At 74.8% G+C, this 41,867-nt stretch carries 38 protein-coding genes; 14 read left to right on the top strand and 24 right to left on the bottom strand.

What is annotated here, in order from left to right; genetic code table 11:
* Positions 1 to 122: 122 nt before the first annotated feature.
* Genes ACWGKI_RS13300 through ACWGKI_RS13310 form a run of 3 tightly spaced genes read right to left on the bottom strand, consistent with a single transcriptional unit; the run spans position 123 to position 2,268 of the window.
* The gene (locus ACWGKI_RS13300; protein ID WP_380244568.1) at positions 123 to 560 is read right to left on the bottom strand and encodes a DUF3040 domain-containing protein; all 438 of its coding nucleotides are present in this window, start codon (positions 558 to 560) and stop codon (positions 123 to 125) included.
* Positions 561 to 598: 38 nt separating this feature from the next.
* Positions 599 to 1,876 (bottom strand): DNA polymerase IV, encoded by a 1,278-nt coding sequence (locus ACWGKI_RS13305; protein ID WP_452187585.1) that lies wholly within the window; start codon positions 1,874 to 1,876, stop codon positions 599 to 601.
* On the bottom strand, positions 1,873 to 2,268 hold the full coding sequence (locus ACWGKI_RS13310) for an SAV_6107 family HEPN domain-containing protein (RefSeq protein WP_380244570.1): 396 nt from the start codon (positions 2,266 to 2,268) through the stop codon (positions 1,873 to 1,875). The genes ACWGKI_RS13305 and ACWGKI_RS13310 overlap by 4 nt, the downstream gene beginning before the upstream one ends.
* 201 nt (positions 2,269 to 2,469) lie before the next feature.
* On the opposite strand from ACWGKI_RS13310, the gene ACWGKI_RS13315 reads away from it, so the two are divergent.
* Positions 2,470 to 3,465, top strand: coding sequence for a spermidine synthase (locus ACWGKI_RS13315; protein ID WP_452187587.1), 996 nt, complete (start codon positions 2,470 to 2,472; stop codon positions 3,463 to 3,465).
* A gap of 71 nt (positions 3,466 to 3,536) precedes the next feature.
* Here ACWGKI_RS13315 and ACWGKI_RS13320 read toward each other — a convergent pair whose 3' ends face one another.
* From ACWGKI_RS13320 to ACWGKI_RS13340, 5 genes are all read right to left on the bottom strand, one after another.
* Complete coding sequence (locus tag ACWGKI_RS13320; RefSeq protein ID WP_380244572.1) at positions 3,537 to 3,740, bottom strand: cold-shock protein; 204 nt, start codon at positions 3,738 to 3,740, stop codon at positions 3,537 to 3,539.
* A gap of 180 nt (positions 3,741 to 3,920) precedes the next feature.
* Positions 3,921 to 4,859: a proteasome assembly chaperone family protein gene (locus tag ACWGKI_RS13325; RefSeq protein WP_452187589.1), complete on the bottom strand. Its 939-nt coding sequence runs from the start codon at positions 4,857 to 4,859 to the stop codon at positions 3,921 to 3,923.
* Positions 4,860 to 4,960: 101 nt separating this feature from the next.
* Positions 4,961 to 5,401, bottom strand: a complete 441-nt coding sequence (locus ACWGKI_RS13330; RefSeq protein ID WP_380244574.1) for a response regulator — start codon at positions 5,399 to 5,401, stop codon at positions 4,961 to 4,963.
* Positions 5,402 to 5,484: 83 nt separating this feature from the next.
* Entirely contained in the window at positions 5,485 to 6,675 is a 1,191-nt protein-coding gene (locus tag ACWGKI_RS13335; protein WP_452187591.1) for a sensor histidine kinase, read from the bottom strand.
* Positions 6,672 to 8,093, bottom strand: coding sequence for a PP2C family protein-serine/threonine phosphatase (locus tag ACWGKI_RS13340; RefSeq protein WP_380244576.1), 1,422 nt, complete (start codon positions 8,091 to 8,093; stop codon positions 6,672 to 6,674). Before ACWGKI_RS13340 ends, ACWGKI_RS13335 begins: the two co-directional genes overlap by 4 nt.
* Positions 8,094 to 8,270: 177 nt before the next feature.
* Here ACWGKI_RS13340 and ACWGKI_RS13345 point away from each other — a divergent pair, with 177 nt between their 5' ends.
* The gene (locus tag ACWGKI_RS13345) at positions 8,271 to 10,583 is read left to right on the top strand and encodes a HelD family protein (protein ID WP_380244577.1); all 2,313 of its coding nucleotides are present in this window, start codon (positions 8,271 to 8,273) and stop codon (positions 10,581 to 10,583) included.
* 43 nt (positions 10,584 to 10,626) lie between these two features.
* The gene (serA, locus tag ACWGKI_RS13350; RefSeq protein WP_380244578.1) at positions 10,627 to 11,865 is read left to right on the top strand and encodes a phosphoglycerate dehydrogenase; all 1,239 of its coding nucleotides are present in this window, start codon (positions 10,627 to 10,629) and stop codon (positions 11,863 to 11,865) included.
* Between the two features lie 80 nt (positions 11,866 to 11,945).
* Here the strand turns inward: serA and ACWGKI_RS13355 are convergent, their stop codons facing one another.
* The 3 genes from ACWGKI_RS13355 to ACWGKI_RS13365 form a co-directional block, all read right to left on the bottom strand.
* Positions 11,946 to 12,131 carry a DUF5302 domain-containing protein gene (locus tag ACWGKI_RS13355; protein ID WP_380242602.1) on the bottom strand — a complete coding sequence of 62 codons (186 nt, stop codon included), beginning with the start codon at positions 12,129 to 12,131 and terminating at the stop codon, positions 11,946 to 11,948.
* Between the two features lie 134 nt (positions 12,132 to 12,265).
* A complete protein-coding gene (nrdR, locus tag ACWGKI_RS13360) occupies positions 12,266 to 12,814 on the bottom strand; it encodes a transcriptional regulator NrdR (protein ID WP_452187594.1) in 549 nt (182 codons plus the stop codon).
* 146 nt (positions 12,815 to 12,960) lie between these two features.
* The gene (locus ACWGKI_RS13365) at positions 12,961 to 13,299 is read right to left on the bottom strand and encodes a LysM peptidoglycan-binding domain-containing protein (protein ID WP_380242606.1); all 339 of its coding nucleotides are present in this window, start codon (positions 13,297 to 13,299) and stop codon (positions 12,961 to 12,963) included.
* A 278-nt stretch (positions 13,300 to 13,577) separates the two neighbouring features.
* Between ACWGKI_RS13365 and lexA the strand changes: the two genes are divergently transcribed.
* Positions 13,578 to 14,366 (top strand): transcriptional repressor LexA, encoded by a 789-nt coding sequence (lexA, locus tag ACWGKI_RS13370; protein ID WP_452187630.1) that lies wholly within the window; start codon positions 13,578 to 13,580, stop codon positions 14,364 to 14,366.
* 54 nt (positions 14,367 to 14,420) lie between these two features.
* Here lexA and ACWGKI_RS13375 read toward each other — a convergent pair whose 3' ends face one another.
* From ACWGKI_RS13375 to hflX, 3 genes are all read right to left on the bottom strand, one after another.
* A complete protein-coding gene (locus ACWGKI_RS13375; protein WP_452187596.1) occupies positions 14,421 to 15,380 on the bottom strand; it encodes an L-lactate dehydrogenase in 960 nt (319 codons plus the stop codon).
* Between the two features lie 9 nt (positions 15,381 to 15,389).
* A complete protein-coding gene (locus ACWGKI_RS13380; RefSeq protein WP_452187598.1) occupies positions 15,390 to 17,456 on the bottom strand; it encodes an ATP-dependent DNA helicase in 2,067 nt (688 codons plus the stop codon).
* 88 nt (positions 17,457 to 17,544) lie between these two features.
* The gene (hflX, locus tag ACWGKI_RS13385; protein WP_452187600.1) at positions 17,545 to 19,110 is read right to left on the bottom strand and encodes a GTPase HflX; all 1,566 of its coding nucleotides are present in this window, start codon (positions 19,108 to 19,110) and stop codon (positions 17,545 to 17,547) included.
* 148 nt (positions 19,111 to 19,258) lie between these two features.
* On the opposite strand from hflX, the gene ACWGKI_RS13390 reads away from it, so the two are divergent.
* Complete coding sequence (locus ACWGKI_RS13390; protein WP_452187602.1) at positions 19,259 to 19,861, top strand: class I SAM-dependent methyltransferase; 603 nt, start codon at positions 19,259 to 19,261, stop codon at positions 19,859 to 19,861.
* A gap of 25 nt (positions 19,862 to 19,886) precedes the next feature.
* Here ACWGKI_RS13390 and ACWGKI_RS13395 read toward each other — a convergent pair whose 3' ends face one another.
* A complete protein-coding gene (locus ACWGKI_RS13395) occupies positions 19,887 to 20,294 on the bottom strand; it encodes a VOC family protein (protein WP_452187632.1) in 408 nt (135 codons plus the stop codon).
* Between the two features lie 66 nt (positions 20,295 to 20,360).
* Between ACWGKI_RS13395 and ACWGKI_RS13400 the strand changes: the two genes are divergently transcribed.
* Positions 20,361 to 20,846 carry a MarR family winged helix-turn-helix transcriptional regulator gene (locus ACWGKI_RS13400; RefSeq protein ID WP_452187604.1) on the top strand — a complete coding sequence of 162 codons (486 nt, stop codon included), beginning with the start codon at positions 20,361 to 20,363 and terminating at the stop codon, positions 20,844 to 20,846.
* Between the two features lie 22 nt (positions 20,847 to 20,868).
* Here ACWGKI_RS13400 and dapF read toward each other — a convergent pair whose 3' ends face one another.
* Genes dapF through ACWGKI_RS13415 form a run of 3 tightly spaced genes read right to left on the bottom strand, consistent with a single transcriptional unit; the run spans position 20,869 to position 23,601 of the window.
* Entirely contained in the window at positions 20,869 to 21,795 is a 927-nt protein-coding gene (gene dapF, locus ACWGKI_RS13405; RefSeq protein ID WP_380242620.1) for a diaminopimelate epimerase, read from the bottom strand.
* The gene (miaA, locus tag ACWGKI_RS13410) at positions 21,792 to 22,835 is read right to left on the bottom strand and encodes a tRNA (adenosine(37)-N6)-dimethylallyltransferase MiaA (RefSeq protein WP_452187606.1); all 1,044 of its coding nucleotides are present in this window, start codon (positions 22,833 to 22,835) and stop codon (positions 21,792 to 21,794) included. The genes dapF and miaA overlap by 4 nt, the downstream gene beginning before the upstream one ends.
* 40 nt (positions 22,836 to 22,875) lie before the next feature.
* Positions 22,876 to 23,601 carry a hypothetical protein gene (locus ACWGKI_RS13415; protein WP_452187608.1) on the bottom strand — a complete coding sequence of 242 codons (726 nt, stop codon included), beginning with the start codon at positions 23,599 to 23,601 and terminating at the stop codon, positions 22,876 to 22,878.
* Positions 23,602 to 23,698: 97 nt separating this feature from the next.
* Between ACWGKI_RS13415 and ACWGKI_RS13420 the strand changes: the two genes are divergently transcribed.
* Both ACWGKI_RS13420 and ACWGKI_RS13425 read left to right on the top strand, forming a co-directional pair.
* The gene (locus ACWGKI_RS13420) at positions 23,699 to 24,277 is read left to right on the top strand and encodes a YbjN domain-containing protein (protein WP_452187610.1); all 579 of its coding nucleotides are present in this window, start codon (positions 23,699 to 23,701) and stop codon (positions 24,275 to 24,277) included.
* Complete coding sequence (locus ACWGKI_RS13425; protein ID WP_452187612.1) at positions 24,274 to 24,861, top strand: YbjN domain-containing protein; 588 nt, start codon at positions 24,274 to 24,276, stop codon at positions 24,859 to 24,861. Before ACWGKI_RS13420 ends, ACWGKI_RS13425 begins: the two co-directional genes overlap by 4 nt.
* Before the next feature lie 89 nt (positions 24,862 to 24,950).
* Here the strand turns inward: ACWGKI_RS13425 and miaB are convergent, their stop codons facing one another.
* The gene (miaB, locus tag ACWGKI_RS13430; protein WP_452187614.1) at positions 24,951 to 26,594 is read right to left on the bottom strand and encodes a tRNA (N6-isopentenyl adenosine(37)-C2)-methylthiotransferase MiaB; all 1,644 of its coding nucleotides are present in this window, start codon (positions 26,592 to 26,594) and stop codon (positions 24,951 to 24,953) included.
* Between the two features lie 199 nt (positions 26,595 to 26,793).
* On the opposite strand from miaB, the gene ACWGKI_RS13435 reads away from it, so the two are divergent.
* From ACWGKI_RS13435 to ACWGKI_RS13450, 4 genes are all read left to right on the top strand, one after another.
* Positions 26,794 to 27,588 carry an amino acid ABC transporter ATP-binding protein gene (locus tag ACWGKI_RS13435; protein ID WP_452187615.1) on the top strand — a complete coding sequence of 265 codons (795 nt, stop codon included), beginning with the start codon at positions 26,794 to 26,796 and terminating at the stop codon, positions 27,586 to 27,588.
* A gap of 56 nt (positions 27,589 to 27,644) precedes the next feature.
* A complete protein-coding gene (locus tag ACWGKI_RS13440) occupies positions 27,645 to 28,499 on the top strand; it encodes a glutamate ABC transporter substrate-binding protein (RefSeq protein ID WP_380242637.1) in 855 nt (284 codons plus the stop codon).
* A gap of 102 nt (positions 28,500 to 28,601) precedes the next feature.
* A complete protein-coding gene (locus tag ACWGKI_RS13445) occupies positions 28,602 to 29,291 on the top strand; it encodes an amino acid ABC transporter permease (protein WP_452187618.1) in 690 nt (229 codons plus the stop codon).
* On the top strand, positions 29,288 to 30,205 hold the full coding sequence (locus tag ACWGKI_RS13450; protein ID WP_380242641.1) for an amino acid ABC transporter permease: 918 nt from the start codon (positions 29,288 to 29,290) through the stop codon (positions 30,203 to 30,205). Before ACWGKI_RS13445 ends, ACWGKI_RS13450 begins: the two co-directional genes overlap by 4 nt.
* Before the next feature lie 65 nt (positions 30,206 to 30,270).
* Here the strand turns inward: ACWGKI_RS13450 and ACWGKI_RS13455 are convergent, their stop codons facing one another.
* From ACWGKI_RS13455 to ACWGKI_RS13475, 5 genes are all read right to left on the bottom strand, one after another.
* Positions 30,271 to 31,032, bottom strand: a complete 762-nt coding sequence (locus tag ACWGKI_RS13455; protein ID WP_452187634.1) for a regulatory protein RecX — start codon at positions 31,030 to 31,032, stop codon at positions 30,271 to 30,273.
* Between the two features lie 85 nt (positions 31,033 to 31,117).
* The gene (gene recA / locus ACWGKI_RS13460) at positions 31,118 to 32,242 is read right to left on the bottom strand and encodes a recombinase RecA (protein WP_452187620.1); all 1,125 of its coding nucleotides are present in this window, start codon (positions 32,240 to 32,242) and stop codon (positions 31,118 to 31,120) included.
* Positions 32,243 to 32,399: 157 nt separating this feature from the next.
* Positions 32,400 to 33,341: an MBL fold metallo-hydrolase gene (locus ACWGKI_RS13465; RefSeq protein ID WP_452187622.1), complete on the bottom strand. Its 942-nt coding sequence runs from the start codon at positions 33,339 to 33,341 to the stop codon at positions 32,400 to 32,402.
* Positions 33,338 to 35,488, bottom strand: coding sequence for an alkaline phosphatase family protein (locus tag ACWGKI_RS13470; RefSeq protein WP_452187624.1), 2,151 nt, complete (start codon positions 35,486 to 35,488; stop codon positions 33,338 to 33,340). Before ACWGKI_RS13470 ends, ACWGKI_RS13465 begins: the two co-directional genes overlap by 4 nt.
* A gap of 48 nt (positions 35,489 to 35,536) precedes the next feature.
* Complete coding sequence (locus ACWGKI_RS13475; RefSeq protein WP_380242650.1) at positions 35,537 to 35,770, bottom strand: DUF3046 domain-containing protein; 234 nt, start codon at positions 35,768 to 35,770, stop codon at positions 35,537 to 35,539.
* A gap of 86 nt (positions 35,771 to 35,856) precedes the next feature.
* Between ACWGKI_RS13475 and ACWGKI_RS13480 the strand changes: the two genes are divergently transcribed.
* On the top strand, positions 35,857 to 40,932 hold the full coding sequence (locus tag ACWGKI_RS13480; protein WP_452187626.1) for an Lhr family helicase: 5,076 nt from the start codon (positions 35,857 to 35,859) through the stop codon (positions 40,930 to 40,932).
* A gap of 9 nt (positions 40,933 to 40,941) precedes the next feature.
* Complete coding sequence (locus ACWGKI_RS13485; RefSeq protein WP_452187628.1) at positions 40,942 to 41,745, top strand: DNA-formamidopyrimidine glycosylase family protein; 804 nt, start codon at positions 40,942 to 40,944, stop codon at positions 41,743 to 41,745.
* Positions 41,746 to 41,867 lie beyond the last annotated feature (122 nt).

A 41,867-nucleotide genomic window follows, 5' to 3' on the forward strand; every position in this document is an offset into this window, starting at 1 on the left:
GGCGGACCGGTCGGGCTCTCGCGTCGCGCCGCTGGCGTCCGGACGGCGCCGGTGGCTCAGCGGCCTGGGTACCTCTGTGTCCTGGGTCGCTCAGCGCCTAGTTAGCGGAGCGTCCTGGTAGTTCAGCGCCCCTGGTCGCGTCGACGCTCCCAGCGCTCCTCGAGGCGGGACAGGAAGCCCTCCTTCTTCGCCGCGGGCGCGGGGCGGGGCGCAGGCTGAGCGGTGCGGTTCCGGTGATCCGGGTTGGTCGACGGATCGACGGTCCCGTCGGGCCGGACGACACCCACGGGGCCCGCCTTCGACCGGCGAGGCGAGGCGAACGCGTACGCCACACCGGCGAACATGAGGACGAAGCCGGCGACGCCGACCCAGGCCTCCGACCTCGCCGCACCGAGCACGAGCAACAACAGCCCCGCGACGACTCCGACGCCGGCCAGGACATAACGCAGGGGCGACCGGCGGCGCGCCTGCTGCAGGGTGTTGGCCAGACGGGGGTCGTCGCTGCTCAGCGCGCGCTCCATCTGCTCCAGCACTCGCTGCTCGTACTCGGACAGTGGCATCGAGTCCCCCCGGGTCTCGCGGTGGAACGGTAACGACCTCAGGATATGCCCGCGCTGCCCGGCGCGGTAGTCGGCGGGGGTGAACCTCGGCGCCGTCCCGGCGCGGCACCGAGCATGATGGCCGAGCTGCCGAACCGTTCCCGCACGGCGTCGAGCGCCAGCTCGGCCTCGCGCCTGGCCTCCTGGCGCGGGTCCACGGACTCGTCGAGCGTCACCTGCTCCGCCAGACCGGACCTGACCTGCAGGTTCTCCCCCCGGACTCCGACGAGACGCACGGGCAGCCCCCGCAGGTCCACCGCGCCCAGGAGCTCGCGGGCGACGAGGTAGATCTCCCGGGCGACGTCGGTCGGGCCGGCGAGCGTCCGCGACCGGGTCAGCGTGCGGAAGTCGCTCGTGCGCACCTTGAGCGCCACGGTGCGGGCGACCACGCCCTGATGGCGCAGCCGCGCGGCGACGCGGTCGGCGAGCAGCAGCATCCGCTGCTCCACCTCGTCCAGGTCCCACAGGTCGCGCTCGAAGGTCGTCTCGGCGCCCACGCTGCGCTCCTCGTGCCCGGGGACGACCGGCCGCGGGTCCCGCCCCCACGCGAGGTCGTGCAGGTGCGCCCCGGACACGGAACCGACGGCCGCCTGCAGGGTCGGCACGTCGGTGTCGGCGAGCTCCGCCACCGTGGTGATGCCCCAGCGCGCGAGGGCGGCCTCCGTCTTCTCCCCCACGCCCCACAACGCCCCGACGGGCAGGGTCCGCAGGAACCGCACCGTCGCGTCCGCCGGCACCAGGAGCATCCCGTCGGGCTTGGCGTGGGTCGAGGCGAGCTTCGCGACGAACTTGTTCTGCGCGACGCCGACCGAGCAGGTGATCCCGTGCTCGGCGCGGACCTGCTCGCGCAGCCGGGCGGCGATCACCGTCGGCGCCCCGAGCCGGCGGCGCGCCCCGCTGACGTCGAGGAAGGCCTCGTCGACGGAGATCCGCTCGACCAGAGGCGTGACCGTGGACAACAGCTCCATCACGGACTCGGACACGTCGTGATAGAGCCGGTGGTCCGGCGGGACGACGACCGCCTGCGGGCACAGGCGCAGCGCCGCCGCCATCGACATCGCCGAGCGGACCCCGAACGCTCGCGCCTCGTAGGTGGCGGCGAGCACGACGCCCCGCTCCCGGCCGCCCACGATCACCGGCCGCCCGCGGAGCTCCGGACGCCGCACGAGCTCGCACGACGCGAAGAAGGCGTCCATGTCGACGTGCAGCACGGACGTCCCGGACTCGTCCGAGCCCCAGTCGCGGAACGCCCCGGCCGCCCGCGGGCCTCGGCTCACGACGCCGCCGGCGCCACGGCGAGCGGTCGCGCAAAACCTGCACGCGGGTCCACGAGCAGGCCCACCTCGTCACGGAAGTCCTCCGCGCACGCCACCAGCTCGGCGGCGCGGCGGGCGTCGACCTCGGGCTCCAGCCCTGCCTCGACGGCGGCCCGCACGCGGGCACCCGAGGCGAAGTAGCCCGACCAGGCGGCGAGCTCGGGCTCCACGAGCGCCAGCATGTCCCACACGGACCGAGCCCGGCTCCGCGTCGACGGGCGCCCGCGGAGCGCCACGACCGCGGCTGCTGCACGGAGCGCGGCCAGATGGGCGTGCACGAACCTGTCCGCGGCGTCGGTCGCCGTCGCCGCCGCCGCGAGCTCGGCGTCGGAACGGTCCAGCAGCCTGGTCACCTCCGGGCTCGGGGGCAGCGCGCCCGTGCCGGGCGCGCCACGACCGTGCACCGCTCTTGCAGATCCCGTCCGAGCCGACATCCTGCACCTCCCGTGCTCCGCGGACTCTCCCGCGTCCCGCCAGTGTCGAACACCTGTTCGATTCCTGTCAACCGCCGGACCCGGACCCGCGGCCTGCCCCGAACGGGGAGACTGGTGCGCATGTCCCGCACCTCCCGAGGCGGCTCCCGCCCCGACCGCCGGTCCGGCCGACGCCACCCAGCATCCTCCGACGCACCGACACTCCCCGTCGGCGAGGTCCCGATCGACACCGGCACCGCCAGGGTCGAGCAGGACCCCGACCACGCCGACCGGGTGACGCTGCACGTCAACGGCGTGCCCAGCTCGGCGCTCGACCTCGCCGACCCCGGCTTCCTCGCCTTCGAGTACATGCAGCAGATGGCCGCCGTGCTGGCCGGTCTCCCCGCGGGCCCGCTGCGCGTGCTGCACCTCGGCGCGGCCGGGTGCGCGCTGGCACGGCACGTCGAGCACGAGCGCCCCGACTCGCGCCAGCTCGGGGTCGACGTGGACGCCCGCCTGCTCGAGCTCGTGCGCACGTGGTTCGGGCTCCCCCGGGCGCCGCGGCTGCGGCTGCGGGCCGACGACGCGGGCCACGCCCTCGCCTCCCTGCCCCCGGAGTCCTTCGACGTCGTCGTGCGCGACGTGTTCGCCGGCGACCGGACGCCGGACCACCTCGCCGACGAGGCCTTCGCGGCCGCGGCGCACCGGGTGCTGCGGCCGGGCGGCGTCCTCCTCGCCAACTGCGCGGACCGCCCGCCGCTGCACCTGGCACGACGGGAGGTCGCGAACCTCGCGGAGGCGTTCGGCAGCGACGCCCTGGACGGCGGTCGCCTCGGGGTGGTCGCCGAGCACGCGATCCTCAAGGGGCGGCGCTACGGCAACGTGGTGCTCGTCGCGGTCCGCGCCACGACCGAGGACGCCCCCGGCAGCCCCGCCGACGGCCCCACCGGCCCCACGGGCCCCGACGTCACCGGCCCCGACGTCACCGGCGGCGCCGAGGCTGCGACCGTCGTCGCCCGCGGGGCCCGGTCCGACGTCGACCTCGACGACGCGGCCCTCGCACGCCGGCTCCGCAGCCTGCCGGTGCCCGCGCGCCTGCTCGCCGGCGCGGAGCTGGCACGGTTCGCCGGCGCCTGACCAGGCGTCCTGGCACGACGACGGCCGCGCCCCGACGCCGGGACGCGGCCGTCGTCAGACGAGCCGGGGACTCAGAGCGGGACGACCTGCTCCGCCTGCGGACCCTTCGGACCCTGCGTGATCTCGAACTCGACCCGCTGGGCCTCCTCGAGGCTGCGGTACCCCTGCGACTGGATCGCGGAGTAGTGCACGAAGACGTCGGCGCCGCCGTCGTCCTGTGCGATGAAGCCGTAGCCCTTCTCCGAGTTGAACCACTTCACCGAACCTTGCGCCATGCTGATCCTTCGACCTTCCGTCACTGCGGTCACGGGCACACCGGGCGGCCACCCGCCGCTGCACAGGCCGCTGCCCCGGTTCCTGCGAGGGAACGCCTCTGCAACGCGGTCAGTGTGGCACGGACCACACTGCAGTGCCACGGATATGCCACGGATGCGGCGCAACGACCATTGCGGACGTCAGTCGTCGTCCTGCTGGGCCAGGAAGCGCTCGAACTCCGCACCCAGCTCCTCCGCCGTGGGCAGCGGCGCCTGCTCGGCCAGGAGGCTCGGGCGACCCACCGAGCGCGTGAACGCGTCGTACTGCTCCTCGAGCGCCCGGACGACCGCCTTCACCTCCGTGGACTCCCCGACCTGCTTCTCGACCTCGATGGTCGCGTCGGCCGCCGCCTCGGCGAGGAGGCCCGTGGCCAGGTCGAGGCCCGTGGCACGCTCCACGTGCCGCAGCGCCACGACCGCCGCCGGGGCGTAGCGGGACTGCGCCAGGTAGTGCGGCACGTGGACGGTGAACCCGATCGCGTCGTGCCCCGCCTCACCGAGGCGGTACTCCAGCAGGGCGGCCAGCGAGCCGGGGACCCGCACCGTCCCGAAGAAGGACGTGTAGTCCTCGACCAGGCCGGGTCGCGTGCCGTGCGCCGTCAGCGACAGCGGGCGCGTGTGGGGCACACCCATCGGGATGCCGTGGAAGCCGACCGACAGGGAGACGTCGAACCGTTCGACGAGGCCCTTCACCGCTGCCACGACGCGCTCCCACTGGAGGTCCGGCTCCGACCCGTGCAGCAGGAGGAAGCCGGTGCCCTCGCGGTCCGCCACGTGATCCAGGGCGAGGAACGGCTCGTCGTACGCCGACCACCGGTCGGCGTCGAACGTCATGCCGACCCGCTTGGAGCGGTAGTCGAGCAGCTGGTCGACGTCGAAGGTCACCAGACGCGTGGTGGTCAGCTCGTCGGTCAGGTGCTCCACCGCGATCTCTGCGGCGGAGCCGGCGTCGACGAACCCGTCGAGAGCGTGCAGCAGCACGGGTCCGTCAGCGGTCGGCGGGGCGTCGGGCCCACGGTGGGGCAGGACGCGCTCGACGGCGGCCTCGTCGACCTCGTAGATGCTCTGCGGGTCCAGCAACGGTCTCCTCCTCGGGTTCCGGCTCGCGCCGACGGGCTCGCGCCCGCAGGAGTCACAACCCCGCCGCAGCCCGGATCCTTCCCGCCCCGCCGGGGCGCTCCTCAGCGACGCGGGAGACGGACCACCGTCACGAAGAAGTCGTCGATCTGGCGGACGACCTGGAGGAACCGTTCGAAGTCCACGGGCTTGGTCACGTACGCGTTCGCGTGCAGCGAGTACGACCGCAGGACGTCCTCCTCGGCCTCCGAGGTGGTCAGGACGACCACCGGGATGTGCTTCAGGCGCTCGTCGGCCTTGACCGCGGCGAGCACCTCTCGGCCGTCCATCCGCGGCAGGTTGAGGTCGAGCAGGATCAGGTCCGGCGTGGGCGCCTCGGCGTGCTCGCCCTCCTTGCGCAGGAACGCCATCGCGCTCACGCCGTCGGACACCACGGAGAGCCGGTTGACGACCTTGTGCTCCTCGAACGCCTCGCGCGTCATCAGCACGTCACCCGGGTCGTCCTCGACGAGGAGGACCTCGATTCCCGCCTGGTGGTCCGTCATGCCTACTCCTCGCCGTCGTCGAGCACCCCGGTCGGGGGCACACCCTCAGGTGCGTCGTCGCAGGTCAGCGACGTCCCCCGAGCCTAGCCGACCACGGGGGGCGACGCCTCGTCACGATCGGGCAAGGTCCACCGGACGGTGGTCCCGCCACCCTCCGAGGGCTCGAGCCAGACACGTCCGCCGTGGTGCTCGACCACCCGCTTGACCAGGGCGAGCCCGATCCCCGTGCCGGTGTACACGTCCTTCGGGTGCAGCCGCTGGAAGATGACGAAGACGCGCTCCGCGTACTGCGGGTCGATGCCGATGCCGTTGTCCGCGCACGAGATCTCCCAGCCCGCCTCGGGTGCCTCCAGGCGACGCGCCGACAGGTGGATGCGAGGCGGGCGACCGGGGTCGCGGAACTTCACGGCGTTGCCGACGACGTTCGTCAGCAGCATCGCGAGGAGCGCCCGCTCGCCGCGCACCACCGGCAAGGGGTCGTGCGTGACCTCCGCGCCCGACTCCGTGATCCGCTCCCCCAGGTCGTGCCGCGCCTGCTCGAGGACCTGCTCCAGCGGGACGTCCTCGGGCTCGCTCCCGGAGCGCCCGACCCGCGAGAAGCTCAGCAGGTCCTGGATGAGGCGCTGCATCCGGAGCGCGCCGTCGACGGCGAAGGCGATGTACTGGTCCGCCCGGTCGTCCAGCTGCTCGCCGTAGCGCTTCTGCAGCAGCTGGGTGAAGCTCGCGACCTTGCGCAGCGGCTCCTGCAGGTCGTGCGACGCGACGTAGGCGAACTGCTCGAGGTCGCGGTTCGAGCGAGCGAGCTCCTGCGCCTGCTCGGCGAGCTGGGCGTGCGTGCGCTCGGTCTCGGCGTGCGACGCCCGCACCTCGGCCACCTGCTGCACCAGCTCGCGCCGCATGTGCTCCACGTCGGCCGCGAGCGCCGCGACCTCGCCCGTGCCCTCGACCCTGATCTCGTGCTCGTGCGCGCCCGTGCTCGCGGCGCGCACGGAGTCGGCCAGCCGCGCGAGCGGACGCGTGACGCCCCGCTGCAGGGCACGCCACATGAACCACCCCATGAGGACCACGAGCAGCACGAGCACGACGACCACGACCAGGAGCGCGCGGTTCCAGGCGTGCGCCGCGTCCATCGCGGCGTCCCCGGCACCGACCCGCAGGAGGGAGAGCGATCGCTGGATCGCCACGAGGGCCACCGCGAGGGCGAGCAGCAGCACGGCGCCGACGATGAGCAGGAGCCGCAGGACGACGTCGTGCAGCGGACGTTCGCGCCTCATGGGCGGGCCCACTCGGCCGAGTCCGCCAGGGTCGAGGACCGCTCACCCAGGTAGGGCGTGTCCCGCCCGGTCCACCCGAGCACGAGGAGGGCGGCGTCGTCCGTGAGCGGGCCGCCGTGCAGCGCGCGCACGCGCCGCAGCACCCGTTCCACCACGCCCACGATCCCGTCCCGCCCCAGGTCCTCGCGCACCAGCTCGTGCAGACCCGACTGCCCCAGCCGGGGCACCCGTCGGCGCAGCGGACCGACCTGCGCCGGTCGGTCGCCCTGCGACGAGGTGAGCCCGAGCGCGTCGCGACCCAGGCCGTCGAGCGTCTCGTCGCCGGCGAGCGGTTCCGCACCGGCCGCGGCGCCGGCGCGCACCTCGGCCTCGACGAGGCCGTCGGTGTACAGCATCAGCGCGAAGGGGCCGTCGAGCTCGATGCGCCGGGCTGCCCAGCCGCCGTCGACCGGCACGCCCAGCGCCCGGCCGCGGCCCGTGGGCGCCAGCGCCTCGCAGCGCAGGTCCCCGACCGGGCCGGTGATGAGCAGGGGCGGCAGGTGACCCGCCAGGTACACGTCGACGCCGGACCGGTCCGGCGTGACCACCACCTGGCACAGGGTCACGAAGACCTCCGGGCGCGACCGCTCCGTGAGGAGCACCCGTTCCAGCTGCTCGAGGATGCGCTCGGGCGGGGTCCCGGTCAGCACGAGCGTGCGCCAGGCGGTGCGCAGCGTGGCCCCGAGGGCCGCCTCGTCGGGTCCGTGCCCCGCGACGTCCCCGACCACCGACAGCACGGAGCCGTCCGGCCGCTCCACGGTGTCGAAGAAGTCACCCCCGAGCAGACCGCCGCCGCCGGGGAGGTAGCCCACCATCACGGAGATCCGCTCGTCGCCCACGACCGGCTTGGGCAGCAGCGCGCGCTCGAGCCGCGCCGTCTCCTCCGCCCGCACGGCGCTGCGGTACAGCGCCCGCTGCTGCGCGGCGGACCTGCGCCGCTGCAGCGCGTACCGCAGCGACCGGCCGAGCAGCCCGGCGTCGGTCTCCCCCTTGACGAGGTAGTCGTCGGCGCCTGCCGCGACGGCCTGCAGCCCCTGGTCGCCCCCCGTGAGCCCGGTGAGCACCACGAGGGCGGGGACGTCGTGCACGCGCTCGGCGACCTCCCGCAGCCGGGACACGGCCGTGAGGCCGACGGCGTCCGGGAGCCCGAGGTCGAGCAGCACGCAGTCGACGCCCGGGGCGCCGCCGGGCCGCGACAGCGCCTCGACGGCCTCCGCCACCGACCGCGCGCGGAGCAGCACGACCGCCACCTCGGCGTCGTCGAGCAGCTCTGTGACGAGCAGCGCGTCCCCGTCGTCGTCCTCGACGAGGAGCACGGTCGCCGTCGCGTCCTCGGCGGGTCCCTCGGACCCTGCGCGCAGGACGTCGCCGCTGCTCATAGGCCAGATCCTAGCCCGGCACCCCGGGCCGAGGCAGTGCCCGCCGCCCGGCGCGTCGCCTCTCGGCCGGTCTCTCGGCCGCGGACCGGGGACCCGGGGGCCGGCCGGATCTGCAATGATGGTCCGCCGCAACGGGGCCGCGCCCGACAGGCGTGGCGCAAGACGCTGGGAGGATGCGTGGCGGGCAGGCACGACGAGCTGGCACGCGAGCAGGGTGTCGTCGACACCCTCTACGCCCGACTGGACGAGCTGCGACGCGCGACGCGCGACCGCCTCGCGGAGGTGCGGCGCTCGGGGCCCTCGGGCTCCCCGCAGAACCGCAGCGAGCGGGACGCGTTCGCGACGCTCTACGAGGACCGCGTGGCGCAGCTCGACGCCGTCGAGGACCGCCTCGCCTTCGGCCGCCTCGACCTCGACGACGGCGCGACGCGGTACGTGGGGCGCATCGGTCTCGCGGACTCCGACCACCGGTCGCTGCTGACGGACTGGCGCGCCCCCGCGGCCACGCCGTTCTACCGGGCCACGGCCCTGCACCCCGCGGGGGTGCGGCGCCGGCGACACCTCGTGACGTCGGGACGTTCCGTGACCGGGCTCGAGGACGAGGTGCTCGACCTCGACGCGCTGCAGGCCGCCGACGGGGACGACGGGGCGGAAGGCCTCGCCGCGTCGACCCTGTCGGGCGAGGGCGCGCTCCTCGCGTCGCTCGCGGCGCGCCGTACGGGCCGGATGACCGACATCGTCGCGACGATCCAGGGCGAGCAGGACCGGATCATCCGCGCCGAGCTCGCCGGCGCGCTGGTGGTCCAGGGTGGTCCGGGCACCGGCAAGACGGCCGTGGCGCTGCACCGGGCGGCCTACCTCCTGTACGCCCACCGGCGGATCCTCGAGCGCAGCGGCGTCCTGCTCGTCGGCCCGAGCCGTGCTTTCCTGCGCTACATCGACCAGGTGCTGCCGTCGCTCGGCGAGACCGGCGTGGTCGCGACCACGGTGGGCGAGCTGCTGCCCGGCGTCCGCGCCACGGCGATCGACGACCCTGTCGCCACCGAGATCAAGGGCCGGCTGCTGTGGCGCGACGTCGTGCGCCGGGCGGTCCGCGCCCGCGAGCGCGTGCCCGCCCGCGACGTGCGCTTCCGCCTGGAGGGTCACGACCTCGTCGTGCGACGCCGGGACGTGCGGGACGCGATCGCGCGCGCCCGCCGCACCCACAAGCCGCACAACGAGGCCCGGGCCGCCTTCGTCCGCGACATGCTCGCCCGGCTGGTGGACCAGTACCGCGCCGCGGCGGACGCGGAGCTCGCACCGGAGGACGCCGCGATGGTCACCGAGGACCTCCGCTCGCACCGGGACGTGCGGGTCGCGCTCAACCTCGCGTGGTTCCCGATCTCGCCGGAGAAGCTCGTCGCCGACCTCTTCGCCAAGCCGCACCGGCTGGAGGAGGCCGCCCCCGAGCTGTCCGCCCGCGAGCGGGCGGCGCTGCGCCGCGACCCGGGCGCGCCGTGGACCGAGGCCGACGTGCCTCTGCTCGACGAGGCCGCCGAGCTGCTGGGCGAGGACGACTCGATCGCGCGCGCCGAGGCGAAGGCGCGCGCGGCCGAGCGCGCCGCCGAGCTCGAGTACGCCCGCTCGGTCCTCGAGTCCACGGGCGCGGGGGGCGGCCTGGTCGACGCGGAGACGCTCGCATCCCGCTTCGAGTCCGCGGGGCCGCGACTGACCACCGCGGAGCGCGCCGCCGAGGACCGCACCTGGACGTACGGCCACGTCGTGGTCGACGAGGCACAGGAGCTCTCCCCGATGGCGTGGCGCATGCTCGTGCGCCGCGTCCCGACCCGCTCGATGACCATCGTGGGCGACGTCGCGCAGACGTCGTCGGCCGCCGGCGCGCGATCGTGGCGCCACGCTCTCGACCCGGTGCTCGGCGACTCCTGGCGGCTCGAAGAGCTCACCGTCAGCTACCGCACCCCGGCCTCGGTCGCGGACGCCGCGCAGCGCATGGCGGCAGCCGCGGGCCTGCCCACGTCGCCCCTCACCGCCGCCCGTGAGGTGACCGGAGCGCTCGAGCTCGCCCACGTCACGCCGTCCGGTCCGGCTCGCCCGGTGCTCCTCCAGGAGGTCCGGGACCACGTGGCCGCGCTCGTCTCCGAGTTCGTGGGGACCGACGGCGCGGGACGGGTCGCCGTGGTCGCGGCGTCCGCGGAGGTCGACGCGCTGCGCGAGGCCGTCGAAGGGGTGCTCCCGACCGTGCTCGCCCCCGAGGAGGTGTCCCGGCTGCTGGGGCAGCGCCCCGAGGACGCGCAGGTCGTCGTGCTCGACCCGCGTGAGACCAAGGGCCTGGAGTTCGACGCCGTCGTCCTCGTCGAGCCGGCCACCGTGACGGGCGGCCCCGGCGGCGCCTCGGACCTGTACGTCGCGATGACCCGGCCCACCCAGCGCCTCGTCGTGGTGCACGAGCGACCGCTGCCGGCAGGGATCGTCGAGCTCGCCGCGGCGTGAGACGCGTTTGTGGGCGCGGGCCCGCACAGCGCACCATGGCCTCGTGCTGCGAGCCCTCCTTCTCGAGAACGTCCATCCTGTCGCTGCCCAGAATCTTCGTGATGCGGGCATCGAGGTCGTCACGCGCCCCGGCGCGCTCGACGAGGCCGAGCTGATCGAGTCCCTCGCGGACTTCCAGATCCTCGGCATCCGCTCCAAGACCACCGTGACCCGCAAGGTCCTGGAGAGCGTGCCCGGCCTGCAGGCCGTGGGGACCTTCTCCATCGGGACGAACCAGATCGACCTCGAGGCCGCCGCGGCCCACGGCGTCGCGGTGTTCAACGCCCCGTACTCCAACACCCGGTCCGTGGTCGAGCTCGCCGTCGCGGAGATCATCTCCCTGACCCGTCGCCTCAGCGTGCGCGACAAGGCGCTGCACGACGGCGTGTGGGACAAGACCGCCGACGGCGCGCACGAGGTCCGCGGCCGGACGCTCGGCATCATCGGGTACGGGAACATCGGCTCCCAGCTCTCCGTGCTCGCCGAGAACCTCGGCATGCGGGTCGTCTTCTACGACACCGCCGAGAAGCTCGCCCTGGGCAACGCGCACCGCGTCGAGACGATCGAGGAGCTTCTCGCCGAGGCCGACGCCGTCACGATCCACGTCGACGGACGGCCGGGCAACGCCGGGCTGTTCGGCGCGGACCTGTTCGCGGGGATGAAGCCGGGCGCGATCTTCCTCAACCTCTCCCGCGGCTTCGTGGTCGACGTCGAGGCCCTGCGGGAGCACATCCTCTCCGGGCACCTCGGAGGCGCGGCGGTGGACGTCTTCCCGACGGAGCCCAAGAAGCGGGGTGACGAGTTCACGTCTCCGCTGCGCGGCCTGCCCAACGTCATCCTCACGCCGCACGTCGGCGGGTCGACCGAGGAGGCGCAGGAGGCCATCGGCGAGTTCGTGTCGAAGAAGCTGCGGGACTTCATGGCGACCGGGTCCACCACCCTGTCCGTCAACCTCCCGAACCTGCAGCTCGCGCACACCGGCGTGGGTCGCATCATGCTGCTGCACCGCAACGTGCCCGGCGTCCTCGCCGCCGTGAACCAGGTCTTCGCCGACCACGGCGCCAACATCGAGGCGCAGATGCTCGCCACCCGCGGCGAGATCGGCTACGTGGTCACCGACATCTCCGACGTCACCCAGCGTGGCGCCTCGGCCAAGCTGCAGGCGATGCCCTCGACCATCCGGCTGCGCATCCGCGACGCCTTCGAGCGGCCGGAGTTCCCGCCCGGTCCCGCCGCAGGCTGACGCGGCCCAGCAGTATCAGCACGCGAGGGCGCCCCCGGATCCCCGGGGACGCCCTCGCGTCGTCGTACGCCCGCGTCCGGTCAGCCGGACTTGCGGCGGAACATCTTCTGCACCGGTCCCGAGGTCTCGGAGCCGTGCACCTGCCCCGTGTTCGCGTCCTTGCCGGCGGTGGGGTGGCTCGCGGCGTTCTTGCGCTCCAGAGCCTCCCGGAAGCGCGCCTTCGTGTCCTCGGAGGGCTTGGCCGCCTTGGAGTCGTCCGTCGTCATCACGGTCACCTCGTCGTTCGTCGGGGTGGACGTGCCGGCACGGAGTTCCGCGCAGCACCTGGTGCCGTCCAGCATGCGCCAAAGCCAGGCGCGGCGCCAGGGCATTTCGCCCGGAGCGGGCGAAGCGGTCGATCTCAGCGCGAGGCGTCGCGCCCCGCAGCCGCGGGCTCCGCAGCATCGCCCGCGGCGTCCCCCGACCCCGCCGAGGCGGGCTCCCCGTCATCGTCGGCCCGCGCCTCACGCTCGGCCCGCAGGGACGTGATCGCGCTCTCGAAGTCCTCCAGGGACTCGAACGACTGGTAGACGCTGGCGAACCGCAGGTACGCCACCTCGTCCAGTTCCCGCAGCGGCCCCAGGATCGCGAGCCCCACCTCGTTGGCCTCGATCTCCGGACGGCCCGACCCGCGCAACGTCTCCTCGACGCGCTGGGCCAGCAGGGCCAGGTCGTCGGAGCTCACGGGGCGCCCCTGGCACGCCTTGCGCACCCCGGCGACCACCTTGTCGCGACTGAACGGCTCGGTCACGCCTGATCGCTTGGCGACCGAGAGGCTCGCCGTCTCGATCGTCGTGAAGCGACGCTGGCACGCCGGGCACTGCCGCCGGCGGCGGATGGACGAACCGTCGTCGGAAGTGCGCGAGTCGATGACTCGCGAGTCCGCATGGCGGCAGAACGGGCAGTGCATCGCTGGTCTCCTGCGCTCGGCTCCGGACCGGCGCCCGGCTGCCCGACAACGTAAGCGGCGGGCCGCGCAGGGCGCAAGCAGGGTCCATCCTCCCATCGCGGCGGACCCGTCCGCACCGCCGTCCACCACCGCACCAGCGCGGGGGTTCAGTCCTGCGGGAGGAGCACGACCTGTCCGGTCTGCAGCTCGGCCGTCGTCAGGCCGTTGAGCTCGCGCAGGTCGGCGACCACGTCGCGCAGGTCCTCGCCCGAGTCGCGCACCGACTGCGCGTACTGCCAGAGGGTCTCCCCCGGCGCGACGGTGTGCAGCCGCACCTCCACACCCGATCCGGGCGACTCGGCCACCGCGCGCTGCCCGACGAGCCCCGCGCCGACGAGGACCAGGAGGACCAGGACCGCGATCACCGCGCGGCCCCGGCGGGTGAGCCGAAGCCCGCCGAGCCCGAGGAACCCCGGTGCGTCCGTGGTGCTGCGCGGGTTCTGCATCGTCCTACCTCCGGTACGCGTCGTGTCGCCGCCGCGGCGGCCCGTCGAACATCCGTTCGTCGAACACCTGTACGTCGAACTGCTGTACTAGGTGTACCACGCCCCGGCGACACGGTCGAGACCTGATCGAACAGATGTTTGATGTCCCGCCCGAACTGGCCTAGAGTGACCAGCAGCGCGATGGAAGGTTTGTCGGATTTCATCGGCCCGCCCACGGGCCGCGCCCCTGCAGGACGGAGAACGCGATGACCAGCGGACGGGACCAGGCCCCGGCGTCCATGACGGCTGCTGCGCCGTGGCCGGCGCAGGCGGAGACCCGCGAGGACGCCCCGGCGGCACCCCCGGTCGCCCTGGCGTCGGTGAGCGAGCTCGCCCCCTCGGCCGACCGCCTCACGCCGCGCCAGCGGCGGGTGCTGGAGACGATCCGGCGCTCCGTCGAGGACCGCGGATACCCGCCGACGATGCGGGAGATCGGCGAGGCCGTCGGCCTGGCGAGCCCCTCCTCGGTCAAGCACCAGCTCACGACGCTCGAGCGCAAGGGCTACCTCCGCCGCGACCCGAACCGGCCGCGTGCGATCGAGGTCGTCGACCCGGAGTCGCCGGCGGCGGAGGCCGCGGGGCACGAGCCCGCTCCCCGGACGTCCGGCTTCGTCGCCGGGTCGGTCGCCGGGTCCGACGCAGAGGCCGCGGGGGCGCCGTCCTACGTCCCGCTGGTGGGGCGGATCGCGGCCGGCGGCCCGATCCTCGCCGAGCAGGTCGTCGAGGACGTGTTCCCGCTCCCTCGGCAGATCGTGGGCGACGGCGACCTGTTCCTGCTGAAGGTCGCCGGCGACTCGATGGTCGAGGCGGCCATCTGCGACGGCGACTGGGTCGTGGTGCGCAGCCAGCCGGTCGCGGAGAACGGCGAGGTCGTCGCGGCGATGATCGACGGCGAGGCCACGGTCAAGACCTTCAAGCAGACCGGCGGGCACACCTGGCTCATGCCGCAGAACAGCGCCTACTCCCCGATCCCGGGGGACGAGGCCCAGGTGCTGGGACGCGTCGTGGCGGTGCTCCGCAGCCTCTGAGGGCGCTCACCCGGCCGCCGGGTGTGGCACCAGGTCACCAGGTGGCGCGGACCGTCAGAGGCCGAGCCGGCCCTGCACCTCGCGCATCCCCTCGGCCGACGCCCGCAGGCCTGCCACCTCGTCGTCGGACAGCGGGGTGTCGATCGTCTCAGCCACGCCGCGCCGGTCCACGAGTGACGGCACCGACAGGCAGACGTCGCTGATCCCGTAGAACCCGTCGAGTCGCGAGGACACGTTCATCACGCGGTGCTCGTCGTTGAGGACCGCCTCGATGATGCGGGTGGCGGCCAGGCCGACGGCGTAGTTGGTGGCGCCCTTGCCCGCGATGACCCGGTAGGCGGACTCGACCACGTCGGTGGCGATCTGGCTGCGGGCAGTCTCGTCGAGCGGCGGGCGTCCCCGGAAGGGACGCCAGTCGAGAAGCGGCACCCCGGCGATCGACGCCGAGCTCCACAGCACGATCTCCGAGTCTCCGTGCTCGCCCGCGATGTTCGCGTGCACGTTCCCGACGGCGACGCCGCAGTGCCGGGCGAGGGCGTCGCGCAGCCGGGACGAGTCGAGCACCGTGCCGCTGCCGAAGACCCGCTCCCGGGGCAGACCGCTGACCTCCTGGGCGGCGTAGGTGACCACGTCGACGGGGTTGGTCACCATGAGGTAGATCGCGTCCGGCGCCACCTCCAGCAGCTGCGGCAGGATCTTCTTCGTGAGGCCCACGGTCGCCTCGGCCAGGTCCAGGCGACTCTGGCCGGGCTTCTGCTTCGCCCCGGCCGTGACCGCCACGACGTCGGCCCCGCGGCACACCTCGATGTCGTCGGAACCCTCGATCTCGGCCTGAGGGATGAACATGCCGCCGTGCCGGAGGTCAAGCGCCTCGGCCTCCACCTTGGCGCGGTTGACGTCCATCAGGGCCACGGACCGCGCCGCGCCACGGGCGAGCGCGGCGTACGCGAGCGTGGAACCCACCGCCCCGGCGCCGACGATCGCGAGCTTGGTCGTGCTGCGAGTGCTCTCCACGGCCCCAGGCTAGGTGTCGAGCCGCCGCAGCGCAGCGCGGACCAGCTCGCCGTCCGTCGTCGGCCAGAAGTCCGGCATGGACCGGGTGAGGAACGACCCGTAGCGGGCGGTCGCGAGGCGCGGGTCCAGCACGGCGACGACGCCGCGGTCCTCGCCGGTGCGGACCAGCCGCCCGGCCCCCTGCGCCAGCAGGAGTGCCGCGTGCGTGGCGGAGACCTGCATGAACCCGTTGCCGCCCGCCTGCTCCACCGACCGGGCGCGCGCCGCCTTCACCGGGTCGTCCGGACGCGGGAAGGGGATGCGGTCGATGAGCACGAGCTGGCAGCTCGGGCCCGGCACGTCCACGCCCTGCCACAGCGAGAGCGTGCCGAAGAGGCAGGTCGCCGGGTCGTCGGCGAACTGCCGCACCAGGGTGGGCAGCTGGTCGTCGCCCTGGCACAGGACGGCCACCTCGAGCCGCTCGCGCATCGCCTCCGCCGCCGCGAGCGCGGCGCGCCGCGACGAGAACAGACCGAGGGTGCGTCCTCCCGCTGCCTCGATCAGGCCGGCGATCTCGTCGAGCTGGGCGTCGGTGGTCGGTTCACGACCGGGCGCCGGCAGGTGCCGGGCCACGTAGAGGATGCCCTGGCGCGGGTAGTCGAACGGACTGCCGACGTCGAGCCCGGTCCAGTCCGGCGTGTCGTGCGTGCCGTCCGAGCCGGCGAGGCCGAGAGACCGCGCGACCGGGTCGAACGTGCCGCCCAGGGCCAGCGTGGCGGAGGTGAAGACGCCGGTCGCCTCCCCGAGCAGGTGGGTGCGGATGAGGCCCGCCACCGCGAGCGGGGCGGCGTGCAGCCGGGTGACGCCGTCACCGGCCCAGGGGGCGTTCTCGGGCGGCCGCGAGCACCACAGGACGTCGGCCGTCGTGTCCTCGGCAGCCATGCGTTCGGCCACCTCGAACAGCTGGAGCACGGCGGACTGCGCCATCTTCGTGCCGGCGTCCGGCGCGCCCTTGTCCTTCGCCTGGGGCTCCCCCTGCGGCTTGAGCCGCGTGAGGAGCTCGCGCGCGGCGTCGCGCACGGCGGCCACGGCGGACCGCAGGTCGTCGGGCAGGCCCTGCGGGAAGCGTTCCGCCGGTGCCGTCGCGAGCAGGCTCCCGAGCTGCTGCGACGCCGCGTCCAGCGCCGACGTCTCGGTGCCACCGTGCCGGCGCGCGAGGCGCGCGGCGTGCTCCACGACCGTCAGCGACAGGTCCACGGTGGCCGCGGCGGTCACCCGCTCCGCCAGCTCGTGCGCCTCGTCGACGACGACGGCGTCGTGCTCGGGCAGGACGCCCGGGCTCCCCGACACGGCGATGCCCAGCATGGCGTGGTTCGTCACGACGACGTCGGCGTCGCGTGCGGCGGCGCGAGCGCGCTCAGGGAAGCACTCGGCCAGCAGGGGGCAGCGGTTGCCGAGGCACTCCAGCGCGGTGACCGACACCTGTCGCCAGGCGCGGTCGGGGACGCCGGGGACGAGGTCGTCGCGGTCGCCCGTCTCGGTCTCCTCGGCCCAGGCGTGCAGCCGGCGGACCTGGTCGGCGAGGCTGGTGGCGTCGTCGGCGCGCCCGCCCCGGCCACGGCCGCCGGACGGCGCGGGGTGCTGCTCCGCCCCGGCGCCCTCCCCCGGGCCCGGGTCGGCCGGGAGGTCGAAGAGGGTGGCGCCCTCGACCGGGTAGCCCCCGGTGACCTTGTGCTTGCACAGGTAGTTGTGCCACCCCTTGAGCAGGGCGACCTTCGGCGCGCGCGGGAGCCTGGGGCCCACCGTCTCGGCCACCAGCGGCAGGTCGCGCGTCACGACCTGCCGCTGGAGCGCCAGCGTGGCGGTCGAGACGATGACGCGCTTGCCGTCGACGACGGCGTGCCGCACGGCGGGGACGAGGTAGGCGAGCGACTTGCCCGTGCCGGTCCCGGCCTGGACGAGGAGGTGGCGCCCTCCGTCGACGGACTCCGCGACCGCGGCCGCCATCTGGTGCTGCCCCTCGCGCCGTCCGCCGCCGAGGGCTCCCACCGCCAGGTCGAGGAGCTGCTGGGCGTCGGGGGTGTCGGCGGAGGTCACCCGACGATCCTAGGGCGGGCCGCCCACCCCGGGGCGACGCCCGCCCCCGGCCCGCACGGCCGCCGGGCGGACCCGGCGACCGGCGACGTCAGCCCACGACGGCGACGCTGCGCAGCTCTGCGGCCAGGCTCTCGTCGACGCGGCCACGCAGGCGCGTGCCCTCGGCGAGGTGCTCCTCCGCCACGGAGCCGCCGGTCTCGTGCGCACGGTGCACCAGGTCGCCGCGGGAGTACGGGACCACGAGGTCGATCTCCACCTGCGGCTGGGGCAGCTCTGCGGCCACGAGCTCCCGCAGCTCCGCCATGCCCTCGCCCGAGTGCGCGGACACGACGACGCTGTGCCGCTCGCGCCGCTGCACGCGGCCCACCACGGCCGGGTCGGCGACGTCGGCCTTGTTCAGCACGACGACCTCGCGCACGTCGGCGATGCCGGGGATCTCGGCGAGCACCTCGCGCACGGCCGCGATCTGGCCCTCGGGGTCGGGGTGCGAGGCGTCGACCACGTGCAGGAGCAGCGCGGCGTCGCCCACCTCCTCGAGGGTGGACCGGAATGCCTCGACGAGCTGGTGCGGCAGGTGCCGCACGAAGCCGACGGTGTCGGTGAGCGTGTACGGCCGGCCGTCCTCGGTCCGCGCCTTGCGCACCGTCGGGTCCAGCGTGGCGAACAGGGCGTTCTCCACGAGGACGCCGGCGTCCGTCATCGCGTTCAGGAGCGACGACTTGCCCGCGTTCGTGTAGCCGGCGATCGCCACGTTCGGCACACCGTGCCGCTTGCGGTCGAGCCGCTTCGTCTCGCGACCCGGGGCCATCGCGTCGATCTCGCGGCGCAGCTTGGCCATGCGGTTGCGGATGCGGCGACGGTCCAGCTCGATCTTCGTCTCGCCGGGACCGCGAGATCCCATGCCGGCGCCCTGACCGCCCACCTGGCCGCCTGCCTGGCGGGACATCGAGTCACCCCAGCCGCGCAGGCGCGGGAGGAGGTACTCGAGCTGGGCGAGCTCGACCTGGGCCTTGCCCTCCCGGGACTTGGCGTGCTGGGCGAAGATGTCGAGGATGAGCGCGGTCCGGTCGACGACCTTGACCTTGACGATGTCCTCGAGCGCGCGACGCTGGGACGGCGCGAGCTCCGTGTCGGCGACGACGGTGTCGGCGCCCACCGTGGCGACCATGTCGGCCAGCTCCGCGGCCTTGCCCGAACCGAGGTAGGTACCGGGGTCGGGCTTCTGCCGGCGCTGCAGCAGCCCGTCGAGGACCTGGGAGCCGGCGGTCTCCGCCAGGGCGGCGAGCTCGCGGAGGGAGACCTCCGCCTCCCGGGCCGCGGCCTCACCGCCGGAGTACATGCCGACGAGCACGACGCGCTCCAGGCGCAGCTGCCGGTACTCGACCTCGGTGACGTCCTCGAGCTCCGTGGAGAGCCCGGCGACGCGTCGCAGCGAGATGCGCTCCTGGAGGTCGAGCTGGTCGCCGTCGTGGGTGGTGTGCACCGTGGCGCCCTCGGCGCGCGCCGTCCCGGCCCGAGCGAGCACCCGCGCCACGACGTCCTGCGCGATCGCCTGGGCGTCGCGCTCCGCCGCGCGACGCTCGGCAGCCGACGTCTCGTCGCCGCCGGTCTCGTCGGCCTGCGGGGTGTCGGGGTTGGTCGGGGTGTGGGTCAAGGTGTGCCTCTCGGGTCGGGATCGACGGTCGAGCCGTCGTACGTCTTCAACAAGGGTCCCACGTGAGATCGTCCCGGTGCAGAGATTTTCGTCGCTCCCGGCCGGTCGAGGCCGCCCCGGCGCCGCGTCGGCGACCTAGGATCGGCGGGTGACCGAGCAGCCCGACCACTACTTCACCGCCCGTCCCGCGTCGGCCGCGGAGCGCCGTCGCGCCGTCGTCCGGCTGGCGGGCCAGGACGTGGAGGTGGATGTCGCGAGCGGCGTCTTCTCCCCCGGCCGCATCGACAAGGGCACCCAGGTGCTGCTGCGCGAGGTGCCGCCCGCCCCGGCGACCGGCGACCTGCTCGACCTGGGCTGCGGCTGGGGCCCCGTGGCCCTCACGATGGCGCTCACGTCGCCGGAGGCGACCGTCTGGGCGGTGGACGTCAACGAGCGAGCCCTCGACCTGCTGCGCTCGACGGCGACCCGTCTCGGCCTGGACAACCTGCGGGCCGTCCGCGCCGAGGAGGTCCCCGACGACGTCCAGTTCGCCGCGATCTGGTCGAACCCGCCGATCCGCGTGGGCAAGGCGGTGCTGCACGACCTCCTGCGGGCCTGGCTGCCACGCCTCGGGCCGGACGCGGCAGCCTGGCTGGTGGTGCAGAAGAACCTGGGCTCGGACTCCCTCGCCCGCTGGATCGAGACCGAGCTGGGCCGCGACGTCGAGCGCGCGGCCTCCTCGAAGGGGTTCCGCGTCCTGCGGGTCGCATGACGGGACGGACCGCCCACCCGTCGGCTCAGTAGCTCTGGAGCTCCCACAGGTTCCCGTCGGGGTCGCGCACGTGCGCCGTCCGCATCGTCGGACCCCACTGGGGGCGCGGGGCCGGCGGCGCGACCGGGGCGGCGCCGTGGGCCAGGCACAGCGCGTAGCCCGCCGCGACGTCGTCGACCCGACTGACCAGCATCGCCGCGTCGTGCGGCGGGAGACCAGCCGGGAGCTCCGCCGGCTGCTCGGCCGTCCCCGTGATCGACGCCATCGCCGTGCGGTCCAGGAGCATCACCGCCCCCTCGGAGCCGATGTCCCAGCTCGCGTAGGGGCCCTCGTGCGTGCCGCGGACGAGCCGGGCGCCGGTGAGCGGCGGCAGGACCGCGTCGTAGAAGCGGAAGCACGCGGCGAAGCGGCGCACGAGCAGTCGGGGATGCATCGCGTCCACGGTTCTCCGATCGTAGGTTGTGACTCACTATTGGTGCGCACCCTACAATAGGTCGTCGTGACACGGACCCCGCCGACCCTCACCGGCCTGAGCACCTACCTCCTCGCCCAGACCGGCAAGCGCGCCCGCGCCCGCCTGGCGGACCGCCTGGGGGCGCGCGGGCTGCGGCTGTGGCACCTGGCGGTGCTGGCGGCGCTCGACGACTTCGGGCCGCAGTCCCAGCGCGACGTCGGCGCCCGCTTCGGCATCCATGCCAGCGACGTGACGAAGGTCGTGGACGAGCTCGCGGAGCGGGACCTGGTCAGCCGCGAGCGCGACCCCGCCGACCGGCGCCGCGTGGTCCTCGCACTCACCGCGCCGGGCCGGACGCTCCTCGGCGGCCTGCGTCAGGACGCCGCCGCCGTCCAGGACGAGGTCCTCGCCGCGTTGACGCCCGAGGAGCGCGAGGTGCTGCACGGCCTGCTGCTGCGCGTCCACGGAGACCTGGACACCGCCGACGACCGGGGCGCCCTCGCCCCGGGCGCGTCTCCTCGGGAGGACTGAGGGTCGGGCCCTCGACGGGCGCCTAGAGCTCGGTCTCGCCGGAGAAGACGAGCTCCGCGGGCCCCGCGAGCTCCACGTGCCCACCCGCGAGCAGCCGGACGCGCACGAGGCCGCCGGGCACCTCCACCTCCCAGACGTCGGGCACAGGGTCGGTGGCCCCGGCCTGGGCCCAGGTGCGCACCGCGAGGGCGGCGGCGCACGCACCGGTACCGCACGACCGGGTCTCCCCCACCCCGCGCTCGTGCACGCGCATCCGCAGCCGCCCGACGGGACGCCCGTCGGGGTCCACCGCCTCGGGGAGCGGAACGACGAGCTCCACGTTGGTGCCCTCCGGCGGCAGCGGGTCGACCTCGGGGGCGCGGGTGAGGTCGGCGTCCTCGAGCTCCTCGGTGCGCGCGAGGGCGACCACCGTGTGCGGGTTGCCCAGGTCGACGCTCAGCGCGGGCCGGCCGGCGGACCAGCCGCGGACCAGGACGGCGGCGTCGGCACCGCGGGCCGCGGCCTCGTCCCCGCCGGGCAGCGTCCAGGCCCCCATGTCGACCGCGTACCAGCCGCCGGGCTCCTTGCGGACGCGGCGCACGCCGGCGCGCGTACCGAGCGCCAGCTCCTCGCCGGCGGCCAGGTCCGCGAGACCGAGCTCCTCCGCGAACGCCGTGAACACGCGCACGCCGTTGCCGCACATCTCCGCGACGGACCCGTCGGCGTTGCGGTAGTCCATGAACCAGATCGCGGCCGGCTCCTCCGCGAGGACCGCGTCGGCGACCGGTTCACCCGCGCGCGCGACGGCCGCGGTGGGGGTGAGCCGGATGACGCCGTCACCGCCGATCCCGCCGCGGCGGTCCGTGAGGCGCCGCACGTGCTCCGGGGTCAGCTCGAGGTCTCCCCGGGTGTCGGCGACCAGCACGAAGTCGTTCTGGGTGCCGTGACCCTTGGTGAAGCGCAACGTCATGAGCCCAGACTACGGCGCACGGCCCCGGCCCCGGGCTCGGGCAGCGAGCCGGTCTCGGCCGCGCGGACCACCGCGAGCGCCTCGGTCACCAGGTCGGGCGAGTCGGCGTCGAGCCACCGCACCCGCGGGTCGCGACCGAACCAGCCCATCTGCTTGCGGGCCAGGCGCCGGGTGTTCGCGACGATGGCGTCACGGGCGGCGTCGAGGGTGAGCTCTCCGCGCCAGCACGCCAGCAGCTCGGCGTACCCGACGGCGCGTGCCGCCGTCGTGCCCAGCCCCGCGCCGGTGCCGCCCTGCTCCGGGGACGCGAGGCCGCGGACCTCGTCGACGAGCCCCTGGTCCCACATCCGCTCGACCCGGTGCGCCACCCGGGCGTCGAGCACGGCGCGGTCGCAGTCCAGCCCGATCTGGACGGCAGGGCGGACGTGCTCCTGGCGTGGCAGGTTGGCCGTGTACGGGCGCCCGGTGAGCTCGATGACCTCGAGGGCGCGGACGATCCGGCGCGTGTTGTGCGGGCCGATCGACGTCGCGGCGCCGGGGTCGAGGCGGGCGAGCTCGTCGTGCAGGGCCCGTCGTCCCTCACGCTCGGCGCGCTCCTCGAGCCGGGCACGCACGCCTGCGTCGGTGCCCGGGAAGTCCATGTGGTCGAGCAGCGCGCGCACGTAGAGGCCGGACCCGCCCACGACGACGGCACGGGCCCGACGGGCGGTGATGTCGTCCAGGTCGGCGCGGGCGGCCTGCTGGTACCGCGCGACGGAGGCGTCGTCGTGCGGGTCGAGCACGTCGAGCTGGTGGTGCACGATCCCCCGGCGTTCGGCGACCGGCACCTTCGCCGTGCCCACGTCCATGCCGCGGTAGAGCTGGAACGCGTCGGCGTTCACGATCTCGGCGTCCGCCGCGCCGCGCAGGTCCGCCGCACCGCCCGGCGACAGCGCCTGCGCCAGGTCGAGGGCCAGGTCGGACTTGCCCGTGGCCGTGGGGCCGACGACGGCCACGATCACGGGAGCGTCCGAGGGGGTCGGCGCGGGTGGTGCACTCACGCGTCGACCCTAGCCCGCCTGGTCGGGCGTCGGACGTCGGTCACTCGCGCACGACGGGGCTCGCGACGGGGGCGTCGGCGACAGCGCCGGCAGGGGTCGCTGCGGCGACTGCCCGCACGGTGCGCACCCCCTCGGCGACCGAGTAGGCGGCGGGCAGGTGCTCGTGCCCACCGGGGACTCTGGTGACCTGCCAGGCCCAGCCGTCCGGCGCGGCCGCCGTGTCGAGCGCTGCCGCGACGACCGGGTCCACGACAGGGTCCACGAGCGGCGAGGCGGTGACCGCCCCGGCACCGGGGGCACCGGGGGCCAGGCCGCCGGCGACCACGACCCCCCGCGCTCCGCGGAGCGCGGCCGCGGCGTCGCCGTCCGGCCCGTCCGCGGCGACCTCGACCACCCGGACGTCGACGTCCCGCGCGCCGGCCCGCCCGAGTGCTGCGCCGAGAGCAAGCAGGACGACCGAGGCGGGCACGTGCGCGGCGTCGGCGGGGGCGGGCGGCCAGGCCGCGACCGCGGGCACCCAGCGGTCGGCGATGCCGGCACCGGCGAGCGACGGGCGCAGGCTGGCCGTGCGGGCGGGCGCGCCCCGCGGGACCGGGGCGAGGACCACGAGAGGTCCGTCACCCGCGTCCGCCGGGAGGGCATCAGCGAGGAACCTGTCCAGCGCCGCGTCGACCACGCCGCGGACGACCGTCAGCCGGTCGACCGTCCCGCCCGCACCGGTCACGAGCAGGGGGGTTGCGGGCAGGACCACGGCGCGGGCAGGCACCCGACCAACCTACCGTCGGCCGGGGCCACGCGGCCTGGTCCGCCGGCTGGCCGGGCTCCGCCGTCGCCGCGCGGCCGACGCCGTGTAGCGTGGACGGGTGAGGTTCTTCGGTTCACGCCGGGCAAGCAAGATCCGGCCGACCTCCGTCGGCCCGGACGACGAGCTCGCGGACGACCTGCGCGACGACGATCTCCACGAGCGCATCGAGGGCCTGCTCGCCGGCCAGGTCGGCGGCCCGGACGACGCGTTGTCGCCGCTGTCGCGAGATCGCGTCACGGACTGGATGGAGAGGTCCGGTTTCTCCTATTTCGTCGACTCGGACGGCGACGTCGGCGGCCTGTGGCACGGGTGGCTCTTCTACTTCCTCGTCCTGGGCGAGCGTGCCGAGGTGCTGCAGGTCCGCGGCCAGTGGCACCGCGACCTCAGCATCGACCGCCTCGGCGAGATCCTCGAGCTCTGCAACGAGTGGAACGCCGAGCGGATCTGGCCCAAGACGTACGTCCGCGTGCGCGACGACGGTTCTGTCGTGGTGTGCGCCGAGGTGACCGTGGACGTGGGCAGCGCGATCGGCGAGGCGCAGCTCGACCAGCTCCTGCAGTGCGGCCTCAGCACGGGGTCGATGTTCTTCGAGCACCTCGACACCACCTTCCGCGACCCGCTGCGGGACGCCTCGTGACCGGCACGGACCGCGCGGACGGCGTCGGTCGCCGCGTGCTTCGCCGCGCCCGCCGTGCGGCCGGCGCGGTCGGCCGCGTCGTCCAGGACGCCGGCGCGCGGGTCGCCGCCCGCGCGGACGGTCCGCCGTCCCGACCCGGCAGGCGGACCCCCGACCCCCGGCCGCTGTCGAGCGCGCGCGTGGCGGACGACCTCTCGCGCCGCGGCTACCGCTTCCGCACGGACGACGACGGTGACGTCACGGGCACCTGGGACGGCAACCGGTTCTGGTTCCTGCTCCTCGGCGACCACGACGAGATCCTCCAGGTGCGCGGCCGGTGGGCCGGCACCGTGCCGGAGGGCTCCCGCATGGCGGTGCTGCAGGCGGTCAACGACTGGAACCGCGAGCGCGTGTGGCCCAAGGTCTACACCCGGCCGGAGGGCGACGGCCTGGCGTTGTACGCGGAGGTGTCGGTGGACTTCGAGCACGGTGCCACGGACGAGCAGCTCGCCGCCACGGTGTCGTGCGGGCTCGTCACGTCGTCGCAGTTCTTCAGCACCGTGGGCGCGATGACGCCCGGCCCCGAGCCCGACGACCTCGGCTGACGACCTCGCCCGACGACCTCGGTCGCGGGGTCGCTCGCCAGCCGTGGCGCTCCGGCGCGCAGCTCGGGCGCACAGTCCCGCTGCGCAGGTCAGACGCGCAACGAGGGCATGCCGAGCACGACCGGGCCGGACGACGGCGCGTCGCCGCCGTGCGCGTGCTCGTCCTGCCCCCCGCCCAGGCGGGCGGTCTCGCGCTGCGCCCACGCGTCGCCCGACCTGGTGCGGCGCACCGCGTAGGGGCCGCCGTCGAGGGCCGAGTCGGCGAGCAGGTGGTGCGGGGCGGCCCGGGTGACCTCGACCGTGACGACGTCGCCAGGGCGCGGCAGCCGCGGGTCGAGCGCTGCGCGCTCGGCGAGACGCGGGTCGTCGAGCGACACCGGGGCGCCGGTGGCCCGGTCGTCACCGGCCAGGACGTCGGCGGGCAGCGCGACGTGCACGAGCCGGTTGTCCGGCGCGCGACCGGAGAGCCGGTGCGCGGCGCCGTCCTTCTTGCCTGCGCCCTCGGCCACGAGGACCTCGACCGTGCGGCCGATCTGGCGGGCCGCCTCCTGGCCGGCGATGCGCTCCTGGAGCTCGAGCAGCCGCTCGAAGCGCTCCTGCACGACGTCCTTCGGCAGCTGCTCGTCCATGGTCGCCGCCGGCGTGCCCGGGCGCGGCGAGTACTGGAACATGAACGCCGAGCTGAACCGCGAGGCCTCCACGACGCGCAGCGTCTCGCGGAAGTCCTCCTCGGTCTCGCCGGGGAAGCCCACGATGATGTCGGTGGTGATCGCGGCGTCCGGCATCGCCTCCCGCACGCGGTCGAGGATGCCGAGGAACTTCGCCGACCGGTACGACCGGCGCATCGCCCGCAGCACCCGGTCCGACCCGGACTGCAGCGGCATGTGCAGGCTCGGCATGACGTTGGGGGTCTCGGCCATGGCGGCGATGACGTCGTCCGTGAACGCCGCCGGGTGCGGGGAGGTGAACCGCACCCGCTCCAGCCCTTCGATCGCGCCGCACGCGCGCAGCAGCTTCGCGAACGCCCCGCGGTCGCCGAACTCGACGCCGTAGCTGTTGACGTTCTGTCCGAGCAGGGTCACCTCGACGGCCCCCGCGGCGACGAGCGCCTCGACCTCGGCGAGGACCTCCCCCGGCCGGCGGTCGCGCTCCTTGCCCCGCAGGTGCGGCACGATGCAGAACGTGCAGGTGTTGTTGCAGCCCACGGAGATCGACACCCAGCCCGCGTAGACGGACTCCCGCCGCGTCGGCAGCGTCGAGGGGAAGACCTGCAGGGACTCCGCGATCTCCACCTGCGCCTCGGCGTTGTGCCGCGCCCGCTCCAGGAGGACCGGCAGCGCGTCGAGGTTGTGGGTGCCGAAGACGACGTCCACCCAGGGGGCCTTCGAGACGATCTCGCCGCGGTCCTTCTGCGCGAGGCAGCCGCCGACGGCGATCTGCATCCCCGGCCGGTCCGCCTTGATCCCCGCGAGCTGCCCGAGGTTCCCGTACAGCCGCGTCGCCGCGTTCTCGCGCACCGCGCACGTGTTGATCACCACGACGTCGGCGCGGCTCGCGGCCTCGTCCTCCGCGGTGGCGCGCGCGTAGCCGGCCTGCTCGAGCATGCCGGCCATGTGCTCGGAGTCGTGGACGTTCATCTGGCAGCCCAGGGTGCGCACGAGATAGGTGCGCGGGCCGGGCGCCTGCTCCGTGGTACGGACCGGCGCGGCGGGGCTCTGCGTGGTACTGGACATCGCCACTAGGGTACGGTGCCCGACGGCCGGGCCCCGACGTGGCGACCCTCCCCTTACTTGCTCGACCTCCCGCTCGACGCGGTCGTCGGCGCCGGACCCGGGCCTGCACGCCCGCCCGCGCCCGCAACGTTACGGAACCGTTGCGGAACCACACTGACCGGTGCTGGTCGCGGAAACACCGAGTGGATAGGTTCGAGAGATGGATCACGACGGCGCGACCACGACGACCGACCCCGCGGGGGAGTCGTCCACCCTCGAGGCCCCCCTCGTCGAGCTCAAGGGCGTCAACAAGCACTTCGGCGACCTGCACGTGCTGCGGGACATCGACCTCACGGTGCACCGTGGCGAGGTCCTGGTCGTGATCGGTCCGTCCGGCTCCGGCAAGTCCACGCTGTGCCGCGCGATCAACCGCCTCGAGACCATCGACTCGGGCGAGGTCCGCATCGACGGGCAGCCGCTGCCCGAGGAGGGCCGGGCCCTCGCCAAGCTGCGTGCCGACGTCGGCATGGTGTTCCAGTCCTTCAACCTCTTCGCCCACAAGACGATCCTCGAGAACGTCATGCTCGGGCCGGTGAAGGTCCGCAAGGAGCGGTCGTCCGCCGCGAAGGAGCGTGCCCTGCAGCTGCTCGACCGGGTCGGCGTGAAGAACCAGGCCCAGAAGATGCCGGCGCAGCTCTCCGGCGGGCAGCAGCAGCGCGTCGCGATCGCGCGGGCGCTCGCCATGAAGCCCAAGGTGATGCTCTTCGACGAGCCGACGTCGGCGCTCGACCCGGAGATGATCAACGAGGTGCTGGACGTCATGGTCGCCCTCGCCAAGGAGGGCATGACGATGATCGTCGTCACGCACGAGATGGGCTTTGCCCGCAAGGCCGCGAACCGCGTCGTCTTCATGGCCGACGGCCAGATCGTCGAGGAGGCCACGCCCGAGGAGTTCTTCACCGCGCCGCGCAGCGACCGGGCGAAGGACTTCCTGTCCAAGATCCTCTCTCACTGACCCCGCGGGCTGGATCCGGACCGGAACCGGCCTCTCAACGACGAAGGGTAAGAAAGATGCGCACACGACACGTAGGTGCCGCGACGCTCGCCGCACTGACCGCGCTCACGCTCGCCGCCTGTGGTGGCGGTGACGTCGGCGGCAGCGGCGACGACGAGACCGGCGGCTCCGGTGGTGGCGACACCATCAAGATCGGCATCAAGTTCGACCAGCCGGGTCTCGGCTATCAGGACGGCAGCGACTACACCGGCTTCGACACCGACGTCGCGCGCTACGTCGCGGACAAGCTCGGGTACTCCGAGGACCAGATCCAGTGGGTCGAGGCGCCGTCGGCCAACCGCGAGACGATGCTGCAGACCGGCCAGGTCGACATGATCTTCGCGACCTACTCCATCACCGACGAGCGCAAGCAGCAGGTCGCGTTCGCCGGCCCGTACTTCGTCGCCGGCCAGGACCTCCTCGTCGCCGCGGACAACACCGACATCACCGGCCCCGAGTCGCTCGAGGGCAAGAACCTCTGCTCGGTGACCGGCTCGACCTCCGCGCAGCGGATCAAGGACGAGTACGCGACCGGCGTCCAGCTCGTCGAGCGTCCCAGCTACGTCGAGTGCGTCACCGCCCTCACCGCTGGGCAGGTCGACGCCGTCACCACGGACGACATCATCCTCGCCGGCCTGGCCGCCCAGCCCGCCAACAAGGGCAAGGTCAAGGTCGTGGGCAACCCGTTCTCCGAGGAGAAGTACGGCGTGGGCCTGCCGAAGGACAGCGACAAGTGCTCGGACATCAACGACGCCATCACGTCGATGATCGACGACGGCTCGTGGCAGAAGGCGATCGACTCGAACACGGAGGGCACCGGCTACAAGCCGAACGCGGACCTCAACCCGCCGACGCCCGAGCCCTGCGCCTGACGACGACCGACCGATCCGTGCGAGGGGAGCGGCGTGCCGCGCCGCTCCCCTCGCCCGTCCACCGCGGCCCTGCCGCACCACCCCCCGGGAGGCTGACAGACCGTGGGTGACTTCCTGTCCCAGCTCGGGGCGCTGCTTGGCGACTACCCCGTCGCGAGCGCGTTCTGGGTCAACATCCAGCTGACGTTCTGGGCGGCGATCGGGTCGCTCATCCTCGGCACGCTGCTCGCCCTCATGCGGATCTCCCCCATCGCGAGCCTGCGGTGGGCCGGCACGGCGTACGTGAACGTCCTGCGCAACACCCCGCTCACCGTGATCATGACCTTCCTGTTCCTGGCCGTCTGGACGCAGCTGCAGATCAACCTGTCCGACGACTTCGCACAGAACTTCTTCCGGTTCGGCGTGATCGGCCTCACCGTCTACCACGCGGCGTTCGTCTGCGAGGCGATCCGGTCGGGCGTGAACACGGTGCCCCTCGGGCAGGCGGAGGCCGCCCGGGCGATCGGGCTGCCCTTCCTGCCCGCCGCCCGCCTGATCATCCTGCCGCAGGCGTTCCGCGGGGCGATCGCCCCGCTGGGCAACACGCTCATCGCGCTGCTGAAGAACTCCACCGTCGCGGCGGCGGTGAGCGTCTCGACGGAGACGTCGACCCTCATGCGGGAGATGATCGACAGCAACGCGAACTACATCTACGCGATCTTCTTCGTCTTCGCGCTCGGCTTCGTGGTCCTCGTCATCCCCATCGGGCTCCTCACCACCTTCCTCTCCAACCGACTGGCGGTGCGCCGATGAGCTCTCAACAGTCCGTGCTGTTCGACGCACCGGGGCCGCGCGCGCGGCGGTTGATCCTCCTGGGGAACGTCGTGGGCGCGCTCGTCGTCCTCGGCATCGCCGCTCTCGTCGTGGTCGCGCTGGCGAACAAGGGCCAGTTCGCCGCCGACCTGTGGAGCCCGATCTTCACCTCGAGCGCGTGGCAGGACTACTTCATCCCCGGCCTCCAGAACACCCTGCGCGCCGCGGGCTGGGCCATCGTCGGGGCGGTGATCTTCGGTCTCATCCTCGGGTCGGGGCGACTCGCCCGCTCGCGGACGGTCCGCTGGGTCAGCGGTGTCGTCGTGGAGTTCTTCCGCGCGGTGCCCGTGCTGCTGATGATGATCTTCTTCTGGCTGCTGTTCGGCTTCAACAAGATCGGCGACGAGCCCCAGTTCCTCGCCGTGGTCGTCGCCCTCGTGCTCTACAACGGCTCGGTCATCGCGGAGCTCGTGCGCGCCGGCGTGGGCAACCTGCCCAAGGGCCAGTCGGAGGCAGGCCTCGCGATCGGGCTCACCGGCGGACAGACCCTGCGCTCCATCCAGCTCCCGCAGGCCCTCATCGCGATGCTGCCGGCGCTCGTCTCGCAGCTGGTCGTGGTGCTCAAGGACTCCGCCCTCGGACAGATCATCAGCTACAACGAGCTGTTGCGTGCCGCGCAGATCTTCGGCAACGGCCACGCCAACAACCTGCAGACGCTGACGGTCGCCGCGCTGATCTTCATCATCATCAACTGGGCGCTCACCGCGGTGGCACGGTGGCTGTCCCGCTTCCTGCAGGGACGGACGTCCGGCCAGACCGCCGCCGGACCCGGCATCGGCAACCCGGTCGCGGTGGCCGGCACCGGCGGCACCGGCAGCAACGTCGTGGCGGGTGACCCCGGCAGCGGAGTCTGACCCGCACGACCAGGGCCCCGGACGTCACGAACGTCCGGGGCCCTGGTCGTGCGGCAGCGCTCGGGTCAGTCCAGCCCGACCGGGAGGTCGTCGTCGAGATCGTTCTCGCCCTCGTCGGCGAGAGCGTCGCGCACCACGCCGAACGCGACGCCGGGCGCGTACCCCTTGCGGCCGAGGGCGCCGACGGCGCGCCGCACGCGCACGTCGCGGTCCAGCCCGCGCGTGCGCGCGACGTGCTTGCGGGCCAGCGCCAGCGCTGCGTCGTGCTCGTCGTCGCCGTCCACCTGCTCCAGCGCCTCGGCGGCCGTCTCCTCGTCGATCCCCCGGCGTCGGAGCTCCATCGCCAGAGCGCGGCGGGCCAGCCCGCGCTCGGCGTGCCGGGTCCGCACGAGCATCTCGGCGTAGGCGGAGTCGTCGACCAGGCCGACCTCGTCGAACCGGTCGAGCACCGGCGCGACGACCGCCTCCGGGTACCCCTTGCGCGCGAGGGACTGCTCCAGCTCCGCGCGGCTCTTGGGTGCTGCGGTCAGGATCCGCAAGAGCGTCTCGCGCGCCTTCTCCGTCGCATCCTCGAGGCTCAGGTCGCCCGACTCCAGACGCTCGGCCACGGTGCGTCGCGGCTGTCGCGAACGCGACCCGCCCGCGCGACCCGCACCACCGCCGGCATCGCCCTTCGTCCCGCCGTCCTCAGAGCGGTCCTCGGCCCAGCCGAGACCCGTTCCTCCGGCTTCCTGTCCCTCGTCCCACGCGCCGTCCCCGCCGGGCGGGCGAACGCCCTGCCGGCGGCCGCGACGCTTCCCCACGCCGCGACCGCCCAGGGCGTCCATGGTCACGCGAGCCTCCTCGGCGCGCCGGGCCGGCCACCGCGGCGCTGCCCGCGGGCAGCGCCGCGTCCGCCAGCCAGACCGCGGATCAGAACGGGGCCTTCTTGCCCTTGGCGCCGGCCTTGGCGGGAGCCGCCACCGGGTCGATCGTCAGGCCCGTCGCTGAGCCGGACCCGTCGGCCGGAACAGCCGGGTCCGCTGCCGGGGCGTCCAGCTTCGCTCCCACGCCCAGCTTCTCCTTGACCTTCTTCTCGATCTCGTTCGCCAGGTCCGGGTTGTCGCGCAGGAACGCCCGTGCGTTCTCCTTGCCCTGTCCGAGCTGGTCACCCTCGTAGGTGAACCACGAGCCGGACTTGCGCACGAAGCCGTGCTCCACGCCCATGTCGATGAGCCCACCCTCGCGGGAGATGCCCACCCCGTACAGGATGTCGAACTCCGCCTGCTTGAACGGCGGCGCCATCTTGTTCTTGACCACCTTGACGCGGGTCCGGTTGCCGACCGCGTCGGTGCCCTCCTTGAGGGTCTCGATGCGGCGGATGTCCATGCGCACCGAGGCGTAGAACTTCAGCGCCTTGCCACCCGTGGTCGTCTCCGGCGAGCCGAAGAAGACGCCGATCTTCTCGCGGAGCTGGTTGATGAAGATGGCCGTGGTGCCGGAGGCGCTCAGCGCTCCGGTGATCTTGCGCAGCGCCTGCGACATCAGCCGCGCCTGGAGGCCGACGTGGCTGTCGCCCATCTCGCCCTCGATCTCGGCCTTCGGCACGAGCGCCGCGACGGAGTCGATGACGATGATGTCCAGCGCCCCGGAACGGATCAGCATGTCCGTGATCTCGAGCGCCTGCTCACCGGTGTCCGGCTGCGAGACCAGCAGCGCGTCGGTGTCGACGCCGAGCTTCTTGGCGTACTCCGGGTCCAGCGCGTGCTCGGCGTCGACGAACGCCGCGATCCCGCCGGCCCGCTGGGCGCTGGCCACGGCGTGCAGCGCGACCGTCGTCTTGCCGGAGGACTCCGGACCGTAGATCTCGACGACGCGGCCACGCGGGAGGCCGCCGATGCCGAGGGCGATGTCGAGGGCGATCGAGCCGGTGGGGATGACCTCGACGGGCGCGCGCCCCTCGTCGCCGAGGCGCATGACCGAGCCCTTGCCGAAGCTGCGGTCGATCTGGGCGAGCGCGGCCTCGAGTGCCTTCTCGCGGTCTGCCGTTGCGGGCATGTCGGTCACCTTTGCGTTCTGGGCGCGGCGGCTGCGCGCCGGCGTTCGTGGCTGCGTGCTCATGTTGTTGCCGACCGTACGCGGCGCCACCGACACGGTCGGCGCGGCCCGTCGCGGATGTGGACGACGACGTTCGAGGACCTCCTGGGGGCAGACTCTACCCGAACACGTGTTCGACGACGTCCTCGTCGCCGGGCGTGTCGCGCCACGACTCCCCCGGCCGCAGGACCACCGCCCGCACGTCCGGCGCCACCCGGCGCACCGCCGCGGCGAACGCCTCCCCGGCGTGGTCCATCCACCCCCGCGGCAGGTGCTCCCCGCCCGGGACGTGCAGCGTGCCCCAGTGCACAGGGATCGCCACGCGGGGCCGTACCTGGGCGCACACCTCGGCAGCCCCCGACGGCCCCAGATGGCCGCCCGACAGCCGTGGCCCCCACCCGGAGACCGGCACCAGCGCGACGTCGACGCGGCCCCCGGCCAGCTCCCGCACCCTGCCGATCCCGGGGAAGTGCTCCGTGTCGCCGACGGCCCAGACCGTCGGCCCTCCCACGGCGCCCACGGCTCCCACGGCTCCCAGGTCTCCCGCGGCGCGCACCAGGTGCCCGGTCGCCGCGTTCGGGCGGTGCGGCATGGGTCGGTCGCCGTGCACCGCGGTGACGAGCCGGACGCTGGCGCCGCCCACGTCGTGCCACGCGCCGCCGTGCGCCACGCCCTCCTGCGCCGGCGCGAGCCCTCGGCCGCCACGGCCGAGCGGGCCGGCGGGCGGGTCGAGCCCGACGCCGCGCAGGCCCTTGGCACGCAACCACCGGGCGTTGGCCGGTGCGGTGAGCACGGGGACGTCACCGAGGAGCCGCAGCGAGCCCAGCTCGGCGTGGTCGTGGTGCAGGTGCGACAGGAGCGCCGCGTCGGCACCGCGCCACGCGTCCGCGGCCGGGCGCCCACCGCGGCGGCGCAGGACACCGGCGTGCCGCCGCAGCAGCGGGTCGGTCACCAGGCGCGTCGTGCGGCCGTCCGGGCCGGTCAGGTCCAGCACCACGGTCGAGTGGCCCAGCCACGTCACGCGCAGCGACGCGCCCGGCGCGCCGGCCCCCGCGCTCACGCGCCCTCCCGCAGGCCGAGGTCCGCGAGCCACGACACGAGCCGGTGGTGCACCGACTCGGCTCCCACGAGCATCCGGGTGCCGTCGACGTCCTCCCGTTCGTCGTCGGGCAGGGCGAGGTCGTCCGGGTACAGCAGGAGCGCCTCGTTCTGCGCCCCGCCGAGGCCGCCGTGCGAGCCCACCAGGCCTTCGAGGGCGTGCACCCTTCCCATCGGCTCCACCGCGGAGAGCACCACCAGGTCGCCCGCGTCCTCCAGGCCGGCGACGCGCGCCAGGTCCGCGCGCGCCCGCGAGCCGTACCCGGCCAGCGGGTCGCGCCCGGTCACCCGCCCCGAGCTCAGGTGGTGCGTCCCGCCCCGGCCGTGGGCGACGGGCCCGTCGTCGTCGTGCACGACCACGACGCCCACCGGCCCCAGGGCGAGCAGGCCCGGGACCAGCGCGGGCCAGCGGCGCGCCACCTCCCCCGCCCCGACGCGGTGGTCCTCGCGGCAGAACCAGACCATCCCGAGGTTCCCGGAGCCGATGGTCGCCACCTCGGGCCGCGCCGCGGGGTCACTGCTCCGAGGCACACCGCCGCGCGCGTCGTCGCGTGCGTCGCGGTCCGGTCCGACGAGGACCCTGCCGTCGCCCGACCGGCCCGTGCGCAGCGCGTGGAGGGCGGTGTTGGCCGGCCCCCACGACTCGACGTCGGCGTGCCCGCCGTCCCCCGCCGGACCGTCCGGCACCACGTCCGGCACCACGTCCGGCACCACGTCCGGCACCACGTCCGGCACCGTCTCGCGCATCAGCCGGCGCACCTCGTCGCCGAAGGACCGCCCGAGCACCTGCTCGAAGGTCGCGCCGAGCGACTGGCCGTGGTCGGACACGACGACGACCCGGTACCGCCGCGGCGCCCCGCGCGCGATCTCCTCCCACAGCCCCACGACACGGTCGAGGCCCTCGAGGGCGCGCAGCGCCTCGGGGCGCAGCGGCCCCGCGTGGTGCGCGATCTCGTCGTAGTCCACGAGGTCCACGCACACCACGGGCGCACCGCGCACGAGCTGCTCGGCCACCAGCGCCGTGTTCAGGTCGCGCAGGAGCACGTTGGTCACCGCGCGCAGCGCCGGGTACCAGCCGCGCCGGGCGACGCGCGGGCGGACCCCCCGCGCCACCTGCTGCCAGCCCTGGTACAGCTCCTTGAGCATCTCGCCGACCGTGCCGACGACGGCCCGCACCAGCACGAAAGGGCTGGCGAAGAACCGGACGAACAGCTGCCCGGGCCCGAGCCCTTCGGCGGCGTGGCTCATCACCAGCAGGCTCGTCGCCGCGTCGCCCGAGAACATGGTCGACACGGCCACCCCGCCGTCCGCCAGCAGCCCCCGGCCGTCGGACGCCGCCCGCTCGACCTCGGCGGCGTCCGCCGGGCGGTTGGTCACGACCATGCGGCCGAGCCGGCGCGACCACCAGCGGAACGCGGGCACCTGGTCGGACGTGCCGTGCAGCAGGCCGAGCGTGCTGGCCGGGGTGGTGCACGGCACCCGGGCCCACCACGACTCGAGCCGGTGCGTGCCCGACGCGAGCCACCGCTCGAGGGTGGGCGCCAGGCCGGCCTGCACCGCGTGGTCGAGCGTCGGGCGCGCGACGCCGTCGAGCAGCACGACGAGCACCCCCGGCGGGCGGTCGTCAGGTCCGCCCGCACCGGTGGCAGCGCCGCGCACCGCGGCGCGCGGGACGCCGGCGGCGCGCCGGGCCCGGCGCAGCAGGTCGCCCACGACGTACGCGTTGTCCCGCGACCCCAGCACCCAGTGCCCGCAGGCCATCACCACGCCCGCCACCACCAGGACCGCGAGGACTGCCGTCCACGAGCTGCTGGTGATGCCCGGCAGGAACGTCAGCGCCGCCCAGACCACGAGGACCTGCGCGCCCAGGCCGAGCACGAGCGCCCCGACCGCGCCTCCCGCGCGCGCGAGCCTCCGCAGGGGCGCGCGGAGCAGCACGTCACCGACCCCGACCACGCACGCGGCCAGGAGCACCGACCACGGCGTGGCGGCGTGCACGCCGTCGACCGCCGCGATCGCGATGCCGAGGCCCGCGGCGGTCGAGACCAGCGACCAGAGCGCGGCGCGGACGTCCGCCACCGTCACGAGCGGAGGGCGGGCGCGACGCATGCCGCCATGATGCCGCGCCGGCCGGACGACGGCGCGGGCGCGGGCCGGTCAGCGCGGAGGCGGCGCCTGGCGGCGGTCGTCACGGCCCCAGCGCTGCGGCTCGGGCACGTCGAGCGCGTCGCAGAGCGCGTGCCAGACGTCGCGGGGCTCGACGCCCGCCTCGAGAGCCTCGGCCGGGGTGCGCCCGTCGAGACGGACCAGCACCTGCTCGCGCACGAGGGCACGCCCGTAGGCAGGTCCGAAGACCTCGTCGACCAGCTCGGCGAACTCGCGATAGCGCACGCCCCCCAGCCTCGCACGCGCCCGGGCGTGCTCGGTCCCGTCGCCACGTCCTGCAGGGTGTCGGTGCCCCCTGCCAGGATGGCGAGGTGGTCGTCCCCCCGCCCGCCGCGCCCGGCAGCCCCGACGACGTGCTCGCCCGGTTCGGACCCGCGACGCGCTCGTGGTTCTCGGGCGCGTTCGAGACGCCCACGGCGGCGCAGTTCGGGGCATGGGACGCGATCAGCTCCGACCGGCACGCCCTCGTCGTCGCCCCGACCGGGTCCGGCAAGACGCTCGCCGCGTTCCTCTGGGCGATCGACCGGCTGACGACCGAGCCGCCGCCGGAGCGCGCACGGCGCTGCCGGGTCCTGTACGTGTCCCCCCTGAAGGCTCTCGCCGCCGACGTGCAGCGCAACCTGCGCTCCCCGCTCGCCGGCATCCGGCAGGCCGCGGCCCGCGACGGCCTGTCCGTCGAGGACGTGACCGTCGGGGCCCGCACCGGCGACACGCCCCCCTCGGAGCGCCGCGCCTTCGCCACCCGCCCGCCGGACGTGCTGGTCACCACCCCGGAGTCGCTCTTCCTGGTGCTCACCTCCCAGGCACGAGCTGGGCTGGCGGGCGTGCAGACCGTGATCCTGGACGAGATCCACGCCGTCGCGGGGACCAAGCGCGGCGCCCACCTCGCCCTGAGCCTGGAACGCCTCGACGAGCAGCTCGACCGCCCGGCGCAGCGGATCGGGCTGTCGGCGACGGTCCGCCCCGTCGAGACGGTCGGGGAGTTCCTCGCCGGGCACCGTGCGCCCGCCGACGGCGGTCGGGAGGTCGTGGTCGTGCAGCCCGCGGCCACGAAGAAGTGGGCCATCGAGGTCGTCGTGCCCGTGCCGGACCTGACCGACCTCGACGCGGCCCAGGGCGTGCCCGACCCGACGCCCGCGGGTCCCGCGGCCACCCCTGCCGACGGAGGTCTCGGCGACGAGGAGCTCGACCTCACCGGGGGCGCCACCTCCCCGCTGCGGCGCGCGTCCGTGTGGCCGCACGTCGAGGAGCGCGTGGTGGACCTCGTCGCGGAGCACCGCTCCACGCTGGTGTTCACCAACTCCCGCCGCGGGGCCGAACGGCTCACCGCCCGGGTGAACGAGATCTGGGCGGAGCGCACCGGTGTCGAGCTGCCTGCCGCCGGCACGCAGTGGCCGGCGCAGACGCAGGGCCAGTCCGGCGCGTCCGTCGGCCTCCCGTCGACCGGAGACGGCGCGGCCGAGGTGCTCGCGCGCGCCCACCACGGGTCGATGAGCCGCGTCGAGCGGACCCGCACCGAGTCCGACCTCAAGGCAGGGCGCCTGCCCGCCGTGGTCGCCACGTCGTCGCTGGAGCTCGGCATCGACATGGGCGCGGTCGACCTCGTGGTGCAGGTCGGGGCGCCGCCCTCGGTCGCGAGCGGGCTGCAGCGCATCGGGCGGGCCGGGCACCAGGTGGGCGCCGTGTCGCACGGCGTGGTCTTCCCCACCTTCCGCGGCGACCTCGTCCCGGCCACGGTGGTCGCGCAGCGCATGCGTGCGGGCGAGATCGAGCACCTGCACGTGCCGGCGAACCCCCTGGACGTGCTCGCCCAGCAGGTGGTGGCCGCCCTCGCCACCGACGACTGGCAGGCGGACGACCTGCTGGCCGCGTTCCGGCGCGCGCACCCGTTCCGCGCCCTGGGCGACGCGACCTGGCGGGCCGTGCTGGACATGCTCGCGGGCCGCTACCCGAGCGAGGACTTCGCGGAGCTGCGCGCGCGGATCGTGTGGGACCGCGCCACCGGGCGGCTCTCGGGCCGTCCCGGCGCCCTGCGGCTCGCCGCGACCAGCGGCGGCACCATCCCCGACCGCGGCCTGTACGGCGTCTACCTGGCCACCGAGCCGCCCGCCGCCGGCTCGCCGGCCGACTCCGGAGGGGGCGGCGACCGCCCCCGCGGCGGCAAGCGGGTGGGCGAGCTGGACGAGGAGATGGTCTACGAGTCGCGCGTCGGCGACACATTCACCCTCGGTTCCTCGACGTGGCGCATCGAGGAGATCACCCCGGACCGCGTGCTCGTCACCCCAGCGCCCGGGCTGCCGGGACGGCTGCCGTTCTGGAAGGGCGACTCGCCGGGCCGGCCCGCGGAGCTCGGGCGCGCAGTCGGCGCGTTCGTGCGAGAGACCGACGCGCTCCTGGCCGACGACGAGGAGCGCGGGCGCGCAGGGCTCCGGGACGCCGGCCTGGACACGTGGGCGGCCGACAACCTCGCGTCGTACCTGGGCGAGCAGCGCCGGGCCACCGGCCGCCTCCCGGACGACCGCACGGTGGTGGTGGAGCGGTTCCGCGACGAGCTGGGCGACTGGCGGGTGGTGATCCACTCCCCGTTCGGCGCGCCCGTGCACGCCCCGTGGGCGCTGGTGGTCGCGGCGCGGCTCCGGGCCCGGTACGGCACCGACGTCGCGGCGATGCACGCCGACGACGGCATCGTGCTGCGGCTGCCCGACGCGGGCGACGCGGGCTGGGACCTCGGCGGGCCGGGCTGGGACGCCGAGCCCGACGGGGCCGCGGCGCACGCGGGCACCGGCGACGGACCCGCCGTGACCGCCGAGGACCTCCTCGTCGACCCCGACGAGGTGCTCGGCGCGGTCCGCGACGAGCTGGGCGGCTCCGTGATGTTCGCCGCCCGCTTCCGGGAGGCCGCGGCGCGGGCGCTGCTCCTGCCGCGGCGCCGGCCCGACCGGCGCCAGCCGCTCTGGCAGCAGCGCCAGCGCGCGTCGCAGCTGCTGCAGGTGGCGTCCCAGTACCCCGACTTCCCGATCATGCTCGAGGCGGCCCGCGAGTGCCTGCGCGACGACTTCGACGTGGCGGCCCTGACGGAGCTCATGGGCGACCTCCAGGCGGGCCGGGTACGGCTGGTCGAGGTGACCACCGCGACGCCGTCGCCCTTCGCGCAGGCGCTCCTCTTCGGCTACACGGCCCAGTTCCTCTACGACGGCGACGCCCCCCTCGCGGAGCGACGCGCGGCCGCGCTGTCCCTCGACCCGGACCTGCTCACCGAGCTCCTCGGCGAGCAGGGCGCCACCCCCCTCGCCGACCTCCTGGACCCCGGAGCCGTGGAGCGGACGGAGGCGGAGCTGCGGGCCCTGGCACCAGAGCGGCAGGCCCGGGACGCCGAGGGCCTGTGGGACGTGCTGCGCCGTTCCGGCCCGCACCCGCTCACCGCCCTCCAAGACCGCACGCGCGCGGACTCCCGCGACCTGGTCGACGGCTGGCTCGAGGAGCTGGAGCGGTCACGCCGCGTCATCCGCGTCCGGTTCGGCGGGAGCAGCGGCGGGGCGGAGCAGTGGGCGGTCGTGGAGGACGCCGGGCGGCTCCGCGACGCGCTCGGCGTGGCCCTGCCCGTGGGCGTCCCGGAGACGTTCACGGAGCTGGTGGCCGACCCGCTGGGCGACCTGGTGCGGCGCCATGCGCGCACGCACGGGCCGTTCCCCGCCGCGGACGTCGCACGCCGGTTCGGGCTCGGTATCGCGGTGGTCGGTCAGGTCCTTGCGCGTCTCGAGGCGCTGGGAACGGTGGTGCGCGGGGCGCTGCGTCCGTCGTCGCTGGGCGGCACGGGTGACGAGTGGTGCGACCCGGAGGTCCTGCGGACGCTGCGGCGGCGGTCGCTCGCCGCGCTGCGCGCCGAGGTGGAACCGGTCGAGCCGGAGGCCCTCGGCGTGTTCCTGCCGCGCTGGCACGGCATCGGCGTGCGGGTGGGCGGCGCCGGGTCCGGCGGCGGCGCGCTGCGCGGGGCCGACGGCGTGCTGCGCGCCGTGGAGCAGCTCTCCGGGGCGGCCGTCCCGGCCTCGGCGCTCGAGACGCTGGTGCTGCCCGCCCGCGTGGCGGACTACTCCCCCGCCGTCCTGGACGAGCTCACGACGGCGGGCGAGGTCCTCTGGTGCGGGCACGGGCGCCTCCCCGGCTCGGGCGGGGGCGACGGCATGGTGAGCCTGCACCTGGCCGACGGCGCCGCGCTCACCCTGCGCGACCCCGACCCGGTCGAGGAGGGCGGGCCGCTCGACACCGCCCTGCACCGAGCGGTCCTCGACCTCCTCACCGGCTCGGGCGGCTACTTCCTGCCGCGGCTCGCGGAGCTCGCCGACGCCAGCCAGACCGCGACCCTCGAGGCCCTGTGGGACCTGGTGTGGGCAGGCTGGGTCACGAACGACCGCCTCGGTCCGCTGCGGGAGTCGCTCGGCGGCTCCGCGCGCCGCGGCGGCGGCGCGCACCGGGCGCCCGCGGCCCCCGCCCGCGCGAGGCCGGTGCGTCCCGCGCGCTTCGGGCTGGCCCGGCCGACCTCCGTGGCGGCCCTGCCCCGCGCGGGCGGCGGCCGATGGGCGGCGCTGCCCGCCGTGGAGCAGGACCCGACGGTCCGAGCCCACGCGCTCACGCAGGTGCTGCTGGAGCGGCACGGCGTCCTGACCCGCGCGGCGGCGCCCGCGGAGGGCGTGACGTCCCGGTTCCGGGACGTGTACCGGGTGCTGACGGGGCTCGAGGAACGCGGAGCCGCCCGACGGGGCTACTTCGTGGAGGGACTCGGCGGTTCGCAGTTCGCGCTGCCGGGTGCGGTCGACCAGCTGCGCACGGACGCCGCCGACCGCGACCGTGCCCTCGACGCGCTCGTCGAGGGCGCCCGGGGCGGCCCCGGCGCGGCGGGTGAGGCCGTGCCGGGTGCCCTCCTCCTGGCCGCCACCGACCCGGCGAACCCGTACGGGGCCGCCGTGGCGTGGCCTCGTGCCGGGCGGTCCGCAGCCGTCGGCCCGGCCGCCACCAGAGCCGGCGCCGACGGGACGGCTGCCGGCAACGGCGACCAGGGCGACGGCGACGGCGTCGCCGCCGCTCATCGCCCGGGTCGCAAGGCGGGTGCCGTGGTGGTGCTGGTCGACGGCGAGCTGGTGCTCTTCGTGGAGCGCGGCGGCCGCACGGTGCTGTCCTTCGGCCGTGGCGACGCGGGCGACGCCGCCCGGCTCGCCGCGGCGGGGCGGCTCCTCGCGATCGAGACCCGCGCCGGCCGCCTGGGACGCGTGACCGTGCAGCGCGTCGACGGCGTGCCCGCCCTCGCCGCCGCGCGGGACCGGACACCGGCCGTGGCGGCCCTGCTGGAGTCCGGCTTCGGCGTCACGCCGCGCGGGCTGCGCCCGGCCTAGGCTGCCCCCGTGCCCGAGGGAGACGTGCTCCGGCTGACCGCCGCCCGGCTCGGTACCGCGCTGCGGGGCTCACCGCTGGTCCGCGCGGACCTGCGCTGGCCGTCCGCAGCGGGGCTCGACCTCACGGGCGCCACGGTGCGGGAGTCGGTCGCGTACGGCAAGCACCTGCTACTGCGCCTCGACGACGGACGCACGCTGCACACCCACCTGCGCATGGACGGCTACTGGCGGGTGGTCCGCACGGGCACCCGCGAGGCGTCCGGGCGCTCGCCCGCGGTCCGCGCGGTGCTCGCCACCGCGCAGTGGACGTGCCTGGGCATGCACCTCGGCATGCTCGACGTGCTGCGCACCCGTGACGAGCCCCGTCTGCTCGGCCACCTCGGGCCCGACGTCCTGGGCGACAACTTTCCGGACCGGCTCGACGAGGGAGCCAGGCGACTCGTCGTCGCCCCGGCGCGCCCCGTGTGCGCCGCCCTGCTCGACCAGCGCACCGTGGCCGGGCTCGGCACGATCTGGACCGCCGAGTCGCTGTTCGCCACCCGCCGGTGGCCCTGGACCCCGGCGGGCGACCTCGACGACGACGACCGCCGGGCGCTGCTCCTCGTGGCTCGACGCCTGATGTCTCGCGCCGTCGCGGTGGGCCGCCGCGGCGGCCTCGGCGCCGTCGAGCTCGCGGTGCACGGGCGGCACCACGCGCCCTGCCGGCGCTGCCGCACGCCCGTCGCGCTGGGAAGCACGGCCGGTCCCGGGCTGCGCCCCGACGGCGGGGAGCGCGCCATCTACTGGTGTCCCTCCTGCCAGGCGGCCGGCTGACCGCCCCGGGAACGACAGGAGCCGGGGCCCCGGGGGAAGCGGGCCGGCCCGGCGCCGGGTGGGGCGGGGTGTCAGCCCACCGGAGTCTCAGCCCCCCCGGGGGGGGGGCCCCCGCCAAGCCC

It is taken from the genome of Isoptericola sp. NPDC055881 (assembly GCF_053615895.1).

Bases quoted from the DNA above. Each gene is read 5' to 3' on its own strand.
- ACWGKI_RS13440 (WP_380242637.1), top strand. From the start codon at position 27,645: ATGCGCACACGACACGTAGGTGCCGCGACGCTCGCCGCACTGACCGCG.
- recA (WP_452187620.1), bottom strand. From the start codon at position 32,242: ATGCCCGCAACGGCAGACCGCGAGAAGGCACTCGAGGCCGCGCTCGCC.
- ACWGKI_RS13335 (WP_452187591.1), bottom strand. From the start codon at position 6,675: ATGAGGCGCGAACGTCCGCTGCACGACGTCGTCCTGCGGCTCCTGCTC.
- ACWGKI_RS13455 (WP_452187634.1), bottom strand. From the start codon at position 31,032: ATGGACGCCCTGGGCGGTCGCGGCGTGGGGAAGCGTCGCGGCCGCCGG.
- dapF (WP_380242620.1), bottom strand. From the start codon at position 21,795: ATGACGTTGCGCTTCACCAAGGGTCACGGCACCCAGAACGACTTCGTG.
- ACWGKI_RS13395 (WP_452187632.1), bottom strand. From the start codon at position 20,294: ATGCATCCCCGACTGCTCGTGCGCCGCTTCGCCGCGTGCTTCCGCTTC.
- ACWGKI_RS13365 (WP_380242606.1), bottom strand. From the start codon at position 13,299: ATGCAGAACCCGCGCAGCACCACGGACGCACCGGGGTTCCTCGGGCTC.
- ACWGKI_RS13340 (WP_380244576.1), bottom strand. From the start codon at position 8,093: ATGAGCAGCGGCGACGTCCTGCGCGCAGGGTCCGAGGGACCCGCCGAG.
- nrdR (WP_452187594.1), bottom strand. From the start codon at position 12,814: ATGCACTGCCCGTTCTGCCGCCATGCGGACTCGCGAGTCATCGACTCG.
- lexA (WP_452187630.1), top strand. From the start codon at position 13,578: ATGACGGCTGCTGCGCCGTGGCCGGCGCAGGCGGAGACCCGCGAGGAC.
- ACWGKI_RS13450 (WP_380242641.1), top strand. From the start codon at position 29,288: ATGAGCTCTCAACAGTCCGTGCTGTTCGACGCACCGGGGCCGCGCGCG.
- ACWGKI_RS13355 (WP_380242602.1), bottom strand. From the start codon at position 12,131: ATGACGACGGACGACTCCAAGGCGGCCAAGCCCTCCGAGGACACGAAG.
- ACWGKI_RS13300 (WP_380244568.1), bottom strand. From the start codon at position 560: ATGCCACTGTCCGAGTACGAGCAGCGAGTGCTGGAGCAGATGGAGCGC.
- ACWGKI_RS13470 (WP_452187624.1), bottom strand. From the start codon at position 35,488: ATGCGTCGCGCCCGCCCTCCGCTCGTGACGGTGGCGGACGTCCGCGCC.
- ACWGKI_RS13320 (WP_380244572.1), bottom strand. From the start codon at position 3,740: ATGGCGCAAGGTTCGGTGAAGTGGTTCAACTCGGAGAAGGGCTACGGC.
- ACWGKI_RS13315 (WP_452187587.1), top strand. From the start codon at position 2,470: ATGTCCCGCACCTCCCGAGGCGGCTCCCGCCCCGACCGCCGGTCCGGC.
- miaB (WP_452187614.1), bottom strand. From the start codon at position 26,594: ATGTCCAGTACCACGCAGAGCCCCGCCGCGCCGGTCCGTACCACGGAG.
- ACWGKI_RS13330 (WP_380244574.1), bottom strand. From the start codon at position 5,401: ATGACGGACCACCAGGCGGGAATCGAGGTCCTCCTCGTCGAGGACGAC.
- ACWGKI_RS13435 (WP_452187615.1), top strand. From the start codon at position 26,794: ATGGATCACGACGGCGCGACCACGACGACCGACCCCGCGGGGGAGTCG.